This window comes from Paraburkholderia fungorum, assembly GCF_046026025.1.
Lineage (GTDB): Bacteria > Pseudomonadota > Gammaproteobacteria > Burkholderiales > Burkholderiaceae > Paraburkholderia > Paraburkholderia fungorum_E.
The window spans coordinates 1-57,671 of the sequence record NZ_JAQQFL010000002.1; the positions used below are offsets into that span (position 1 = coordinate 1).

Below are 57,671 nucleotides of genomic sequence, written 5' to 3' on the forward strand. Positions count from 1 at the left end.
ACGCAACGCCACGTTATCAGCGGCTTCGACACCTTGATTGAGTTCGTGTAATGGCAAGGCAAGCTCCTGTGCGGCAAGGACAAGTCAACAGAGAGTGATCACCAGGAGGCAGGCAGCTGACAGGCAGCAAGCGGACATAAAAAAACCCGCCTCGTGGGGCGGGTTATTGTCACTGCGACTAGACGCGCGCTAACCCACCATTCGATGAATGGTGCTAATAATCAGCGCAATACGGATGTCGAGGCAGTTCATGCGGTTGATCTTCGTTGACTTGGCGGCCTTTGTCAATCCCCGCTCGTTAGATCGGGTAGCGTCCTTCGTCCGATGTCCGAGGGACGCGCATCATGCGGACGGACGCATCAGCGCACGCCGCTTTGCTTCTTGAACTGATCCAGAATGCTCCGTTCCAGCGCGTTGTAGTCGCGCCCGAAGTGATGATCGCCCGACGTGCGAATCACCGTGACGCCGGTTTGCGCGAGCGCCGGACACAAGGTGTCCTTCTCTTCTTCACCGTAGAAGCACTGCACGAGCGCAGGCGGCACACGCGTCAATTCGGGTTGCACCTTCAACGCCTTATCGCTTGCCGGCATACCGAGCCAACCGCCCACACGGATCTGGAAATCGGCGTCGGGCGCAAAGCCTAGCAGCGCAATCAGCGACACTTTCGCACGCAGCGCCTCAGGCAAGCGGTTATAGGCGAACGGCATCACGTCGGCGCCGAACGAATAGCCAATCAGCGCAATATGCTCAGCGTGCCAGCGCGTCCCGTAAGTCTGCATCACGCGCGCGAGATCGCGGCTCGTCTGCGCCGGCGTCTTTTCGCTCCAGAAATAACGCAGACTGTCGATGCCGATCACCGAGACGCCGTCTTTCTGCAAGGCGAGCGAGATGGTCTTGTCGAGATCGCGCCAGCCGCCGTCGCCGGAAATCACAACCGCCATCAAGCCGTTCGGACGCGCTGCCGGCAACTCGATCAGCGGCAGATCGGAGACATCGTCATCGCTCGTCGTCGCCGTCTGCAAATGCCGCGTCACTAGCGCCACGAGTTGCGTGCGATCGCCATTGCCAGGCGTCGCCTTTTCGACGAAACCCGGCACCTTGTCGCGGATAATCGTCGGGTCCGGCGGGCACGGTTGAAAGCGCGCATCCAGATTGCGCTCGGCGTCCACCGAGACCGCGCCGGCCACCGTATTCGACGGCGCCTGCTCGAGCACATGCATCGCCAGCGTCGCGCCCTGCCCCGTACCGGCGACGATCGGCGCGAAATAGCGGCTCGATTGCGATTGCCGTTCAAGCTGGTGGCTCAGGGCTTCAGCATCGCCCACCAGTTGATGGCAAGCTTCTTTCTTCGCACTCAGGTTGGCTGCATAGCGCGCCGTATCCACGCCGACGGTCATCGCGCCCGCCTTGGCAAGCGCATCGGCGGTTTGCTGGTCGGCCGCACTCCAGCCGCTGGCCGGCGAGTACAGCACCACCAGGCCGCGCAAAGGGCCGGCCGGCTGCGTCACCGTCACGTCGCCATAACGGCCGCCGGACACGGTGGTGGTTGCGGCAAAAACAGACGTGCTGCCAATAACAAGGCTCGCCGCAACGGCGAGCCTGAAAAACGGATGCAATGTCATGAACGCCGGCCTCCTGCCAGCAATGACAGGTCCGCGAGCGTGAAGAACACGCTCATCGAACCCGACGCCGCGAGATAGCGCGGCTCCCAATGCGGCTGGAACTTGCTCTTGAAAGCTCGCAGTCCACGGAAGTTATAGAAGCGGCCGCCGAAGCGCCACACGATGCCCGCCAGCCGATGCCAGCGCGACGCGAGCGGCGTCGGCTGCATGCCGGAGAGCGGCGCGATGCCGAGACTGAGCGAGCGGAACCCCGCCTGCTTCAGATGCAGCGCCAGTTGGGTGAACAGATATTCCATCGCATACGGCGACGCGCTTTCCACATGCCGCATCACGCCGACGGTCGCTTCGGTGTTCAGATCGGTCGTCATGAAGGTCACGAAAGCCACTGGTTCGCCGTTCTGGCGCACCAGCATCACGGACTGCGCGGCGAGGTATTCGTCGGTAAACGCGGCCACGGAGAAGCTCTTTTCGCGGGCGTCGCGGCTGTCGAGCCAGCCGTCGGAAATCTCGCGCAGCGTTTCGAGCGACGCCGGCACATCGGCCTGATCGATCACTTCGACAGTAAAGCCGTCACGCTCGCCACGCTTGAGCGCATAGCGAAGATGCGCGCGATGCGAGCCCTTCAGGTCGAAATCGTCGAGCACCACGTGGGCCTCTTCGCCCAGCTTCATCAGCGTGAGGCCGGCATCGAGGTACAGCGGCAACGCGTTGGCGCGCACCTGATAGAACGCAGCACGGCCGCCGTGCGTGTGCGCGAGCGCGACAAATTTTCTGATCAAACCGGCCCACTCTTCGCGCGGACCAACCGGATCGTGAAGCGCGGCCCACGTGCGGCCATTTTTTGCGTACATCAGGAATGCTGCGCGCGATTCGGAAAAGAGAAAACTCTTGTCGCCCATCAGCGCGAGACCGGCGTCGCTGCGCTCCTGCGCCCGCACAATGCGCGCGGCGTCCTGCAGATCTTGCGCAGGCGGCATCACGAAACGGCCCGCTGCGGGGCGCAGCAGTTGCCAGAACGCGAGCGTCGCGGCAAACAGGCTGGCGGCCAGCGTCGCACGCAACGCACGGGGGGCGCGTTCGTCGAAAGCAAATTGCCACCACAGGTCGCGTGTATAGGGCACGTCGCGGAACGCAAACAGCATCACCCACACGGCAAGCGCGAGCACCATTGCCACCGACATCAGCCAGCCCAACGTAAAGGGCTCGGCAAACAGCGACGAATGGCGATTAAAACGGCGACGGGTGGACAGCAGCAACGCGATCAGCGTGCCAAGCACGCCCGCTTCCACAAACGCAAGTCCTTTGGTCAACGACAGCCCGAGGCTCAGCACCGCCAGCAGCAAAGTCATCCACCACGCCGCATCCAGACGCCGCAGCAAGCCGCGCGCGACGAATAACAGCAGCACGCCCAGCACGCTGCACAGCATCTGCGAGCTTTCGAGCACCCACAGCGGCAACACGTCGCGCAGAATCCGGATGCGCTGCCAGAAGGCGGGCGTCGCGCTGGAAATCACCAGCATGCTGCCGACCACGAACGTCACGAGGCTCAGAAACAGCGGCGCGAGTTTCGACGCGCCCGCCGCATGATGCAGCGGAAAACGGCTTTTCAGCGCGCGGCCTTCGAAGCCGGCGAGCAGCGCCGCCGAGACGATCAGCGGGACACCGAAGTAAATCGCGCGATAGGCGAGCAGCGCCGCGACCATCTGATGCGTTTGCACGCTGCCGTTCAGCGTGAACACCATCGCGGCTTCGAACACGCCGACGCCGCCCGGCGTGTGGCCGATCATGCCAAGCAGCATCGCGGCGGCATAGACGGTGATGAAGGTCACGAAGCCGACGTCCGCATGCGGCAGCAGCGCCCACAAGGCGAGGCCCGCGGCCACCACATCGAGTACGGCGAGCGCCACTTGCGCGATCAGATCGCGGCGCGCCGGGATATCGAACGACAGCCACTGCCAGCGCGTGCGGATCGGACGCGTTTCGCGACGGCAGGCGGCAGCCGCGAGTCCGAGCACGACGAGCACCGTCGCACCGCTCCAACGCAGCGTGAGCGGCGGCAGATGCAGCATCGTCGCAAGCGGATCGGCGAGGCACGCCATGCCGAGCGCTGTCATCAGCACCAGCGCGAGCGCCAGTGAAACGCTTGTGAATACGGTCATGCGGCCAATCTGTGCGGGCGTCACGTTCGACACCCCGTAGACGCGTGCACGCACGGCGCCGCCCGTCAATGCACCGAAGCCGGTCGCATTGCCGAGCGCGGAGCCCGCCGTCGCGCCGATCCACAGCGCCGCGCGCGGCACCGTGGCGCCGAGGTAGCGCAAGCCGACCGCGTCACGGCCGACCAGCGCGACATAGCTCAGCGCGGTCGCGCCAAGCGCCGCGGCCCACTCGCCCCCGGTCAGATGGCGCAACTGACGCATGACCGAGCGATAGTCGACCGCTTGCGAGAGATGTTGCAAGACGACCAGCAGCAACCCGCAAATGACGAGCGCAAGCACGGGCGACAGAACGCTGCGCTTGCCAAGTGCCCTGGACACCCGGCCGCACATGGCGCCTAGTCGGTCGAAGCTGTTGTTATATCGGTGGAAAATGGTCAATGCGGGCCTTGCCTGGATCTGTCGTGACGACGGGTCGTCTGCCACGGCGCCGCCTTACTCTGGCGATTACAAATGGATAACGACAAAGTGTCAAAAAGGTTGACACCGTTAGCCAATGTCAGTCAATTCGTCGGAATTAAGCTTGGCGGCAAATGATGCGGAACACGCCTCGCTCCATGACAGCGCGGCATGTGCCAATAAAACGGTCGAAATTGCCGATTGATGCGCCGTGCCAAAGAGGATCATCGCGGTCGACAAGGGACGCGATTTTAAACATTTATTGAAAATTACGAGACAAAAATCGATATCGCTTAGATCGCGCACCGATTTAAAGGCTGGTTTGCTCCATCAAGATTTTCGCTTCACATGCCGTAATCGAGATCAAGAGCACGGCGCAATGCCGGGATTTCGTAGCAGGAATAGCCGCAACTGAAGGGGAATGATGATGGCAGAACAGGATTGGGTGATGGCCGGCGTGTATCTGGTGGGCCTGGTGTCGATGGCGCTATTGATCAGTTCGCTGTCCGCGCGAGCGACTAAAGAGCAGCGCCCCGTTTCGTCACGCGTCAGGGAGTAACGCACAAGCTGGTGTTCGGGATTCCGGGCCGGTAACGATCGATCCCGGCCCCTGCTTCAACGCTTACTGCGGGCGGCGATGCGCTTCAGCAAGCACCGCGCAGTTTTGCAGATGCAGGTTGAGCGCGTGCAAGGCCAGCGCGCGGAGCTTGCCCAGCCATGTAGCGTTGGCGGCGGTAGCGGTGCGGACGGTAGCGGTGTTGGATGCAGTGTTCATGATGGGCTCCTATTTAGGGTTTATACCTAGGGAATAACCCGATTATAGTCCTCTCGTGTCGCACTGCAACAAATATCAATAACAACGTCGGCATGTTGTGCGCGGGTGACACGCGCGATCCGCGCAATCTCGAATAGGGACGGCATCAGGCGGCGCACAATTAACCATCCGCACCGTACAGGTGCAATAATGACGCCTTTGCCTGCGACCATCCGCCGCAGAACACCCGGCTCCCATGACCGTCGTCGAGAAAGCTCTGATTGCGCCCCTTATCGTCGCATGCGCGATGTTCATGGAAAGCGTCGATGCGAATGTGATCGTCACCGCCCTGCCCGCCATGGCGCGCGACTTCGGGCGCGATCCGGTCACGCTGAAAATCGCGGTGACGAGCTACGTGCTGGGTCTCGGTGTTTTTATCCCGGTATGCGGCTGGCTCGCTGACCGCTTCGGCGCGCGGACCGTTTTCCGTACCGCGATCGGCATTTTCGTGGCTGGCTCGCTTTTGTGCGCCGCGTCCAACTCACTGCCCACCTTCACCCTCGCCCGCTTCGTGCAAGGCGTCGGCGGCGCGATGATGGTGCCGGTCGGGCGGATCATCATCTTCCGGGTGGTGAGCAAGTCCGACTTCATCCGCGCGATGAACTATCTGAGCGTCCCTGCGTTGCTCGGGCCGGCCGCCGGCCCGCTGCTCGGCGGCTTCATCACCACCTATCTGCATTGGCGACTGATCTTTTTCATCAATGTGCCGATCGGTATTCTCGGTATCTATCTGACCAACCGGTATATCGCCAACACACGCGAACCGGATCCTGGCCCGCTCGACTGGATCGGCTTCTTTCTATCGGCGGCCGGCGCGGTGCTGCTTCTGCTCGGACTGTCGCTGGTGGGCGGCGAACTCATGTCGAATCAGAACGCGTTCGGCATGTGCGCGAGCGGCGCTGTGCTGCTCCTCGGCTACGTCGTGTACGCCCAGCGCGTCGAATTTCCGTTGCTCGATCTGCGGTTTTTCAAGGTGCCGACTTTCCAGGCGAGCGTGCTCGGCGGATCGCTGTTTCGCATCGGCCTCGGCGCGCTGCCCTTTCTGCTGCCGCTAATGCTGCAGGAAGGACACGGCATGAGCGCGTTCGAGTCCGGCCTGATCACCTGCGCGTCCGCGTTCGGCGGCATGTTCATGCGTACGTTCGCCTCGCGCGTGCTGCATCGGTACGGCTTCCGCTCGGTGCTGGTGGTGAACGCGGCGCTCTCAGGGATAGCGATTGCGGCATGCGGACTGTTTTTTCCCGGTACGCCGACCTGGATCATCTGGTTCGTCGTACTGCTCGGCGGCTTCTTCCCCGCGCTGCAATTCACGAGTCTCAACTCGCTGACTTACGCGGAAATCGCCAGCCGCGATGTGGGCCGCGCAACGAGTCTCGGCAGCGTCGTGCAGCAGATGTCGCTCGGCCTGGGCGTGACAATAGGCGGTATCGTGCTGCAGATTTCGCGGGTATTGCACGGCCATCCGAGCATCACGTGGTCGGATTTCTGGCCGGCGTTCCTGGTGGTGGGCCTGTGCTCGTTCGCCTCGATTCCCGTGACGCTGCGTATGCCGCATCGCGCCGGTGAGGAGATCTCGCGAGGCGGCCGGGGGTAAGCGGACTGCGCGCATCAGGCGCACTAGCCGCTCACCAATGTGGCAAGCGTATCGCCAAAGCCGCCGCGGGCGCGTGTCGCCGTACGCGCGCTCGTGATTACACGCGGTGCGGCGCTCCACGCAATATGGGCCCCCGTAGCGATCAACCGGTCGACAAGCGCAACGTCTTCGCTACACGTGAGCGGCGGAAAACCGCCGGCGCGTCGATACGCTTCTGCGCTGACACCAAGATTCGCGCCGTGCACGTGGCGGTGGCCGTCGGCGTCCACATAGGTCTTGCGAAAATACTCGCGCACGCTGTGTGGATGTGTGGTCCAGTCGTCGACCGCAATTGAGCCGCATACAGCATCCGTGTCCAGCGACAACTGCGCGACCAGCCAGCCCGGTGACACGCGGCTGTCAGCATCGGTGAACGCGAGCCAGCGGGCGCCATCCGCCAGCAAAAAGTCGGCCCCCGTCGCGCGCGCGATGCCGACATTGCGCACCTTCAGCGTCAATGTCTCAACGCCGTAAGCACGCGCGATCATTCCCGAGAAATCGTTGCAGGCGTCGAGCACGATAACGATCCGCACCGGCTCGCTGCTCAGACCTGGGTGTCGCGACGCTTCGATCAACGCGGCAAGGCACGGCGCCAGCAAGCCCTCTTCGTTATGCGCTGGAACGATCACACCGATCATGAAAGCCCCTCGCGTTGCGCCACTGAACGTGCGTCGCGCGACCATACGTCGATCAGGAGATCGGCTTCGTCGTGATGCGCGAGACGCGACAGGCCGCAGCGTGCATCGAACAACGCGTGCGCGGCGTCGGCGGAGGCGAGCGCCTCGGAAAACGGACGGCGCCAGTGGCACGCGAGCAGCGTACCGTCAGGCGTGAGCGACGCTGCAATTCGCGCGGCCAGCGTTTCGAGATCGGCTGCGTCGAGGTAATAGGCAAGTTCGCTGATCACGATCAACTCGAACGATCCCGCCTCGGTCGGCCATTGCTGCGGCACCCTGCGCTGTTCGACACGGACCTGCTGCATCCCGGCCACACGTTCCCGTGTCAGACGCACGGCTGTTTCGTGCAGATCGGCCGCGAGCAGCGCATCGCAGCGCGCTGCCAGCCCGGCGGTCAATTCGCCGTTCGCGCAACCCGGCTCGAACGCGTTGCGATAACGCGGACGCGGTAACAGCGCAAGCGTGAGCAACCGCTTGCGGCGCTCATACCAGCCTTCACGCAGGTGCCACGGGTCGTCGCTGCTTTTGTAGAGTGCATCGAAATACAGCGCTGTCGAGGACATGTCAGCGGCCCTCCCCGCATTGCGTCAGAGCATCCATGGCGCACCTCTGGCAGCAGGATCGGCCCCTGCTTTGACGGTCAGCTCACCGAGCGCGGCAAGATCGCGTTCGGCATGGCTTTGCCGCAAGAACACCGGCAGGTCCGCCAGCGCCCGGGCAAAACTCGCATCCCGGCATAACGGACCGGCGCCGAGCGCGCGCGTCGCGTGAGTCATCACGGCAGTGGCGGCTTCTTCAACGACGAGACGGGCGCGCATGGCTTCCCGTTGAGCGTTGGCCTGGGTATTCGCGTCGATATGGGCGGCGGTTTCGCGCAGCACGGCGGCGGCGCCTGCCAAGGCCACATCGACCGCACCGAGGTGGGCGAGCCGATGTCCGTCAGCATGTTGCATGGACGCGTCGCGCAAGGTCCGGCCAATCTGCGAGGCCGCGCCGTACCAGCACGCAGCGATACCGGCACCGCCATGCCAGAAGCCCGGCCGGCGCACGTAATCATGTGCGGCGCCCACGAGCGTGGCGGAGCTCCGATCGAAGGTGACGTCAGCGCTTGCGGTTGGCTGCATGCCGACGGCATGCCACTTCGAGGTGTCGATCGAAATCGACGCTTGATCCATCGCGACGGCTGCGAGCACAGGTTCACCATCGAGCCATACGGTGACGAGTGCGTGACTGACCACCCCCGCGCCCGAACACCACGCTTTCGTGCCGCTCAGGTGCAGTCGCGCGGCATCATCGGCGCGGCGCGCGCGTTGGACCTGCACGCGCGCATCAGGCGGTTCCGCGGCCCATACGCCCCAGCGGCTGCCAACGGATGGCGCGGGACCGTGCAACTCGGCGAGAATCGCCAGCGCGTCGGTATGTCCTTCGAACAGTTTGACGAGACCGAGATCGCACGCGGCAACCGCGGCCAGAGCACGCCAGCGCGCGAGCGTTTGCCCGTGCCCCGGCAATGGCACGAAGGGCAACCGGTCGTAGCCCCGCTCGACCAGTGCGCAAAAAACATCGCCCAATGCAATGGCGTCGCCTGTGTCGAAACGCGTGTCGCGCAGAAAGTCTTCAAGCGTCCCGGCGGGACGCACTGCCGGTAGCGCGACGCATGCCGCATGAAGGTCGCACGCGAGAATTCTGCTGGCTCTCTCCGGCGGCCGCGCACTCGCGCTGGCCGTACGATCGCGCGTATCGAGCATGGTGTCTCCCTGAAGCGATTCGATCCGTGCGCGCGGACTTTGATAGCCGGGCGCGTGCAGATGAACAGCAAGCGGCATGCCTCAGGCATCGAACACCTGGGACGCATCGCGCTATTTCAGGGGTTTTGGCGCGCTGGCGCTAACCGCGTGATGCGCGGCTCGCCTCGACGAAGTAGGCGCGCCCCTGGCTCTAGCCAGAAGCGCGTTGCCCGCGCCTAGCTTGCGCCCGTTCCAGCAACCCTTCGAATAGCGCAAGTTCCACCGGCTTGACAAGATGCGCGTCAAAACCAGCGGCCCGCGTACGTTCGCGATCGTCGGCGTGACCGAAGCCGGTCATGGCCGCGAACACCGTGCCGGCCAACGCGGGCATCTCGCGCAACCCCGCCAGCGTCGCGAAACCATCTATTTTCGGCATCGCAAGGTCGATCAACGCAAGATGAGGCACGAGGCGCGGCGCGACATCGAGCGCCTGCGCTCCGTCATAGGCAATGCGGACTTCGTGGCCCTTGAGTTCGAGCAGCATGGCGAGGCTGTCGGCGGAGTCGCGATTGTCGTCCACCAGCAGAATGCGCAACGGCGACACCACACCCTCTGTCACGCCCGCCTGATCAGACTGCGTTTCGGAGGGTGCCGCGGCAAGCGGCAAACTGAAGGTGAACGAACTGCCGCGCCCCTCGCCTTCGCTGCTCGCGATGATGCTGCCGCCATGCATTTCGACCAGCGATTTGCACAACGTAAGACCGATGCCGAGACCGCCTTCGCCAAAATTCTGCCCGTTCTTTTCCTGCACGAACAACTCGAAGATCGTATCGAGCGCACGCACCGGAATGCCGCGGCCGTGGTCGCGCACTTCCAGCACCGCCATATGATGTTCGACACGCCCGAATATCCCGATGCGGCTGCCAGACGGCGAAAACTTCGACGCGTTATGCAGCAGGTTTTGCAGCACTTGTACAAGCCGCGTCGTGTCGCCGCTAACGATAAGCGGCTCGGCGGGCATATGCGTCGCCACGCTCTGCTCCCGCGCTTCGGTAAACGGCCGCGCGGCTTCGATCGCGCGTGCCGCCACTTCCGCCAGATTGACGCGCGCAATGCGCAACTCGACCTTGTCCGACATGATGCGGCCAACGTCGAGAAGATCGTCGACCAGACGCGTGAGATGGGTCACCTGGCGGTCGATCAGATCGCGTGAACGCGCCATCGTGGGGCTCACGCCCGCCTCGAGTTGCATCACACCAATCGCGTTGCGTACCGGTGCAAGCGGATTGCGCAACTCGTGGGCGAGCGTGGCGAGAAACTTGCGCATGCGGTCGCCGGAGCGCTCCAGTTCTTCGCGCTCGCGGCGCTCGGTCAGATCGCGTGTCACCTTCGCGAAGCCGCGCAGCCGGTTCGATTCGTCATACACAGCGGTGATGTTGACGTTGGCCCAGAAGGTCGTGCCGTCCTTACGCACGCGCCAGCCTTCGTCTTCGACCCGGCCGTGCTGCCTCGCGATCGCCAGTTCGCGTGCAGGCTTGCCGGCCGCCACTTCTTCCCGCGAGTAGAACGTCGAAAAATGCCGGCCGACGATTTCTTCGCGCGTATAGCCCTTGATGCGCGCGGCGCCCGCATTCCAGCTCACCACGTAGCCATCCGGATCGAGCATGAAAATCGCGTAGTCTTTCACGTTGTCGACCAGCAGACGAAAGCGCTCCTCACTCTGCCGCAACGCTTCCAGATACTCGCGCTGCGCGGTCAGATCGCGGGTAATCTTGGCGAAACCTGTCAGCACCCCCGCTTCGTTGCGCACCGCCGTGATGACGACGTTCGACCAGAAGGTTGTGCCGTCCTTGCGAACCCGCCAGCCTTCGTCCTCGAAGCGGCCGGTCAGCGTTGCCTGCTGCAGCTCGTAGTCCGGCCAGCCGCGCGCCACGGCTTCGGCGGTGTAGAAACGGGAAAAGTGCGCGCCGATGATCTCGTGCGCCGCATAGCCCTTCAGCTTCTGCGCGCCGGCATTCCAACTGACGATATGCCCGGTCGGGTCCAGCAGGAAAATTGCGTAGTCTTCGATCGACTGAACCAGCGCCCCGTAATCGACCTCGGCGGATGCATTCGCACGAAGCACCGGCGATACGTTGGCGGCCTCGCCGTTATCACCGGCGGGGCGGGCGTCAGTTTCGTTCATGATGAAAGGAGTCTATTGGTATGTTCAAACAGCATACACCGGCCCAGTTTCATGTTTCGCCTATTGCTCGACGTGATTGCTCCGAGCGCCGAAAACGACCGTCTTGACGCCACGCGTACCGCGCAACTTATGTAACGCACGCCGAACACACTAACCATGACGCATGGTTGCAGGCCCTCAGTGCCCGCCGGCGCCCGCGGCCGCCGCCACACTCGACTTGTCCGCCTTCGTCACCCAGATCAACGGAATGATCACCACGAAAATCACCGCTGAAAGCCAGAAAATATCGTTCAGGCCGAGCATTGCCGCCTGGGCGTTCATCGACTGTTCAAAGAACGCCATGGCCTGCGAAGCACTGCCCCCCAGCGAAGCCTGTATCGCGTCCAGAGCGGAGGTGAACACCGGATTGTTCACACTGGTTTGCTCAGCGAGCCGCGCGTGATGCAAGATCGTGCGGTCATTCCACCCTGTTGTAGCAAGCGACGTACCCACTGCCCCCGCAAACACCCGCGCGAAGTTCGACAAGCCCGCGGCGGCCGGAATCCTGTCCATGGGGAGGCCGGAAAGAATGATCGCCGTCAGCGGCACAAAGAACAATGCCGTTGGAACACCTTGCAGCAAGGTCGGTAAAACCAGGGTCCACGTATCCACGCCGGTCGTGTAATACGAGCGCATGAAAAACACGCCGGCAAAGCCGAGAAACGCCAGCGTCGCCAACACGCGCGGATCCGACTTCGGCATGATCTTCGCCATCACCGGCGCAAGAATCACGGCAAAGATGCCGAGCGGCGCGGTGACCAGACCGGCATCCACCGACCGGTAGTTCAGGTACTCCTGCATCCACTGCGGTAGCAGCACGAGGTTGGAAAAGAACACAGCGTACGCCACCGAAATTGCAAGCGTGCCGCCCAGGAAATTACGTCCTCCGAATAATCGCAAATCGACAATCGGATTCTTCTCGGTCAACTCCCAGATCACAAAGAACACAAAGCTGATCGCCGCGAATACGGTCAACGCAACAATCACGGGCGAGTTGAACCAGTCGAGGTCCTTGCCCTTGTCGAGCATGATCTGCAAGGAACCCACCCATGCGATCAGCGAGATCAACCCCACCTTGTCGATTGGCAGGCGCTTCGTCGGCGTTTCGCGCTTGCGGTAGATCGCCCACGTCACGCCGGCTGCAAAGATGCCGACAGGAATGTTGATATAGAAGATCCAGGACCAGGAGTAGCTATCCGTAATCCAGCCGCCGAGCGCCGGACCCGCGATCGGGCCGACCGTCGCCGTCATGGCCCACAAAGCGAGAGCATGTGAGCTCTTTTCCTTCGGATACGAGCCGAGCAGAATGGCTTGCGACAGCGGAATCAACGGCCCCGCCACCGCGCCCTGCACAATCCGCGCGGCGAGCAGTATCGGCAAGGTCGGCGCAATCCCGCACAACCATGACGAAATCACGAACAACAGAATGGCCCACACGAACAGCTTGATTTGTCCGACGCGCTGCGTGAGCCAGCCCGTCAAAGGAATCGCAATCGCGTTGGCGGCGGCGAACAGCGTAATCACCCACGTCCCTTCATCTACCGACACGCCAAGATTGCCCGCGATGGTCGGAATCGCCACGTTCGCGATCGACGAATCCAGCACGTTCATGAACGTGGCAAGCGCCACGGCAAGTGTCGCCAGTACGAGCTTGCCGCCGGTCAATGGCGGCAACGGGGCGGAATTGGTCGATCCATTCATTTCATCACCTGTCGAAGGACACAGATATCTGACTTATCAGTTAATTGGGCAAAAAAATTGGGCACCCATGCAGGGATCGCCCGTTTAACCTGCGTTCCGTGCCGCGTTCTTTTGCGCTGCGTTCTTTTGCGTGGCGCTCGATGCCAGCGCACGTGCCAACGGCATGTTCTGCGCGATGATCCTGGCGATTTCGGCGTCGGCGTTGGCGCCGTATTCGGCGAAGACGTCCGTGCGATAACGGGTATCGACGGCCGCACCCAATTGGCTGCCCGACTGGTCACGCGTCTCGACGTCGACTTGCATCGACAGCCCGATCCGCAACGGATGCGCGTTCAGTTCGTTCTGGTCGAGCTGGATTCGCGCCGGGAGGCGCTGGACGACCTTGATCCAGTTGCCGATCGCATTCTGCGCGGGCAACACGGCGAATGCGGCCCCCGTGCCCGCCGAGAAGCCCAGCACGCGGCCGTGATACTTGACGCCCGAACCGTACACATCGGCTGTCAGCGTGACCGGCTGGCCAATGCGCATGTGCCTCAACTGGCCTTCCTTGAAGTTCGCGTCGACCCACACGCCGTCGAGCGGCACGATCGCCATCAGCGGTGTGCCTGGCGCCACCCGTTGACCGACCTGCACCGAACGGCGCGCCACATAGCCTGTCACCGGCGCGGGCAAGGTGTTGCGCGCGTAATTCAGGTAGGCGTTGCGCACTTTCGATGCGGCAGCCTGCACGTCCGGATGCTGCTCGATCGTCGTACGGTCGGTCAGTGCATGGTTGGCCTCCGCTTGCTGACGCGCGGCGTCCAACGCAGCCAGTGCCGAACTGACGGCGTCGCGCGCATGGGCGATGTCTTCACCGGACACCGCACCCGTTTCCGCCACGGCCAGGCGGCGCTTGAGGTCGTCTTCGGCGCGCGAGAGATCGGACTGACGTTGCGCGACGGTCGCCGCATAGAAATCGTTATTCACGTAGAGGCCGCTGACTTGCCGCACGGTCTGGCCGAGCGTCGCTTCGGCGTCCGCCAGCGCGACTTTCGCGTCGGCGTTATCGAGCGTCACGAGCGGCGCGCCCTGCTTGACGATCTGCGTGTCGTCGGCGTTCACCGCCACCACGGTGCCGCTCACTTGCGGCGTCAGTTGAACCAGGTTGCCGCTGACGTAGGCATCGTCGGTTGACTGGTGGTACTGGCCGTTCGTGACGTAGTAGGCGCCGTAGCCCGCGCCGGCCAGCACCACCGTGGCGGCCAGCAAGCTGAGCAGCAGCTTGCGCCTCGCTGGCGCCTGCACTTGCTGCGGATGCTGCGGTTGCTGCACTTGCTGCGGCTGGTCTGCGTCCGCCGTGGTGCGGGCGGTATCGATCGTGTCGCTCATTTTGAGGCTCCTGACAGAAAATAAAGCGTCGCGATGGCGCCTTAGCGGGCGGCGACGACGGGGTTGGCTGGTACAGGCGAAGCGGCTGACGCTGCCGCGCTATCGTTGGGATTCGACTCGGCGCGATCGGTATAGCCACCGCCGAGCGCCGCAGCCAGCGCGATCTGCTGATCGCGGCGGTTCATCTTCAGATTCGCGACCTGCTGGTCGGCGGCAAGCGCCGTGGTGTCGGCGTTCAGTACCGTCAATTGATTCGCGAGGCCGGCCTTGTATTGCGTGAGCGCCAACTGATCGGCACCGCGCGCGGCGTCCTGGGCTGCCTGCGCGTCGCCGAGCTGCGCGTCGGTCGAACGGATTTGCGCGAGTTGCGTCGCGACTTCGGAGAGCGCGGTGACGAGCGTCTGGTTGTACGTCGCGACGGCATAGTCGAAGTCGGCATAGCGCCCCTTCAATTGCGCGCGCAACTGACCGCCGTCGAAGATCGGCAGATGGATCGCGGGACCGACAGATGCCGTGCGGCTCGCCGCGGTGAGGAAACGCCCAAAGCCGAATGCATCGAGACCGATCGCGGCGCTCAGGTTGATGTCGGGATAGAACTCGGCCTTGGCTTCCTTCACGTCGTGCGTCAGCGCGTCGACGCGCCATCTGGCGGCGACCAGATCCGGTCGGCGGCTCACGAGATCGGCGGGCAGGTTGTCCGGCAAACGGACTTCGTCCCCGATCCCGAGCGCCGGCCGCGCAATCGTGAGGCCGCGGTCCGGACCGGCGCCGAGCAAGGCAGCCAGTTGATAGCGGGTGGTGAGGATGGCGCCGTCGAGTGAAGCCAGGCTGGCGCGGCTGGTGGCGAGATTCGCTTGCGCCGTCTTGCGCTCGACCTCCGTATCGAGCCCGGTCGCGATGCGACCGGCGGTGATACGGTCGATCTGCTCGCGTTGCGTGATCTCCTGCTGCGCGATGTCACGCAACGCGTACAGCCGGGCGAGCTGGTTATAGGCCCGCGCCGTTGCCGAGCTCAGCGACAACCTGACGACTTCGGCATCCGCCTCGCTCGCTTGCAGTTGAGACAGCGAGGCCTTGAGTGCTTCGCGATTCTTGCCCCATAGGTCCAGATCGTAGGAGGCGGATAACAGGCCCTGATTCTCCGATTGCCATGACCCGCCATACGGCGGCGGCACTAGCGCCGTGCCCGAATACTGTTGGCGCGTAAACGAATAGGTGGCGCCGACCTGAGGCATCGTGCTGGCCTTCGCCGTGTCGCTATACGCAGCGGCCGCGGCAACCCGCGCCCGGGCTTGTTCGACCGACGGATTGCCTTTCAGCGCTTCTGCCAGCAAGGCCTTCAATTGCGCATCACCGAATTGATCGGCCCAATCGGCGGCGGGCCAATGGCCGTGATCCGCGGGAATGCTCTGCTGGGTCGCGTACGTCTGCGGCTGTGCCATCTGCTTGTCGCTCGAAATACCGGCGTAGTTCGCACAAGCCGACAGCACCGCCGCGAAGATCACCGTCACACCGGCCTTCGCGACTCGCGACCCGGCTGCCTGCCGATTTAACTGTGACATCATTTTCTGACCTGTCAGATATTAAGTTAAAAAAATGGCTGCAATCCTTCGCAGCATCGTTTGCCTCGTCGCTTGCTAGTCTTCGAGAAACTTGTTCAGCAGGCGGAGCAACTCCTCGAATTCGGTTCTGGTGAATCGCTTCAAACGCCCATTCAGCACCACTGGAACAATCTGCGGAAGATGCGCGGCGACTTTATCGCCCTCTTTCGTCAGCTTCAGATTGACGACGCGCCGGTCTTCAATGCTGCGCGAGCGCTCCAGCAAACCTTTGGTTTCAAGCTTGTCGAGCATACGCGTCATCAAACCCGTGTCGATACCGAGCAGTTTGGATAGCTCGAACGGCGTGGCCGCAATGCCGCGGCTCAACGACAACAGGATGCCCATTTGCTGGCTGGTGATATCCAGATCTTTAAGCGCCGTATCCATTTCCGCGATCAGCACGTTGCGCGCCTTGTTGATGGCGAACCCCACGCTCTGCGTCACGTTGAAAGTCTCAGGCGTGTAGTGGTCCATGGGCGGCTCCGGATTGGGAAAAGCAAGGTTGAAGCGAATATATCTGCATAGTCAGATACTGTCAACAACAAATTTGCCGGAGTCAGATTTGTGCACGCACGACGGCAGGAAGGAATAGGCAGACGAATCCGTCGCGTGGGGTCGATGCTCGCCGAACGGAGCGCGGGACACCGCTGCCCGCGCTCCGGCCGGACGGTACAGCCTCTCTTCAGACCACCGCCCCCACCTTTTCCGCCAGCTTCGCGTCATAGCTGGAATGGACGTGCACCCGCTTCTTCTCCGGATAGGCGTATGCATACGCCTTGCGCAGCGCTAGCGACGCCTCATGAAAACCGGACAGGATCAGCTTCTGCTTGTTCGGATAGTTGGCGATATCGCCGACCGCAAAAATGCCGGGCCGCGAGCTTTCATAGTTGGACGTATCCACATCGACGCGGCCGCCGTGGATCGACAGATTCCACCGCGCGATCGGCCCGAGGTCGGCGACCAGGCCGTACAGCACCACGAGTTGCTCGGTGTCGAGCTGCGTTTCACCTTCGATATGGCGCAGCGCGATCGACTTCAACGCGTCGCCCTCAACGTTGAGCCCCGCAATCGCGCCGACGACAAAATCCATCTCCCCGGCCTCGACCGCCCGCCGCATGGACTCCACGCTCGAATTCGCCGCGCTGAATCCGTTGCGGCGATGTACGAGCGTCACGCGCCGCGCGACCTCACGCAATGCCAACGCCCAGTCGAGCGCGGAATCGCCACCGCCGGCCACCACCACCGTCTTGCCGGTGAAATCGGCGAGACGTTGCACGCTGTAGTGCACGTGACGCGACTCCAGCGGCACGGCTTCGGCCAGCGCCAGTTTTTGCGGAACGAACGCACCATTGCCGGCGGCCAGCAGAATGGCCGCCACGTCGAATACGAGGCCGCGATCGGTATGCACGGTCCAGCGCCCGTCGTCGCGCTGCTCGACCGACTCGACCCGTTGCTCGAGATGGATCGGCACATCGAACGGCTTGCATTGCACCAGCAAACGCTCGACCAGTTCGCGCGCGGTACATGACGGAATCGCGGGAATATCGTAGATCGGCTTGTCCGGATAGAGCTCCGTGCATTGACCGCCGACCTTGTCGAGCGCATCGACGATCTGGCATGACAGGCCGATCACACCCGCTTCGAAAGCAGCAAAAAGACCCACGGGGCCGGCGCCCACGATCAGCACATCGGAGCGAATCGGTAGCGCATGCGGGTTTGCGGCGGTGCTCATGGGAGATCTCGTTCGGTAGGTCGATGATCCACCATACAGAATCGACCGAGGCCCGGCAACGATGCCATTACAGGCGATAAGGACGCTCGTCCGCGTAACGCCCGTGTTCGGCGCCGGCCTGATTGAATAGATTAAATTTATGGAACCATAAAAAAACAACATTATTTTTATAGCCGACGAGTTCGTATAGTCGAGCCCAGTTCGAATGCGCCGTGTGCTCGGCGCCCTCCTTTCCCGCTACTGGACCACGATGAAACTACTCAAGTTCGCCCCTCTCGCGATCGCCGGCGCGCTTTCCAGCGCCGCCCATGCGCAAAGCAGCGTGACGCTGTACGGCCTGATTTCGGCGGGTGTCGGCTATGCGACCAATCAGGGCGGCAAGAATGCGTGGCAGGCCCTCTCGGGGACCAACCAGAACCCACGCTGGGGTTTGAAGGGCATCGAAGATCTGGGCGGCGGCACGAGCGCGATCTTCCAGTTGGAGAACGGCTTTAACGTGATGACCGGCACGGCGTCGCAAAACGGCCGCGAGTTCGGCCGGCAAGCGTTCGTCGGGCTTTCCAGCAAGCAATACGGTACGTTGACCTTCGGCCGTCAGTACGACACGGTGCACGACTACGTCGGCCCCGTGATCATCGCGAGCAATGGCGTGAACATCGGCGACAACGACAACGGCTATAACGACATTCGCGTGCAGAATGCGGTGAAGTACGTGACGCCCGACTATCGCGGCCTGAAGGCCACGGCCGAATACGGTTTCAGCAATGCCACCGGCTTCGCCAACAACAATGCGTACAGCTTTGGCGCCGGTTACGAAAACGGACCGCTGAAATGGAGCGTGGTCTACGCGCAATACAACAACCCGTTTAGCGCGACCAATCCGGATGGCGCGATTTCGAACGACTACGCGTCGTCGCTGCTGATCTTCGCGAAGAGCGCGCTGCATCCGGCCGCGTATGCAAGCAAGCAGCGCATCTTCGGTACAGGTGGCTTCTATACGGTCGGTCCCGCGCAATTTGCAGCGCTTTTCACCGATGTCCGCTACGATTATCTCGACGGTTCGCATCTGCATTTGCAGAACTACAACCTGAACCTGAACTACCACGTGAGCCCCGCGTTCATTCTCGGCGCAGCGTATGCGTTCACCGACGGCAAATACGATGTGATCAACACGAGCCCCAAATGGCATCAGATCAATCTGCAAGCCGACTACTTCCTCTCGAAACGTACCGACGTCGCGCTGACGGTGATCGCGCAGCAAGCCGCTGGCGACGCGCAACACGCGCAGATTTTTGCCTACGCTCAATCCACCGGCATCCGTCAGATGATCGCGACGCTCGGCATGCGCCACGTATTCTGACCATGACGACATCCTTCGATCCGACACAAGAACGGCGTGCGTTTCTGCGCACGGCGATAGGACTGGCGGCGGGCGCCTCGGCATGGCCGCTGTTGGCAGGCGCGGCGTCAGGGGGTGCCGCTGGGGGCACCAGCGCGGCCAACGCGGCAAGCGGCACGTCCCCGTCCGGCGCCCGCGCTTTGCAAAGCGGCGCGCGCCGCAGCGTGATCATCGATTGCGATCCCGGTCAGGACGACGCGATTGCGATCATGTTCGCCCTCGGGGCGAGCGACCGGCTCGACGTGCGTGCCATCACGACGGTTGCGGGCAACGTGCCGCTCAATCTCACCGAACGCAATGCCCGCATCGTGCGCGACTGGGCCGGCTACACGCAATCGCTGCCGGTGTATGCGGGCTGCCCGCGCCCGCTCACACGCGAGCTGATCACGGCCGCCAATGTGCATGGCAAGACCGGCCTCGACGGTGTGCCGCTGCATGAACCGCTCGCGCCCCTCGCGCCGCAGCACGCGGTTGCCTTTCTGATCGACACGTTGCGAGCGGCTCCGCCGCATAGCGTGACGCTGTGTGCGATCGGGCCGTTGACCAACCTCGCCACCGCGCTCATCGAGGCGCCGGAGATCCGCGACCGCATCCGCGAAATCGTGCTGATGGGCGGTGCCTTCTTCGAACGCGGCAACATCACGCCCGCGGCCGAATTCAATATCTACGTCGATCCGCAGGCCGCGCAAGTCGTGTTTGCCAGCGGTGTGCCGATCGTCGTGCTGCCGCGCGACGTCGCCGTGAAAGCGCCCATCACGCCGGCACGGATCGCGCCGATTCGCGCGCTCGGCAATCGCTGCGGCACGATGGCCGCCGACATCATGGCCGCTGAAGTCGCGTATCAGAAGGGCCGCCGGGGCGTCGAGGAAGCGCCGATGTACGACCCCTGCGCAACCGGCTACCTGATCGACCCGTCGCTATTCAAAGGACGCGAAGTCAATGTGATGATCGAGACCGTCGGCGAATGGACGCTCGGTGAAACCGTGGTGGACTGGAGCGGGCACAGTGGCCGCAAGCCGAACGCGACCTGGATCACCGACGTGGACGCGGACGGCTTTTATACCGCCTTGCGCGCGCGGCTCGCCACGCTGCCGTGAGCAGGACAAGCCGCGAGACCGTGACAGGCTCGACATTCGCCGTGCGATCGATCGTGAGACCGGTCGTGCAATCCGCACGGTTTGCGTCAGATATGCGCGGCGATCCATTCGCGGCAAGCCCGCACGTGCGGGCCGCGATCGTCGCCGGCGAGCGAAATCAGCGCGATCGAACGGCTGACGCGCGGCTTGTCGAGGCGCAACGCGACCAGCTCCGCGTCGTGCAGATGCATGGTGTAGAGACTGGGCAGCACGGCGATCGCCAGGCGATGGCGCACGAGTTCGTACAAGGGCTCCGTGTACTCGACGCGGTACGCAACCGTCAATTGCAAACCCTCCGCCCCGCCGGTGCGCTGCAGCGCGTCGCTGACGCTGCCGCGCACGAACACCGCCAGATCGCGGCCCACGAGTCTCGCCCACGCAAGGCTCTTCTTCTGCGCGAGCGGATCGTCGCGCCGCACCACCACTACGATCTGATCTTCGAACAGATCCTGGTAGCGCAACGCGGCTTCACCGTCGTTGCCCGCGGCGGACGCATCGGGCTCATGCACGCCCACGCCGAAATCAGCCGCGCCCTGGCGCACCGCGTCGATCAAGGCGGTGTTCGGCATGTCGTTCAGCGTGAAGCGCAGCGAGGGTTGTCGTACGCGCAACGCGGCGAGCGCGGGCAACAGGCGCGCCGCAGCCGACGGAATCAGTCCGATGCGCACCGTCTGCACGCGTTCGGCGAAGGTGCTCGCCATATCGTCGAAGGTGCCGCGCGCCTGATTGAGCAGACGCTCAGCGAGCGGCAGAACGCTGGCGCCCGCGTGCGTGAGCGTCAGCCGATGCGCGGAGCGAGCGAACAGCGGGCCGCCGAGCAGGAACTCGATCTGCCGGATCGCCGCCGTCAACGCAGGCTGCGTCAGGGCGAGCGATTGCGCGGCCTGCGTGAAGCTGCGCGCATGCGCAAGCGTAACGAAGTACTGAATTTGCCGCAGCGTGAGCGCGGGCAGCAGGGACGAACGGTCGGTCATGGAGAGCAATGCATCGACGCAATGCGCAGCAGTATAAATGCGTGGTTACAGGATGAATCAATTGATCAATAACGAATCTTCAATGCCGAATACCCACAACCCGGCACACGCCGCACGCGGCGGCTGGCTGGAACGGCGTTTCGCGCTCGCCGGGCGCAAGACCAGCGTGCGTATCGAAACGATCGCCGGCATCACGTCGTTTCTCGCCGCCGCCTATTTGCTGGTGGTGATTCCGTCACTGCTGTCGGCAGGCGGTATGGATCGCGGCGCGGCGACTACCGCGACGATTCTCGTATTCGTACTGAGCACGGTGATGATGGCGCTGTATGCCAATCTGCCGTTTCTGGTGGGACCCGGCATCGGCGGCTCGGTGATTCTCGGCATTACGCTCGCGGGCGAACATGTCGCATGGCAAACGGGTCTCGGCATTGCGTTCGTGTCCGGCGTACTGTTCCTGATCCTGACCCTGGTGGGCGCGCGCAGCCTCGTGGTGCGCCTGATTCCCGCGCAGATCAAGCTCGGGCTCGGCGCGTCGATCGGTTTGTTCATCGCGGTGCTCGGCTTCCGTAACGCCGGAATGGTGATCGCCAACGCGAAGACCAATGCCCTCGCGCTCGGCGATTTCTCGCGGCCCGGCACCCTGGTCGCCCTGATCGGCCTCGGCGCGGCTGTCGTGCTGCAAGGGCGCCGCGTGCCTGGTGCGATTCTGTGGGCGATCCTGGTTGCGGCCGCCGCCGGTGTGCCGCTCGGCGTCACGCATATGCCCGCGTCGTTTCTGTCGTGGCCGCACAGCATTGCGCCGATCGCGTTCAAGCTCGACATTGCGAGCGCCCTGAGTGTTTCCGCGATTCCGTATCTGTTCGTGTTCTTCGCGGCGGAGTTTTTCTCGACGCTCGGCACCACGCTCGCGGTCGGCGCCAAAGCGGATCTGCTCGACGAAAACGCGAATCTGCCGAACATCAATCGCCCGTTTCTCGTCGATTCGATTGCCGCGACGCTTGGTCCGGTGTTCGGTATTCCGGCGCTTACCGCGTTGGTGGAATCCGCAGCGGGCGTTGAGGCGGGTGGACGTACCGGCCTCTCCTCGCTCGCGGCCGCCGCGATGTTCGCCCTGATGCTGCTGTTCGTGCCCGTCGCTCTGGCGATTCCGAAAGAAGCCACCGCGCCTGCGCTGATCCTGATCGGCTTGTCGATGTTCAGCACGATTCGCCATGCGCATTTCGACGACTTCAGCGACTCGCTGCCGGTTCTTTCGATGGTGCTGCTCACGCTGATGTCGAACAGCTTCGGCACCGGTATCGCGGGCGGATTGCTCTGCTATGTCCTCGTCAAACTGCTGGCCGGACGTTTCCGTGAAGTGCCGTGGGGCCTCTATGTGCTGGCCGTGCCGCTCGGCTATTACTTCTATACCGTGGTCAAACCGCATTGAGCGCCGTGCCTGAGATGATCGGCCTGGTGAGGCCACCTGCCTGCCCAGCGTAGCCGCACGTAGCCGCGCGTTTGCATTCTGCATTTGCACTAAACTGAATTTGCGTCGAGTTTTACGCACTACCGAAAAGCATACCGACATGAAAGAGACATTGGGCAACGTGCCCGCATCGCGCCTCGGCATTACGCTCACCGACGCCCATCGCGCCTTCTTCACCGCCCTGCCGAAGGTCGAATTGCATTGCCATCTGCTGGGCGCGGTACGCCACGAGACGTTCATCGCGCTCGCCGAAAAGAGCCATGCGCCGATCGAGCGCGACGAGATCGACGCCTTCTACACCCGCGGCGAAAAACCGGTTGGCGTGCTGCGTGTTCTGCGCGCGCTCGACGAGCATCTGCTCACGCAGGCAGACGACCTGCACCGCATCGCCTATGAATATCTCGCCGATGCCGCCGCGCATCAGGTGCGTCATAGCGAATTCTTCTGGAATCCTACCGGCACGGTACGCGTCTCGAAGATTCCCTATGCGGATGCTCAAGCGGCCATCGTCACCGCGATTCGCGACGCCGCGCGCGACTTCGGCATCAGCGCGCGGCTGATCCCGAGCATCGACCGCGAAGCCGATCCCGACGAAGCAGTGGCACTCGTCGACTGGATGTGCGCGCATCGCGCGGACGAAGTGGCGGGCCTCGGCATCGATTACCGCGAGAACGACAGGCCGCCCGAACTGTTCTGGAAGGCCTATCGCAACGCGCGCAACGCAGGTTTCAAGACGACCGCGCATGCGGGCGAATTCGGCATGCCGTGGCGCAACGTCGAAACGGCCGTCGACCTGCTGCAATGCGACCGGATCGATCACGGCTATACGCTCGTCGACAACCCGCAACTGGCGGCGCTTTACGCGGAACGCGGCATCGTCTTCACCGTGGTGCCGACCAACTCCTACTATTTGCGCACGCTCGCGCCGGACGTCTGGGCGCAACAGCATCCGATACGGCGCATGCCGGGCCTGGGCCTGAAAATTCACCCGAACACCGACGACCCGACGCTGCACAAAGTGACGCCGAGCGAGGCATGGCAATTGATGTATAGCCACTTCGGCTTCAGCATCCCCGAGCTGCGGCAGTTCATGCTGAACGGTATCGATGGCGCATGGGTCGATGCAGCAACGCGCCACGCATGGCGCGCGGCCTGGAGCCTGGAGTTCGACGCGTTGGCGGCGGCTCTGCCTGCCTAGGTCGGAACTGTGATGGAACGGCACTGCGGATCACGCCATCCACTCAGGCGCGGCCGTGCGGCTTCATTCACCGATCCACGACCCGCGCAAATCGCTGTCGTACAGCAATTGCAGCAACGTACCCGCCGGACGGCTCAGCCGTTTGGCGGCCAGGGCGATAAATTCCACTGAAGGCAGCGTCGGCAGACTCGCCGCGTTGAGCGGCGGCGTCAGACCCCGCGCGGCTAGATACTGCGGACGAACCGTGATGCCGAGCCCGCCGCGCGCGGCCGCAATACAGCCCGAGTGACTGCTGCTCGTGCACACCACCTGCCAGCTAAAACCCGCTTCGGCGAGCGCATCGAGCACCACGGCGCGCGTCACGCTCGGCTCGGCGACCAGAATCAGCGGCAGCGGCTGGCTGAGGTCGACCAGCGTACCGGTACGCGCCAGCCACTCAAGCCGCCCCGTGAAAAGCGGCACGCCACGGCGGTCACCCAGGCGCCGCTTACCGACCAGCAGGTCAATTGAGCCGGCGTCCAGCAGCTCATACAGCTTGCCCGTCATCCCGATCGTGATTTCCAGCTCGACATCGGGATGCGCGTCGCGAAACGCCGCCAGCACCGTGGGTAGCGGCCCGAGTGCAACGTCGTCCGAGGAGCCGAGCCGCACGCGCCCTTTTAAACGCGGCGCCCGAAACTGCGACTCGGCCCGTGCGAGCGCCTGCAGGATCACGCTGGCGTGCGCGAGCATGGCCTCGCCGTCCGGGGTCATGGCGAGCGAATGGGTGTCGCGCACGAACAGGCGCCGCCCTACGCTCTCTTCGAGCCGGCGGATATGTTCGCTGACGCTCGACTGCGTGAGATCGAGTTGCCGCGCGGCCTCGGTGAAGCTATGGCAGGCTGCAACGGTCGTGAAGGTCTTGAGCCAGATGGGATTGAGCATGCTTCATTGTGATCCTGGTTATCGGCAAAGTCGATAACAGTCAACGTCCCCAGTGGGGTTCCCGATTGACGACGATGTCAATATCATGACGCAATCCCCCCAACGATTGTTTCGAGCATGGGCCGCCGTTCTGTCCCCGCCACCGCCTGTCGCTCATTTGAATATGAACAAGGATTCCGCCCAGACCGCGCTACTCTGGATCGTCGCCGCCGGCTTTTTCATGCAGTCGCTCGACACGACGATCGTCAACACTGCATTGCCGTCGATCGCCAGGAGCCTCAACGTCGCGCCGCTCGCGATGCAGCCGATCGTGGTCGCCTACACGCTGACAATGGCGATGCTCACCCCCGCATCGGGCTGGCTCGCCGATCGCTTCGGCACGCGGCGCGTCTATTTCGCGGCGATTCTCATCTTCGTGCTTGGGTCGATCTGCTGCGCGAGTGCGCATACGCTCGGCCAACTCGTGTTGGCGCGGGTCCTGCAAGGGCTCGGCGGTTCGATGCTGTTGCCGATCGGGCGGCTCGCCGTGCTGCGCAGCGTCTCGAGCGAACAATACGTGTCCGCGCTCGCGTTCATTTCGATTGCCGGCCAGTTGGGACCGATCGTCGGTCCGACGCTCGGCGGCTGGTTCGTTCAGGCCATTACGTGGCACTGGATCTTCCTGATCAACGTGCCGATCGGCGCCTTGGGTCTCTACGCGGTGCAGCGGTTCCTGCCGGCGCATGGCGAGACTCAGGCGCCGCCGTTCGACTTCGTCGGTTGTGGGCTATTGTCGCTGTGCATGATCACGTTTTCGCTGGCCGTCGACGCGCCGGTCCCTTCGCACCGCTTAGCATGGTCGGCCGGTCTCTTCTCGCTCGCCGTAGTCAGCGCGCTCGCCTATATTCCACACGCAAGGCGCCGCAACAATCCACTCTTCAAACTCGCGCTTTTTAGCGAACCGAATTTCAGTGTTGGTCTGATCGGCAACCTGGTATGCCGCATCGGCTCCAGCGCCGTGCCATTCCTCGTGCCCTTGCTGCTGCAACTGCAGCTCGGCTACACGCCGCTGCATTCCGGCCTGATGATGCTGCCCGCCGCACTGGCCGGCACCCTCACCAAACGCTGGATTGCGCCACTCGTGCGTCGCTATGGCTATGACGCCTTCCTGCTCGTCAACACGGTGATCGTGGGCTCGTCGATCGTTGCGCTCGCATTGATCACGCGCGGTACGCCGCTCATCGTCGGGATCGTGATTCTGGCGGTGTTCGGCGGCGCCAACTCCATGCAATTCGCGGCGATGAACAGCGTCACGCTCAAGGGCCTTTCGCATGAAGACGCCGGCAGCGGCAACAGCCTCTTTTCGATGGTGCAGATGCTGGCGATCGGACTGGGCGTCTCGATCGGCGGCGGCCTCGTGAATCTGTTCTCGGCGCAATGGGGATCGGCGGCGCTCGGGTTCCGCCTGAGCTTCGTGTGCGTGGGCGTCATCACGCTGATCTCTGCATGGATATTTCGCCATCTCGACGAGGCGCCCGTCACGCGCGAGGTGCGTGGGCAAGCGACGCAGGGCACAGGGCGCTGAGCAACGTCGCTCACAAATATGCCTGACGCATGGCGAGAACCGCATTGCGCGGCGCATCAGGCCAGCGCATCCCGATCGGCTCCGCCCGGTTGCCTGACGCGATAGCGTGACGGCCGTTCCACTCATGACGCAGCGTCATTGGTGCGCTCGAACAGCCTGTGTTTCCCGATACTCGCGCATGAATTCAAACGATATTTCGCGTTAGCATGTCATGCATTAATGCATAACAAAGGAATATCACATGCCATTTGACGAGCGCATGCTGAACGGCATGGGCGTGCTGACGGCGATCGTCGACTGCGGCAGTTTTGCGGCGGCAGGCGATGCACTCGATATGTCGCAATCCGGGGTTAGCCGTTCGGTTGCACGGTTGGAAACGCGCCTTGGCATCCGGTTATTCGACCGCACCACTCGCTCGGTCACGCTGACTGACGAAGGCCGGCGCTTTTACGAACAGATCGTCCCGCTGCTTGGTGGACTCGAGGAAGCGGCCGCAACCGCGGCGCATGGAGCCACTGCGGTTCGCGGACGTTTGCGCGTGAGCATGGACCCGTTGTTTTCGCGTTTCGTGCTGGGGCCGAGGCTCGGTGGCTTCATCGACAAGCATCCCGATCTGCAACTCGAGTTGATCACGCGCGACCAGTTAGGCGATATGACCGCCGACGGTTTCGATCTGGCGATCCGCTTTGGCGCTCCGCCGGTTTCGACGTTGATTGCACGCAAGCTGATCGACACGCGGATTGTGACGGTGGCTGCGCCTTCGTATCTAAAGAAGCATGGTCATCCGGCGAACCCGGCCGAGCTCGAAAGCGGCAAGCATGTGTGCATCAAGTTTCGTGATCCGCTGACGGGTTACCCTTTCGGTTGGGAGTTTCATCGTGGGCGCAAGAAGATTGCGATTACGCCGCAGGGTCGTTTGACGGTCAATGACGTTGGCACCTTGCACAGTGTGTGCGCCGCGGGCCAGGGTGTCGCTCAGGTTCTCGCGCTTGGCGCCGAGTCGTTGCTTGCCAATGGCAAACTGGTTGAACTGTTTCCCGATTGGGCGGATGAGGTTTATCCGCTGTATGCGCTTTATCCTTCGCGGCATCAGCCGCCGGCCAAGGTGCGGGCGTTTTTTGATTTCATCGTGTCGTTGATGAGTGGGGCTTCGGGGCGTGAAGTGGTTGGTGCGTGAGGTTTTGGCCTGCTCGGCGCTTGGTGGTTGTTTGCCTTTGGTGTTGGTTTTTCGTTTATCTGATTGGCTGCGGGGCGCTTGGTTGTATGTCTACGGCGTTGGCCTTTCCTTGTTTTGTTGGTGGTCTATTCGCGTTGCCCCTGTGCGGGGCGGCACTCACTTTGGCTGCAGGGCGCTTTGTTGTATGCCTACGACGTTGGCCTTTCCTTGCTTTGTTGGTGGTCTATTAGCGTTGCCCCTGTGCGGGGCGGCACTCACTTCTCTTTGCCTGCCGCAAAGAGAAGTAAGCAAGAGAAAGCGGCTCAAACCGCTAACTCTTAAGCGGGTCCCCCGCGCAGCCACGGTAGTGGTGCATCTGGAATCCGTGCCCCGCACATTTGGCCTTAGTGACAAGGCGCTCATCAGCTCCCACTCCGCACTGCGTGCGTCGCGGACGGGTCTGCATGGGAAACCCGGGGGCTTCGGTAGAGCCCGGTGGGGGCCATCGGCTTCGCCTCAGCGAGGCGCTCCCGCTGTTATTGACGAACCCCCACTTCAAATGAAATGGCGATGCGGCGCATTCACTGCACGGCGCAGTTGTGCCCGCCACGGCGATGCAACGACGAGTCAGAGAACTGGGCAAACCGCGGGGGCGAACGCTTGACGGGCGGCTTTATGAACTGCGCTTCGGTGAACGCTTGGCGGTGGCTTTACGAACTGCCCTTCGGCGAGCGCTTGGCGGTGGCTTTTTGAACTGCCCTTCGGCGCGCGCAGCGCCGCCGGAAGTATGAGTGCCTTGTCACACACGCCGAATATGCGGGGGCACGGATTCCAGATGCACCACTACCGTAGCTGCGCGGGGGACCCGCTTAAGAGTTAGCGGTGTGAGCCGCTTTCTCTTGCTTACTTCTCTTTGCGGCAGGCAAAGAGAAGTGAGTGCCGCCCCGCACAGGGGCAACGCTAATAGACCACTAACAAATCAAGGAAAGGCCAACAGCAACAACAACAACAACAACACCCCAAACAAACCGCCGAACAGGCAAAAAACCCAACAACAACCTTTACTGCGTTTTAGCCTCAAAACCGCACAAATCCTCCCCTTCGAACCCCTTTCACAGCGCGGACATTTTTTCCGATTTATTACGGATTATTTTTTTCCTGTAATGACCTATTTTGCTGCATGCAGCAAGGTGTGCGCAAAACGAACCGGCTGCCGCCCCTCAACAGAGAAGAAAGGAGACGCCTGTGATCACCTTCTCCCCCAAGTCCCATCCGGCTCCCAGGGTTTCCATCTGCCTGCCAACCTGCAATCGGCCCGAATTGATCGCGGAGTGCATCGATTCGTGCCTCGCGCAGACCTATGGCAATCTGGAGATTGTGATCGGCGACGATTCAAAGGACGAACGCACCCAGCAACTCATCGCGCAGCGCTATCCAAACGAACCGCGCATCCGCTACGTGATGAACCAGCCGCCGCTCGGCCAGGCACGCAATGTCGCAAGTCTGTTCGAGCGCGCTCGCGGCGACAAGATCCTGCTGATTCACGACGACGACCTGCTCACCACCGACGGCGTCGAAAAGCTCGTGTCGCTATGGGCACTTCACCCACAACTCGAGGTAGCGTTCGCCAATCAGTACGAGGCCGATCACAACGGCGCAATCGACCTCGACGCGAGCACGCGCCTGAACATCGCATTTCGCCGCACCAGAGACGCCGAAGGCCTGCAACCTCTGCCAGGCAGAACCGGGTTGATCCAGATGTTCCCCAACAACGGCTGGATGGCCAACGCGGACCTGGTCAAACGGATCGGCTACACGGATCAGTACGGCACGTGTTGCGATTTCGTATTCGGCACCGAACTCTGCCTCGCGGCGCGCGAGGTGTTCTACCTGCACGAATACGTGTCGGTATATCGGAAGACGGCAGCCTCGATCTCGCATAGCACACGCGGCACCACCGGTTCCGCGCCCGTCAGTGCGTATGCGTTCGTCAAGGCGCTGACCCTGCCGCCGCAACTGGAACCGTCACGCAAGCTGGCATTGCGCCGGCTCGCGCCGATTGTCGTCTCGGTTCACGCGAAGAATCAGCAGGCAGCGCGCGGCTTGAAGATCCTTTTCACGCATCTCTTCGCCTACAACTACGGTTTGAGCATGCGGTTTTACTATCACCTGCTGATGCTCTCGCGTGCGGCAGTGAACCTGCGGCAGCACGCAGCGGTGACGGCGGGAGTGGCAGGTGTGGCCGCAGCGGCGTCGGGGGTGGCGGCAGCTGCGTCGGCTGTCGTCGCCGAGCCGGCGGCGGCCGTAACGGAGCTCGTTACCGACATCGTGACCGATCGGTCCGAACTGATCTGACGCCGCTGTAGCTGGGCGCGACTGTCAGTCGCCAGATAATGCCTGAGTGACGGCCGGTGCGAGCGGCCGCACGATGCGCTTGCGCCGCGTCAACGCATAGGTGGCGACGCGGTCAAGCGCCGTGCACAGCACAAGATAGATAAAACCGACGAGCAAAAAGATCTGCGCCGGATACACCATCAGCCGATTGCTCACCTGCGTCGCGACGAACGACAACTCCCCGACGCCGACGATATACGCGAGCGAGGTGTCCTTCACTAGCGACACCCATTGATTCACAAACGAAGGCGCCATGATGCGCATTGCCTGAGGCAGCAACACGTAGCGCAGCGTCTGCATCCGCGTGAGGCCGAGCGACAGCCCGGCTTGCCACTGCCCGTCGCCCACCGCGCGAATGCCCGCGTGCACCGAGTGCGCAAGGTACGCGCCGCCGATCAGCGAGAGCGAGCAGACGACCGTCGCGAGTCCGGGCACATCGACATGAAAAACCACCGGCAGCAGGAAATACGTCCAGAAGATCAGCATCAGCACAGGAATCGCGCGAAAGAATCCGATCACGAGCAGCAACGGTACACGGGTGATGCGCCCTGCCATCGTCAGCGCAATGCCACCCGCGACACCGAGCAGCGCCGACGCAAGCGCCGAACACAAGGCAAGCACCAGCGTAAGCGCCGCGCCACCGAGTGGTCCTTGTGGAAATGCGCCAATCAGCAGATACGGCAGGTTATTGGCGAACAGCGACCATGTCATGCTCAGCGCCTCGCGATTGAGCGCTCGCGCGCATGCGTCACCGTGTGCGAAACGGCTTCGATCAACGCTATCGCGACGATATACAACACGGTTGCCACACCGAATGCCTCGAACGTTTTAAAGGTCTCTGTTTCGACCTGACGCGACGCATACGATAATTCGGCAAGACCGATTGCCATGGTCAGTGACGAATTTTTCACGAGATTCATGTATTGCCCGAAGAGCGGCGGCAGCGATATACGCACGGCTTGCGGCAAAACGACGTAGCGAAACGCCTGCAACGGTGTGAGCCCCAAGGCCGCGGCCGCGGCATGCTGACCCGCCGGCACGCCGCGCAAACCGGCCTGGAATTCCTCGGCGATAAACGCCGCCGTATAGCACGTGAGCCCGACCCAGCCGGCGACAAATTCGAACGACGGCCAGCGCAACGCGTACGCGCCGAGCTGCACGCCATGCGGCGTGTTCAGCCATTGCATCAGTGCGTCAGGCATCAGCGTGGCTGCGCCGAAGTACCAGAAGAACAGTTGCACCAGCAACGGCGTGTTGCGAAACACCAGCACATAGCTGGCCGTTGCACGACGCAGCCAGCCGTACCGGGCATGACGCGCGATCGCCAGCACGAAGCCGGCAAAAGTAGCCGCGAGCGCAGCCGTCAACGCAAGACCGACTGTGACGCCGAACCCTTGCCATAGCCACGTCAGATATTTTGGAGCGAGCCACGCTTGCATCGTTAAACCTGCTTCTTTCAAACCGTTCTTTCGAAAACGCCGACGGGCACCTTGCCAGCGTGCCCGTTCATTCGTGAGTGCTACAGCGGCACGGAGATCAGGTCTTGTCGCCGATCTTGAAGATGCGTGCGAGCGGCGTCTTCGTTTGCGGGCCGAACCAGCGGTTGTAGATCTTCGCGGCCGAGCCGTCGGCTTCCAGTCCCTTCAGCGTGTCGTTCACGAAGCCGACGAGACGCGTCTCGCCCTTCGGTATGCCGACGCCCATGTAGTCGTTCGAAATCGTGAACGCCGGGATCTCGTAGTTCTGCTTGTCCGGCACGTTGGCGAGCAGACCGACCAGCTTCGGGCCGTCCTGCGTGATTGCCTGCACGTTGCCGGCGCGCAAAGCCGCGAATGCGAACGGCGTGTCGTCGTACGCGACGATCGCGGCTTGCGGGAATTTCTCGCGCAGCGTGATCTCGTTGGTGGTGCCCTTGTCAGCGCCCACGCGCAGGCTGTTGATCTGATCCGGCGACTTCAGCACGCCCTTCTTTGCCAGAAATTGCTGGCCCGACGAGAAATACGGAATGCTGAAATCGACCTGTTTGGCGCGCTCGTCGGTGATAGTGAAGTTGGCGAGCACCAGATCCACTTTCTTCGACGCAAGGAACGGAATGCGGTTGGCGGGATTGGTCGGCTGCAGTTCGAGCTTCACGCCGAGTTTGTCGGCCAGCGCCTTCGCATAATCGACATCGAGGCCGACGATATGGTTGCTGGCTGCATCGACGTAACCGAACGGCGGATTGCTGTCGAAGGTTGCGACGCGCAGCACGCCCGCCTTCTTGATGTCGTCCAGACGATCGGCGTGGGCAAGGCCCGACACTGTCATCGTCAGCCCCGTCATGGTCACTAGCCAGGCAGCGAGTAATTTCGATTTCATTTTTATGGATCTCTTTGTTTGCACGCGATGCATATGCGCTGTTTCAGAAACGGATGCGTGTTGGTAGCGTGTTGGCCATCTCTGTCGCAAATCCGTCGCGAATTTTTCGCGAGCGCGAAGTGCAACCGATGGCCACGCATGGGCGTCACCTTAGCAGCGCCGCCACGCGCACCGAACCAAGAAATGCTCCTGTAATAAGCGCGTTTTCTGCTAAGCATCCGCTCATTAGCAAACGCGTATTTGTCGCTTGGTCGCGCGCGTGCGGCTGATTAGGATGGGTCTCGAACCGTCATCAGCCTCGAGGTGATTTGCCATGTCCGACAGTGCCTGTTTCAAGCCACGCGTGATCGAACCGGTCGCCGTCAATCAGCCGGAAGGATTGGGGCTGGCAGTAGAGTTATGGCTCGCGCATCCTGTCGATGGAATTGCGGGGCGTGCGCTGCAGATTCATCTGCGCAGCGACGCGAAGATGGCGCAAGCCGAGACGCTGCGCGATCTGCTGCATGCGCTGGGCACGGAGATCGTGGTGGCGTGAGCGTGGGCCGTGCTTGCCGTGCTTGTCGTGCTTGTCGTGCTTGCCGTGCTTGCCGGCGGGATAAAAAAACGGCGGCCGGGTTGCCCCTGGCCGCCGTTCTCAAGCAGCGCTCATGCGCGCTGTTCGAGCATACCGCTCACGCTCAAGACTCGTGACGCAAATACCCTTCTTTCGAAGGATCGCGCATGCGCAGCGACACGAGGCCGGCGATCGCGCACAGCGCGGTCACATACCAGTAGAACGTCGACTCGCTGCCCACCGATTTCAGCCACAGCGCGACGTATTCCGCCGAGCCGCCGAAGATCGCATTGGCCACCGCATACGACAGCCCCACGCCAAGCGCGCGCACTTCCGGTGGGAACATTTCGGCCTTGATCAGGCCGCTGATCGACGTATAGAAGCTGACGATCGCCAGCGCCACGACGACAAGGCCGAAGGCCGCATACGGGCTCGTCACGTCTTTCAGGGCGTGCAGCAGCGGCACGGTGCCGATGGTCGCGAAGAAGCCGAAGAACAGCATCGAACGACGCCGGCCGATGCGATCCGACAACGCGCCAAACGCCGGCTGCATCACCATGTAGACGAACAGCGCCGCGGTCATCACGTTGCTGGCCGTCTTGGCGTGCATACCGGCCGTGTTGACCAGATACTTCTGCATGTACGTCGTGAACGTATAGAAAATCAGCGAGCCGCCGGCCGTAAAACCGAGCACTGTCGCGAATGCGCCCTTGTGCAGCCACAAGCCGCGCAGCGTGCCGGCTTCCTTGCGCTGGCGCGTTGCAGCCGTGGTGGTTTCTTCGAGCGATTTACGCAGATACAGCGCGACCAGTGCCGCCAACGCACCGATCACAAACGGCACGCGCCAGCCCCACGCTTTCAGCTCTTCGGTGGAGAGAGTCTGTTGCAGGATCACCAGCACCAGCAGCGCGCACAACTGGCCGCCGATCAGCGTGACGTACTGGAACGACGCGAAGAAACCGCGGCGGCCCTTGAGCGCAACTTCACTCATGTAGGTGGCGCTGGTGCCGTACTCGCCGCCTACCGACAAGCCCTGGAACAGGCGTGCAACCAGCAGCAGCGCCGGCGCCAGGGCGCCGATCTGCGCATACGTGGGGAGCACCGCGATCACCAGCGAGCCGCCGCACATCATGAACACCGACACCATCATCGCGGTCTTGCGGCCGCGCTTGTCGGCGAGCCGGCCGAAGAACCAGCCGCCGATCGGGCGCATCAGGAAGCCCGCGGCGAAGACGCCTGCGGTGTTGAGCAACTGCGTGGTGGTGTTGCCGCTCGGGAAGAAGGCCGGCGCGAAATACAGCGCGCAGAACGAATACACGTAAAAGTCGAACCACTCGACGAGATTGCCCGATGAAGCGCCGACGATCGCGAAGATGCGGCGCCGGGTGTCGTGTGCGTCGTGAGCCGTGGCCACGGTTTGGTCGGATAGGTCGGTCATGTTCTTCTCTTTCCTTGTCTTTGAACGGAAGTAGCGGTCGTGGCGCCGCCTTCACAACACGCGTATCAAGGTGCCGCGGTGGCTCCTGTAGCACGTGTGCGCGAATTTTACAGAATTGCAAGGGGGAGATGGGGGTTTGTTAGGGTTGTTGGTGCGGGGTGGTTAGGGGTTTTGCCTTTTCGGCGGTTTTTTTTGGGGTTTGGTTTTGGGGTGTTGGTGTTTTTTTGTTCTGGTTTTTTTTGGGCCTTTCCTTGATTTGTTAGTGGTTTATTAGCGTTGCCCCTGTGCGGGGCGGCACCTACTTCTCTTTGCCTGCCGCAAAGAGAAGTAGGCAAGAGAAAGCGGCTTAAACCGCTAACTCTTAAGCGGGTCCCCCGCGCAGCCTCGGTAGTGGTGCATCTGGAATCCGTGCCCCCGCACACTCCGCGCTAGTGACAAGGCGCTCATTCGCTCCCACTCCGCACTGCGTGCGTCGCGGATGGGTCTGCCAGGGAAACCGGGGGGTTCGACGCGTGGTGGGTGGTTTTATGAAGGACCGTTCGGCGCGCGCAGCGCCGCCGGAAGTATGAATGCCTTGTCACTCACGCCGAATGTGCGAGAACACGGATTCCAGATGCACCACTACCGAGGCTGTGCGGGGGCCCCGCTTATGAGCTGGCGGTGTGAGCCGCTTTCTTTTGCCTACTTTGCTTTGCGGCAGGCAAAGAAAAGTAGGTGCCGCCCCGCACAGGGGCAACACTAATAGACCACTAACAAATCAAGGAAAGGCCCAAAAACCCCAAACCAACAAAAAAACAAAAAACCAAAAACCCAAGCCTCAAACCCTAACAATCGGCGGCACATACTTACACTCATACCGCTTCCTGACGGTACCGTTCTCGTCAACGCTTTCCAGATAGACGTCAAACTGCCACAAACGCGCCATGTGCTTGAGCACCTCATCGCTATCACCGGACAGATGCCGGTTGTCGCTCATGAAATGCCGTAACGTCAAACTCCGGTCACCGCGCGTATTCACCGCCCACACCTGAATATTCGGCTCCCGATGATGCATGTCGTACTGCCGCGACAACGCCTGGCGCACATACTGATACCCGCTGTCGTCATGAATCGCGGACACTTCGAGCGCATCGCGCATGTCGTCATCGAGCACGGAAAATAGACGCATCTCACGAATCAGATGCGGCGACAGATACTGCGCGACGAAACTCTCGTCCTTGAAGTTACGCATCGCGTAGTGCATCGCCGGCAGCCACGGGCTGCCCGCCAGTTCGGGGAACCACTTGCGGTCCTCCTCCGTCGGGGATTCGCAGATCCGGCGGATGTCGCTCATCATCGAAAAACCCAGCGCGTACGGATTGATGCCGCTGTAATAAGGCTTCGTGACCGGCGGCTGGTAGACCACGTTGCTGTGCGAATGGAGAAACTCCATCATGAAGCCGTCTTCCAGCTTGCCCTGCGCGTACATCGTGTTGAGCAAGGTGTAGTGCCAGAACGTCGCCCAGCCTTCGTTCATGACCTGGGTTTGCCGCTGCGGATAGAAATACTGCCCAACCTTGCGCACGATGCGGATCACTTCCCGCTCCCACGGCTCAAGCAGCGGTGCGTTCTTCTCCGCGAAATACAGCAGATTCTCTTGCGGCTCCGGCGGGTAACGCTCCTCGATTTCCTCCGGCAACGGTGTGTGCCGGCTCGGCAAGGTGCGCCACAATTCGTTGACCTGCGATTGCAGATAAGCCTCACGTTCGCGGCGCGCCGCAAACTCCTTTTCCAGCGACAGTTTCTGCGGACGTTTGTAACGGTCCACGCCGTAATTCATCAACGCATGGCACGAATCGAGCAGTTCCTCCACCCGGTCGAGCCCAAAGCGCTCCTCGCACTCCGCGATGTAATTCTTCGCGTAGACAAGGTAATCGACGATTGCATGCGCATCTGTCCACAGTTTGAACAGATAGTTGCCCTTGAAAAAAGAGTTGTGGCCGTAGGCCGCGTGCGCGATGACGAGCGCCTGCATCGTCATCGTGTTCTCTTCCATCAGGTACGCGATGCAAGGGTTCGAATTGATGACGATTTCGTACGCCAGCCCCATCTGCCCGCGACGATAGCTCTTCTCAGTGGAGAGAAAGTGTTTGCCGAACGACCAGTGACGGTAGTTCACCGGCATGCCGACAGACGCGTAAGCGTCCATCATCTGTTCGGCGCTGATGAGTTCGAGCTGGATCGGATACACGTCGAGTTCATATTGCTCTGCAACACGAGCAATATGCGTGTCGTACTCTTCGATCAATTCGAAGGTCCAGTCGGACGGGCACGGCAACGGCCGCCTATCTGCTACGTTCATACGGACTTCCCTTTGCCCCACAGTGGGCGTTCCGGTGTGTCCCCGTGCTGCAGCGGTGTCGGCTGCTCCGGCTGCGGCGGCTCCCGTATCGTCCGCCTTAGCCTCGGCATGCCCGGCTTGACCCTGCTGCGGCACGCCTTTCCCACGCTCCGGCTGATAGCCGCGCGCTTCGTTGTGCAGGTGTTTTGTCATGAAGACGCCGCCTGCTTTTCAAACAGTTCCCGAAACACCGGATAAATATCCGCTGCGGTCTCGACCTTCTTCATCGCCATATGCGGCTGGCTCAGCGCCAGTTGTGCATATTCGAGCCACAGGTTCTGCTCTTCCGGCGTGACCTGGATATACGCAAAATAGCGCACCTTCTCCAGGATGTCATCCGAAAGTATCTTGCGGCACTTGGGTGAATCGTCGGTCCAATTGTCGCCGTCGGAAGCCTGAGCGCCGTAAATATTCCATTCAGTCGGCGAGTAGCGCTCGTCCATCACCTTGCGCATCAGCTCCAGCGCGCTCGACACCACCGTGCCGCCGCTTTCAGTCGAATGAAAGAACGTGTCTTCGTCGACCTCCTCGGCGCGTGTATGGTGGCGGATGAACACCACCTCGATCTTTTCGTAGTTACGCTTGAGGAACAGATACAGCAGGATGAAAAAGCGCTTGGCGAGATCCTTGCGCTGCTCGTCCATGGAACCGGACACATCCATCAGACAGAACATCACCGCCTGGCTGGATGGCGTGGGCTGCTTCACCCGGTTCACATAGCGCAGATCGAACGGGTCGATAAACGGAATGCGCCAGATGCGCCCGCGCAAATGATGGATTTCCTCCTCGAGCACCTTGATTTCCTCGCGACGGTCGTCCGGATCGGCCTTGATCACTTCCAGTTGCCGTTCCATCTCGTGCAACTGATTGACGAGCGGCGCGCCGAGCGCGATACGGCGGCCGAGCGCGCTGCGCAACGACCGGACCACGTCGATATTGTTCGGGGTGCCTTCGGCCGCCCAGCCGGCGCGGATACTCTTCCACGTAGGCACGGCCATCAGATGGGTTTTGACGAGACGCGGGAGTTCGAGGTCGTCGAAGAAATACTGCATGAATTCTTCGCGGCTCAGCTCGAACACGAAGTCGTCCTGCCCCTCGCCCTCGTTGCTGGCCTGGTTGCCCCCACCTCCGCCGCCGCCCCCTTGTGGGCGCTGGATCTTGTCGCCGCGGATGTAGTCCGCGTTGCCCGGATGCACCATTTCCCGCTTGCCGCCGGGACCGTGCCGGAACGAGGGTTCCGCGATGTCCTTGCGCGGAATGGTGATGCTCTGGGTGTTCTGGATGTCCTTGATGCTACGGTCGCGCACCGCTTCCGAGACGGCGCGACGAATATAGTTCTTGACGCGACGCAAAAAGCGCTCGCGATTCGCAATGCTCTTGTTCTTACCAGCTAACCTGCGGTCGATGATTTGATGAAGCACGCCCGGTCTCCCGTGTCGGTCGGAGTTAGCGCTTTAGCGCTTCAACACCTACCCCAACCCCATGCAACTGCACAAATTTCCGGTGCGCGAGACGCATGTTGCATAGTCATATCCGCAAACGCAACGCTATGTCCATGCGCCTCGCAAGGTGCCCGCGCGGCTGGGCCGCGCGGGCGGCACGCAGTGCGTATCATGACGACTTGCGCACGCGCAGATACCAGTCACACAGCAAGCGCACCTGCTTTGGCGTATAGCCCTTCGTCACCATCCGGTTGACGAAGTCTTCGTGCTTGCGTTGCTCTTCCGCCGAGCCCTTGGCGTTGAACGAGACCACCGGCAACAGTTCTTCCGTGTTCGAGAACATCTTCTTTTCGATCACGACGCGCAGCTTCTCGTAGCTGATCCATGCGGGATTTTTCCCCGCATTCGCAGCACGCGCACGCAGCACGAAGTTGACGATCTCGTTGCGGAAGTCCTTCGGGTTGCTGATACCCGCAGGTTTCTCGATCTTCTCCAGTTCGGCGTTCAGCGCCGCGCGGTCGAAGCTTTCTCCGGTGTCGTGGTCGCGGAACTCCTGATCCTGAATCCAGAAATCCGCATACGTCACGTAGCGATCGAAAATATTCTGACCGTACTCGGAATACGACTCCAGGTACGCGGTCTGAATCTCCTTGCCAATGAACTCGGCATAGCGCGAGGCAAGCACGTCCTTGATGAACGACAGGTACTTCTGTTCGGTTTCCGGTGGGAACTGCTCGCGCTCGATCTGCTGTTCGAGCACGTACATCAGATGCACCGGGTTCGCTGCGACTTCCGTCGAATCGAAGTTGAACACGCGCGACAGAATCTTGAACGCAAAGCGGGTCGACACGCCGGTCATCCCTTCATCTACACCCGCGAAATCGCGATACTCCTGATACGACTTGGCCTTCGGATCGGTGTCCTTGAGATTCTCGCCGTCGTACACCTGCATCTTGGAGAACAGGCTGGAGTTTTCCGGCTCCTGCAAGCGGGTGAGCACCGACATCTGCGCCATCATCTTCAACGTACCGGGCGCACATACCGCATTGGACAGCGACGAATTGCGCAGCAGCTTCTCGTAAATCTTGATCTCTTCGCCGTAGCGCAGGCAGTACGGCACCTTCACGACGAAGATCCGGTCGAGCAATGCTTCGTTGTTGCGATTATTGCGGAACGCCTTCCATTCGGACTCGTTCGAGTGGGCAAGGATCACACCGTCGAACGGGATCGCACCGAAGCCTTCCGTGCCTTTGAAGTTACCCTCCTGGGTCGCGGTAAGCAGCGGATGCAAGACCTTGATCGGCGCCTTGAACATTTCGACGAACTCGAGCAAGCCCTGATTCGCGAGACATAGGCCACCGGAGTAGCTGTACGCGTCCGCATCGTCTTGTGCATATTGTTCGAGCTTGCGGATGTCGACCTTACCGACCAGCGACGAAATATCCTGATTGTTTTCGTCACCCGGTTCGGTCTTGGCGATACCGATCTGACGAAGGATCGACGGGTAGCGGCGCACCACGCGAAACTTGCGGATGTCACCGTTGTATTCATGGAGGCGCTTCACCGCCCATGGACTAAGAATGTTTTTCAGGTAGCGGCGTGGAATACCGTATTGCTCTTCGAGGATCGGACCGTCCTCGTCGTAATCGAACAGACCCAGTGGCGACTCGTTGACCGGCGAACCCTTGATCGAGTAGAACGGCACCCGTTCCATGAGTTGCTTCAAACGCTCCGCGATCGACGATTTACCACCGCCGACCGGTCCCAACAGATACAGAATCTGCTTCCTTTCTTCGAGCCCCTGGGCCGAGTGCCGGAAGTAGGCGACCACCTGCTCGATCACCTCTTCCATTCCGTAGAACTCACGGAATGCGGGGTATACCTTGATGACCTTGTTCGCGAAGATACGCGACATGCGCGGATCGTTACGAGTGTCGATCTGTTCTGGTTCACCGATTGCCGTCAACATGCGTTCGCCAGCCGTAGCGTACGCGGCGGGATTGTCTTTGCAGAGCGCGAGATACTCCTCGAGCGAGAGTTCATCTTCTCGTGTTTTCTCGAAGCGGGTCGCGAAACTGCTGTAGATATCCATGCTACCTCCTCGCCGAAGTCTAGACCGATGTCGTGCGCGGCGCGCTATTCGGAAACGACATCGCTCGAATTCATCCTAAACCCTTTTAAATTTTTTTTCACGGACTACGTGATGAAAATCGTGCCGTGTTGCCTCCCCTACAATCCTCACTTGGAAACACAGATTCGGTCACCTACAATCTTGCGCACACATACAACCATGCGCAGCAACTGCCGGCCCACGTTACTGCCTCTCCATCGCCCTCTGCTCGCCTTGCTGCTCAGCACCGCCCTCAGCGTTCCACTGCACGAATCGTCTTGTCCATCAAACGATCTCACTGCTGTACCGGACAGCCTGTCTGCACGCACACACTTTGTCGTGTCTAACGCGGACGTCATGCCATTTCCTGTGCCCCGTGCTTTTTTCCATAACGCACGGCATCGCCATTCGGTCTACAGCGACAGGCACTGTGTTACATGTTCGTTCGCCATGCTGACCAGCAGCGCCGTTCATCTGCGCATCGTCTGACGGTTCGTCCATCCACTGGAAGTTTTGTTCCACACCATTACGCATGACATGCGGTGCATCGCTGTGCGCTTGCCGCTCATACCTGGCCCTCGTATTAACCGCGTTGGCGACATGGTTAGCCGCGCCTATAACTGGATCACGGCCACGCAATGGGTTGCTTCATAGGTGTATACGGCAAAACGTTCAATGCAGATGCCGCAAATGTAAAACGGCCGCCCGCGGGCAGCCGTTTGTTTGATGCTTCTTAGTCGATCGTAACAAGCGCGGTTGTTACAAGCGCAGCTGTTACAAGCCGACCAATACAACTATCCCGCGCCGCATTCAGGTCAGTTCGATCTCCACTTCCCCAAGACCGTCGATGTGGCCGCGCACAATGCCCGGTTTGCCCACATTGTGCGCACCCACGTACGACCCCGTGGTAAGCGTCCACTCGGGCTCGATGGTGATGCCCATGGCAGCGCAATGGTTCACGAACCACACCAGCAGTTCGCGCGGATCGCCGGCCGGATTGCCGGTGGCGTCCTGCACCAGCGAGTTCCCGTCGAAAGTCAGCTCCAGTTCGGGTGACACGAAGTCGAAGCCGCGCGCGAGGCCCGCATAGGCAACCGGATGACCGGTGATCAACGCGCCATTGTTCTGTGCGTCGGCCAGTTGTGCGAGCGGCGCGACGTTGGGCCACTCGGCAAAGCGGCTATCGACGATCTCGATGGTCGGCAGCACGACGCCGACCTTCGAGAGCACTTCGTCGCGCGCATAGGCCCGGCCGCGCGGCTCGATGGCCTCGGCAAAGCGAAAGGCAATCTCCAGCTCCACCAGCACCCTGAAGAAGCCTGCATGGGTTACCCGCGCGGGCGACGGCAGCACCAGCGAAGCCGGGATCGGCGCGCCCGCCGCGGCCCCGCCCGGCGCTCTGGCGCCGATCTTCCACGCCCCGGTCGAGTCGCCGAGGCCTGTGATGACAGCCTGCTGGATCGCGTAGGCGGTGGCCGCATCGGGCGGCAGGCTGTCGAGTGGGGGCGCATCGATCGGGCGATGCTGCCGGCGTGCTTCGACGAGGCGGTGCGCGAGGTCGTATTGCGTCATGTCGGTCCTTTATGGCTGGCGCGTTGAGCGGTGGGCCGCTGCGCCGGGTTGCGGCAGCGGGATTGCGGGCTCACGGTCCGCGCTTACGGCCTGCAGCGGCACTGTCGCCGGTAGAAGCCGTAGTCGCGCCCGTCAATGTACCGGATCGCGACGCCTGCCAGGGCGCGGACGACGATTGTGAACGTTACTTAGTCCGCAAACCATGAAAAAAGACCGCGGTTGCGTGCGCAATCGCGGTCTTTATCGTCAGCCTGCGCGGCTGATCCGCTCAAGCATGGTTTTGTCTATTGCTTCACCGGGAACGAATGTTGCAACGCGGATGACCGGTCAGAACGTTTCCCAGTCCTGATCGCTGCCGGCGCTCGCTACTGCCTTGGCAGGCGTCCTCGTCGGTGCGGCTGCCTGAGCGGCCGCAGGGGCGGCGGGTGCTCTCGCGACAGTGACGGCCTGCGCGCCCGCCGGCGAGACGGGATGTGAGGCGGGGTGCGACACCTTGCGTGCCGCCGTCGAACGAACCGGCGCGGCCACGCGCTTCGGCGCTGCGCTCACCGGCGCCTTGTAACCGCTTTCTTCGAGCTGGAACACCGCGACCGCAGTGCGCAGCTTGCCGGCCTGATCTTCGAGCGAAGAAGCGGCCGCCGCGGCTTCTTCGACCAGCGCGGCGTTCTGCTGCGTCACCTCGTCCATCTGGGTGACCGCGCGCGCCACCTGGTCGATGCCGCTGCTTTGCTCTTCCGAGGCCGCCGCGATCTCGCCCATGATGTCCGTCACGCGCTGCACCGCACCGATGATCTCGGTCATGGTGCGGCCCGCTTCGTCGACCAGCGCCGAGCCGGACTGCACGCGCTCCACCGAGGTGTCGATCAGCTCCTTGATTTCCTTGGCCGCCGCCGACGAACGCTGCGCGAGGCTGCGCACTTCGCCTGCCACCACCGCGAACCCGCGCCCTTCTTCGCCGGCCCGCGCCGCTTCCACGGCGGCATTCAGGGCCAGAATATTGGTCTGGAACGCAATCCCTTCGATGATCGAAATGATGTCGGCAATCTTCGCCGAGCTCTGATTGATGTCGCCCATCGTGCCGACCACCTGGCCGACCACCGCGCTGCCCTTGTTGGCGATCTCGGACGCATTGGCCGCCAACGAGCTTGCCTGGCGAGCGTTGTCAGCATTCTGTTTGACGGTGCCGGTCAGCTCTTCCATGCTCGACGCGGTTTCCTGCAGGGCCGACGCCTGCTCTTCCGTACGCGAAGACAGGTCGATATTGCCGGCCGCGATCTGGCGCGTGGCGGTCGCAATCGATTCACTGCCGCTGCGTACCGTACGCACCGTTTCGGTGAGGTTGTGCTGCATTTTGGCAATGCCTTCGAGCAACCGCCCCATTTCGTCACGCGAGGTGATCACAACCGGGCGGCGCAGATCGCCGGCGGAAATAGCGTCGAAATGACCGAGCGCCGCGTCGAGCGGGCGGCCAATCGCGCGGCTGAGCGTCAGGTAGGACAGCGCAGCGGCAATCACGCCGACCAGCAGCGCAGCGGCGCTCACCATGCGGAACACTTCAAAGTTGCTTTGCGCCGAGTCGTAACCTTGCTTCGCCGACGTGAACTGGAACTTGCGCAGTGCGTCGTCCGCGGTAGAGAGCTCGTTGTACGCCACCTGCAAGCGCTTCGCCCCGTCGACAATCTTGCTCTGGTCGTTCGCGGTGACGATGGCCGAAAACGCGTCCAGTTGCTGATGCAACGCATCGCGTTTGGCAACGACGTCCTGCGCCAGACGGTCTTCGTCAGCGTCACGCGGCAGGTCCATATACTTTTTCCACCATTGATCGGAGCTCGCACGCATCTCACGCGCGCGTTCGATCGTCGGCGCCGCGTCCGGCGTGCCGATCAGGAACGCTGCCCGGTCGAGCGCCAGCCGCTCGCGCGCGGCATACAGCTCGGCGTTGCCGATATCGACAGCGCTAGGCATGGCGTTGGTGAAAGTATCCTGATAAGCGTCGTTCGAACGGCTCATACCGAACAGACCGAAAACGCCAGTGGCGACTAGCAGCGCGGCGAGAAAAGCCATCGTGAGGCCAATCCGCGCCTTGATCGTGATGCCTTTGTTCAACATGCTTGTTCCTGTACTTAGCAAAAGAGAAGCTGCGTGCGCAGCGCGGGGTAGCGTGTCGCGTCTGCCTGCATGGCGCTGATTTGGTACGGCGCTCTAATACTCACGTTTACGGCATTCGACCTGCATACTTGAAGGTTTTATATGGTATGAAGAAAGACGTTGTAAGCAATTGGAAGAAATTACAAACCACTGACAGGCCGCGCCCGCGCGAAGATCACACAGCGCTTTCGAACAATCGGGGAAGTGAATTCCGGGGACCCGGAAAGCCCGAGGCGGGCAAATAACACGGGTTGAAAAGAAGGTCGAGCGGGGTTCGAACGCAGTTCAAGCGCGGTTCAAACGCGGTTCAAGCGCGGTTCAAGCGGAACCCTCGGCTTGCGGGGCGCAATAGCACGTCCAGGAACAGGCGCAAAGCGCTCACGCCCGAGGCTTTGACCGGATTTTCCCGCGCTATCGGCAAAGCGCAAAAATGACACGGGATACCGTGCGCGAAGCCACTCGGCTCGCGTCCGGCACCGGGGACTCACGCGGCGTCAGATATCAGGCCGCCAGATCGCGCCTCGCCACCCCGGCCCATGTCGCGGTCGATTCACGCACGATCAGGCGCGGCGACACCACACGCCGGCGACCCGGCGCACGTACAGGACTGCCCGGCGGCGTCCCCGCAATGCGTTCGATCAGCGTCTGCGCGGCCATATCGCCGAGTGCGCGGACCGACTGCCCCACCGTCGAGAGCGACGGATAGGTGAATCGTCCCAGTTCGATATCGTCGAAACCGATGATCGAGCAGTCGCGCGGCACGCTGATATTGCGCTCGGCCGCGGCGCGCAGCGCACCGATCCCCATCATGTCGTTGCCGGCAAAAATCGCCGACGGCCTCACGGTATCGAACAGTTGTCCGGCAGCGCGATGGCCGCCCGTTCCCGAAAAATCGCCTTCGACAATCGCGCCCGCCGGAATCTCGATGCCGCGCTCCGCCATGGCGCGGATAAAGCCGTGCAAGCGCATGGCGCTCACCGCCGTCTTCACCGGCCCGGTGATACAGCCGATCCGCACGTGCCCCAGTTCGAGCAGATGACGCGTCGCGAGATAGCCGCCCTTCTCGTGGTCGATCTGCACCAGATCCGCGTTGACGCCTTCGATATTGCGGTCCACCACGACCAGCGGCTCGCGGGCGTCGGCGAGCGCCTGCGCCAGCACCGCGTCATCGCCCGCGGAGGCAACGATCAGTCCGTCGATACGCTTTTCCTGCAGCACGCGCAGATAGTTGCGCTGCTTGGCCGGATCGTCGTCGGAATTGCAGAAGAACAGGCAGTAGCCGTTGCGCGCGCAACCATCCTCGATACCGCGCGCCATCTCCGCGAAATACGGGTTCGTACTGTTCGGCACCACCAGACCGATCGTTGCCGTCGCCCGCGCCTTGAGCGAGCGGGCCACCGCCGACGGTACGTAGTGAAGCTGACGGATCGCGTGTTCGACTTTCGCTCGCACGTCGGCCGACACCGGCCGTGAGTTGTTCACCACGTGCGATACCGTCGTGAACGACACACCTGCCACGGCCGCTACATCCTTGATCGTCGCCATAACCTGTTGCTCTCCTGCCTGTTGTTCCCGCCGGCCACGCCATCTGGCGACCCACCGGACGTCTTCATCGAAGACAGACCAAACCCATGAATACTTACGCTTTACCGCAACGCTCTACCGCACCTTCCACACTTCTCACACTTCCCACTGCGGCTGCCCCGGATCCGCCACGAACCGGCTGGCAGCGCCGCCGTCACGCGCGCTTACGGCGGCTGCGATAGGTGTCCAGCACCACCGCCACCACGATCACCGCGCCGGTGATCATCCGCTTGGTCGGCTCGTTCGCGCCGATCTGCGCCAGGCCGGCCGCCAGAACCGAAATGATCAACACGCCGAAAAACGTGCTGATCACCGAACCGCGTCCGCCCATCAGACTCGTTCCGCCGATCACCACCGCCGCGATCACCTGCAACTCCATGCCGACGCCGGCGTTCGGGTCGGCCGCTTCCAGACGCGAAATCTGGAACAGCGCCGCCAGCCCGGCCAGGGCGCCCATCAACGCGAACACAATGACCTTGTAAGGCCGCGGATTGACGCCCGCGAGCCGAACCGCTTCCTCGTTAGTGCCGATGCCTACCAGATAGCGGCCGAACACCGTGCGCGTAAGCACCAGTTGCGCGACCATCATCACCGCCACCGCAATCAGGAAAGCCGGCGAAATGCCCAGCGCAATCGGATTCGACAGAAAATCGAACGCGTCGCCGATATAGGCGGTGCGCGAATTGGTCATCTGGTACGCCATGCCGCGCGCCGCTTCGAGCACGCCTAGCGACACGATGAACGACGGAATCCGCCAACCCACGGTCACCGCGCCGGTGACGGCGCCGGTCAACGCTGCCGCGGCGACCCCGAGCAGTGCCGCCGGCAACGGCCCCCAGCCCCACTTTAACGCCGCCACGCTAACCACCGAGGCGCCCAGCGCCAGCACCGAACCCACCGAGAGATCGATCCCGGCGATGATCAGCACGAAAGTCATGCCCACCGACATCACCACCAGATCGGGGATCTGGTTGGCGATCGTGCTGAATGTGTCGTAGGTCAGAAAGTGTGAACTCAAGAGCGAGAACAGCACGATCATCGCCAGCAACGCACCGGCAAGACCCAGGTAGTTCGAAAAGCCGAGCCGCGTGCCGGCCGGTTTGCCGCTTGCCGGTGGCCCCAGCGGTGCGGACGGGTCGGCGGCCGGCGCGAGTGTTACCCCTGCCTGCGGCGCGCCCGCTGGGCCGCCCGATGCCTCATGCGCCGGTCGATCGGTCATGACAGACTCCCTGCTTCATGGGTGTCGGGGGCATGCAGCAGCGCTTCGCGGCTGCGGTAGCCGGCGAAAGCCGCGGCCAGCAACGCATCCTGCGACCAGGTGTCGCGCTCGAATATCCCCGTCATGCTGCCCGCGGACATCACGCCGATCCGGTCGCAGATCAGCATCAGCTCGCGCAGGTCGCTCGACACCACGACCAGCGCACGCCCTTCACGCGCCAGCGCCCCCATCAAGCCATAAATATCGAACTTCGCGCCGACGTCGATGCCGCGCGTCGGTTCGTCGAACAACAGCACACGGCAATCGCGCGCCAGCCAGCGGCCGATCACGACTTTCTGCTGGTTGCCGCCCGACAGCTCACCGACAATCTGCCCCGGTCCCGAACTGCGAATCCGCATCGCATCGATCTGCCGTTGCGCGAGTGCGTTCTCGCGCCTGGCATCGACGATGCCGTGCCGCGCCACGCTGCCGATATTGCCGAGCGAGACGTTGGCCGCGATCGGCTGCGGCAGCAACAGGCCTTCGCCTTTACGGTCTTCGGTGATCAGGGCGATTCCGGCCTCTACGGCGTCCGACGGCGAAGCAATCTGCACCGGCATGGGCGGTGCGCCCGGCGCTTTCGCCAGCGACACCGTCCCGCCGTCCTTCTGGTCGGCGCCGTAGATCAGCCGCATCAGCTCCGTGCGACCCGCGCCAATCAGCCCGCTGATGCCAAAAATCTCGCCGGCGCGGACCTCGAACGACACGTCGCGCACCGCCTTGTCGCGCGTCAGGCCAGCCACTTTCAACAGCGGCGCGCCGATGTTGCGCACGCCCAGATCGATCCGCTCTCCCAGTTCCCGGCCCACCATCCACGTGACGATCTGATCGCTCGTCAAGTTCGCCATGGCGTCGACATGCACGAGCTTGCCGTCACGCAGCACCGCGACCTGTTCGGCCACCCGCGCCAGCTCTTCGAGCCGGTGCGAGATATAGACCAGCGCAACCCCACGCGCCTTCAACCGGTCGATCTGCTCGAACAGCAGGTCGACTTCGCGCGCGGTCAGCATCGCGGTCGGCTCGTCGAGGATCAGCACGCGGCAATCGTCGATCAGATTGCGCGCGATCTCCACCATCTGCTGATGCCCAATGCCGAGTTCGCCGACCAGCGTATCCGGATCGATCGCATCGAGCCCGACTTGCGCCATCGCCTGGCGAGCATCCTCGCGCAGCTTGCGGCGGTCGATCCAGCCGAAACGGAACGCCCCCGCTTGCGGCAAACGGTTCAGAAACAGATTTTCGGCCACCGACAGCGTCGGCAGCAGGTTCAACTCCTGCATCACCATGCGCACGCCGAGCGCTTCAGCCTCGCTGCGGCTCGCCGGCGCATAGGGCGCGCCGCCAAGGCGCATCGTGCCGGCGGTCGGCTCGACAAGACCACCGATTATTTTGGATAGCGTACTCTTGCCCGCGCCGTTCTCTCCCGTGAGCGCCAATACCTCACCGGCACGCAGCGACAGCGACACGTCGGCGAGCACCGGTTCGGCATAGGTCTTACCGATGCCGCTCACAGACAGCACCGCAGGCAAGGCATCGTGATCGATTGAATCCATCGCAATCCTGGTTCCGGGGCCGCCGGCGCGGCTTCAGGCGATTCGCTCGCATGAGGCCGCCAACCACAGCCACGTGTCATGCCGGCCCAATGCGCACAATGCGCAGGCGCTATCGGCCACGCCCCTCCCGCCGCGCAGCCACCGTCATGACGCTTACCTCTGGAATTAACGGCGGCGCAGCAGGTTTCTTGAGCGTTTATTGAATTGGCGCGGATTCGCCCGGTTCTTCGCCATGCAGTCATGCATGCCATGGCGTCGGCACGAATCCGCTTCGCCCGGTTTATTGCCGTGTTGCCCGCGATGCGTGTCGCGGTGCTTCGCGCTACTTGTCGCGACTTCCGGTACTTCCGGTATTTTCGGTACGGGTTGCGCGACGCCTATCGGGTCACCAGGTCACATGGCGTTTCCACCACGCCGGACAACTGCGACTGCTTCTTGTGCTCGCTGATTGCCTTAAGCGCCGTGTCGATACCGAACACGGCCTGCTTGGCGGCGTACTGGTCGGCGGTGGCAAGGACGCGGCCGTCCTTGAGCATCGGCTTGATCGCGTTGATGTTGTCGTAGCCGACCACCAGCACCTTGCCCTGCCGGCCCGCCGCGCGTACGGCCGAGACCGCGCCGATCGCCATATTGTCATTGCCGGCAAGGAGCGCCTTGAGATTCGGATACTCATTGAGCATAGCCGACGCCACGGCGTTGCCCTTGTCGATTTCCCATTCGCCCGATTGCACCGAGACGACCTTGGCGCCGACGGTCTGCATGGCGTCCTTGAAGCCCGCGGTGCGCTGTTGCGCATTGGTGGTGGTCGACACGCCTTCGATAATGCCGACCTCGTCGCCCGCCTTCAGCTTTTTGGCCAGATAATCGCCGACCTTCTGCGCGCCCTTACGGTTATCCGGGCCGACAAACGGCACGTTCAGATCTTTCGACTTGAGCACGTCCGGGTCGAGCCGGTTGTCGATATTGACGACGATGATGCCCGCGTCGACGGCCTTCTTGACCACCGGTACCAGCGCCTTCGAGTCAGCCGGGGCCAGCACGATCGCATCGACCTTCGAGACGATCATCTGTTCGACGATCCGGATCTGGTTCGCGGTATCGGTCTCGTCCTTGATGCCGTTGGTAATCAGGTCGAATTGGGAGGCGTTGTGTTTCTGATAGTCCTTCGCCCCGGTTTCCATGGTCAGGAAAAACTCGTTCGCGAGCGACTTCATCACCAGTGCGACCCTCGGCTTATGGGCGGGCGCGCTTTGCGCGTAGGCGGGGGAAAACGGTATGGCGGCGGTAGCGATGACGAGAACTGCGGCCGCCAGTATGCGGCGGCGAATGCGATGGTCCATGCCTCTCTCCAGGATTTGTCAGGCTCGCGCTCGAGCCTTATTTTTAGCGTCACGCAAACGTTTGCGAGGCCTATTCTCAGCGTGCACGGTTCGGACTGTCAACGACTCGCGGTGTTGCGGCGCACCCGCACGCAGAGCCTGCGTGGCTCCGGTGCGCTCGCTGGATTCGATCCGGCGCGGCGGCTAAGCCCGCCGCCAGGCTGCATGTCGGCAAGGGTTCCTCGTTTGATCCGTGCGTGGCAGATTTGCCACCGGCTGCAAACTCCGCGGCCGGCGGGCCGCCTATGCTGGACTTTTATTGCGCACGATGCAAGCGGCAACCACAACGCGGAACAGCGCGGGACGATGGGCTAACAGCCTGTCAAAGCCAGTCGGCCTTGCGAAAACGCCAGTACAGGACCAGGTCCACGGCCAGCATGACGACCAGACAGATCGGATAGCCGAACTTGCTATGCAGCCCGGGGATGCTCTCGAAGTTCATCCCGTAGATGCCGGCGATCATGGTTGGCACCGCGAACAAGGCGGCGAACGAGCCGAGCCGCTTGGTCACCTCGCTCTCGGCAAGCGAGATCATCCCCAGATTGACCTGCACCGCGGTCACGACCATTTCGCGCCGGCCGTCGATGGTTTTGACGATCCGCTGGAGGTGGTCGTAGACGTCGCGGAAATAGGCTTGCATGCCTTCGCAGACGCTTGGAATGCGGCCGCCCGTCAGTTTGCCGATCCCTTCCTGCAAGGGGGCAATATGGTGCTGCAGGATCACGAGACGGCGTTTCAACGAGTACAGATCCTCGATGATCGCCCGCGAGGCCGCCGAATTGTTGCGCTCGAAGATGCGGTCTTCGAGTGCTTCGATCTCGACGTTCATCGCGTCGACGATCGGAAAATAACGATCGACGATGTCGTCGGCCAGCGCGTAGAGCACGAACGCCGAGCCCTCCTTGAGCAGTTGCGGTTCACGCTCGCAACGGGCGCGAACGTTCTGGAACCCGGTGCGCGTGCCGCGGCGCACCGACAGCACGTAGTTGTGCCCCACGAACACGTCGACCTCGCCGATCAGCAGCTCGCCCGCTTCATCCATTTCCACGGTATGCATGACGGCGAACAGCGACTCGTCGTACTCCTCGATTTTTGGACGCTGATGGCCGTTCTGCACGTCTTCGATCGCGAGTTCGTGCAGGCCGAACTCGTGTTTCATGACAGCCAGCTCTTCCGGCTCCGGGTCTTTCAGCGCGACCCAGACAAAGCACTCGGGCCGCGCCACGTAGTCGCTGATGCTCTCGATATCGATGTCGCCCAGCTTCCGGCCGTCCTGGTAGGCGGCGCAATTGATCAGCATGTTGGATTACCTTGAAAACGGAGCAGACCGGCCGGCTTCGCACCGTACCCAGGCGCGGCGGCCGATCCGCATGAACGAATACACGACAGCCGCCATGTTAAGGGCTGTGCGTGAACATCTTGTAGCCAATTGTTAAACCTGGCGCGGTGGCGGCGGGCGCAGTTGGTGGCGCTCCGGTGCAAGCCGGCGTCGCGGGCCCTGCCCCGCGCTACCGGGCAACCCGGCGTAAAACGATGCGGTGATCGTCGCCGAAATTGATCGACGCGCGGTTCGTATAGCGCGTATCGGCGGTGACCGTAAAGCGCATCTCCACGACCGGATCGAATTGCGTGGAGACGCCGATGCGATGCACGCCCGGGCTGAGATAGAAGACCACATGCTCACCGTTCATCAGATCGGTGACCTGCTCGCCGTCGATGTACACCAGGGCATCGCGGAACCGGACAATCACGTCGCGGGAACGTTCGCGCCGCACGTCCACGGCGACCAGCCCGCCGCCGGGCTGCGTGTAACCGGGCTGGACGATGCGCGTGGGCGGCACCTCCTTGAACGCAACGGGTTCGGCGGGGGTCGAGGCGCAACCGGCAAGCGACGCGACCGCCAGCGTAAGCAGCGCGACTATGCAGAGGAAGTGCTGGCGCATCGGCATGCTGTGGCTCCCGTATCGCTGGCGCTGTTATTGGCAGCGCTGTTCCTGTTATAGGCGCATTGCGCCATCCTGGCCGAGTGGACAGACGCCGTGCCCCTCTTGCACCAGGCCGCGTTCTTCTTCATGATCGCTGCAAAGTGCCGCGCTGTGGGCGCCGCGCGCTGCGGATTTACCCTCGGGTCCGCCGCGTGCTGCCGTTGTTGCCAGCAAGTGTGCTTCCCGGTACCGGCTATGCGCAATGCTTCACCGTCTACCTCGCCGGACCTACGATCAAGGAGACTGCAATGTGGTATTTCAGCTGGATTCTCGGCATCGGCGTGGCATTGGGCTTCGGTATCATCAATGTGATGTGGCTGGAGGCCGGCGGCAAGTTCGCGCGCGACCCGCAAATCGCAGGCACGCCGCCCACCGCGCCTGAGGACATGCCTTCGTGACTCATCTGGTTTTCTTCTGTGGTCACGCGGGCACTGGCAAGACAAGCCTGGCGAAGAAGCTGATCGGCCCACTCATGCAGGCAAGTTCGTCGCCCTTCTGCCTGCTCGACAAAGACACGTTGTTCGGCGGCTACAGCGCGGCCGCCATGGGCATGCTGACCGGCGACCCGAACGACCGCGACAGCCCGCTTTTCCTCCAGCACCTGCGCGACCCCGAGTATCGCGGCCTGCTCGACACCGCCCGCGACAATCTCGAGATCGGTGTCAGCGCGCTGGTGGTCGGGCCGCTCTCGCGCGAAGTACGCGAGCGGCGCCTCTTCGATCGCGCGTGGCTGGGCATCGGCGCGGACGTCACGCTGCGGGTGGTGTGGGTCAGCACATCGGAAGAGACGGCGCATCAGCGTATCGTCGATCGCGGCAATCCGAACGATGCCTACAAGCTCGCGCATTGGGACGAGTATCGGCAACGCCGCTTCGTACCGAGCGGCGAGATTTGCGAAGATCTGTTGATGTTCGACAACACCGCGCCAACCCGCGCGGATTACGAAGCATTGCTCGCGCAGCTGGTGGGCGAGCCGCAAGCGTCGTCTGCAATGCCACCGGTGCCTGTTTAGCGGCCCAGGTAGCGGCCTGCATAGCGACCCGTGCCGCAGTACGTTTAGCAGCGGCGTTTCAAACGCACAACGCCCCGCAATGCGGGGCGTTGTGCGTTCATGAAACAGCCTTCTACGAGGCTCTATGTGTTGCTTGCGTTGCTCGCGGCAGTTACTGCAGCGTTGTCGCACGGCCCTCGGTTTTGAGCCTCGCCTGAAACTTCAGCGCGACAGTCGCGGCTTATACCGTTGCCATCGCATCGAGCGACTGCCCTTCATACAACTGGCCAAAGCGGTTCGAGAGGAAGTCGCGCAGCGACACCTGTTCCTGACGCACAAAGCCGCTTTGCGGCAGCTTCTTCTCGCGGAACAGATCGAGCACCGCGCACATCGCACCGGCCGTGGTGATCTGAATCGCGCTCATCGGCACGCCGCACACCGTCTTCGCGAAAATCTTGCGGGTGAACACTTCCTGCACCAGTTGACCGTCACGCATACCGCTCACGGTGATGAACACCAGCACGACGTCTTGCGCGGTCGAGGGTACCGAACGGCGCATGATGGTCTTGAGCGTATCGCGGTCGCTCGCAAGACGCAGGTCTTCCAGCAGGAACTGCATCAGGTTGCGGTGACCCGGATAGCGCACCGACTTGTAGTCGAGCGATTCGACGCGGCCCGACAGCGTTTCGCATAGCGTGCCCAGGCCGCCGGACGTATTGAAGGCTTCGTACTCGGTGCCGTCGAGCGAGAAGTGTTCGAGGCCTTCCAGCGGCTGCACCCACTGCGTGCGGCTGTCGCGAATCGCTTCGCACGGCTGGCAGTATTCGTTGATCAGACCGTCGACGCTCCACGTCAGGTTGTACTTCAGCGCGTTGGTCGGGAACTCCGGCAGCGCGCCGACCCGCATCTTGACGTCGCGGATTTCGGTGAAACGGTTCGCCAGCTCGTGCGCGGCGATACCAATGAAGCCTGGCGCCAGACCGCACTGCGGCATGAAGGCGTGATCGGCGGAGTCGGCGATCTCGCGGATCGCATGGGTGGCGCGCACGTCTTCGGTCAGATCGAAGTAATGGACGCCCGCGCCCTTGGCGGCCGAGGCCACGTTCACCGCCAGGTAATACGGCAGCGCGTTGACGAGCGTGTCGAAGCCTTGAATGGCGGCGCGCAGGGCGGCGGCGTCGGCGGAGTCGACGCGGCGGGTCGGGATACCCTGGGCGGCGAGCTTATCGAGCGCATGTTGATCGCGGTCGAACGCGACAACGTCGTAGTCGCCCGTTTCGCGCAACATATGGGCGATGGTGTGACCGATCAAACCTGCGCCAACAATGGCTACTTTCATGCGCGTCTCCTGATTCTCTGTCTGCTGTCTCCAGCTTGGGAAGTGCGCTGCGCTTAGGCGCGGCGCCCGGCGGGCTGAACCCTTGAGACACAGTTTAGGGAGAAGCAAAAACAGTTCATACGCGCAAAATGCTGCGCTATGACCATCATTTTCGACATTATGACGATACGATTAGTCGATATGTCGAAAACATGTCAAAACGGCGTAAAAATTGGGCAGCGGAATCACACCATGCCTCGGTCGATCTTACGCGCCAGAATGATCGACGTCGTGGTTCGCTCCACCCCTTCCAGTCCGCCGATCTCGTCGAGCAGATCGTTGAGGCGGTCGGGCGAATCGGCACGCAGCCACGCGACATAGTCGAACTCGCCGCTCACCGCGCATAGCAGTTGCACCTCGGGCATCTTGCCGAGACGTTTCTGCACGGCCGGTCCGTACTTCGGCGCGATGATGATGCCGACGTACGCCTGAATGCTCGAGTCGAGCACGTCCTGGCCCAGCCGCACACTATAGCCGCCGATCACGTTGCTGCGCTCGAGCCGGGCGATCCGGGCGATCACGGTGGTGCGCGCCACGTCCAGTTGGCGCGCGAGATTGGCGACGCTCTCGCGGGCGTTGGCTTGCAGCGCCGCAACGAGGTTGCGGTCCAGTTCGTCGAGTTGGTCGAGGCGCGGAGGTCTCATCGGGGCAGGAAGTTGGTCAGGGATGGAACGGATTATCGCGCGTCCTGGGTATCGGACGTATCGGGCGGCAGGCAGAGGAACCCTGAAGGATCACACGCCGAACCGTTCGATCACGAATTCGATGAAGCTGGTGAGCTTCGGTGTGGCGCGGCGATCACGCGGATAGACCAGGTGGACGGGCGCGCCTTCGGGCAAATAGTCTTCCAGCACCGACACCAGTTCGCCGCTGGCGATCTCTCTGGCAAGCAGCGCCTCCGGCTGCAACACCAGCCCGAAACCGCGCAAGGCCGCAACCTTGAGCGCCTGGCCGTTGTTCGCGCGGAAGCGTCCGGCGCGCAACTGGTTTTCGTCCGCGCTCTCGCCGCCTAGCCGCCACAAACCCTCGCGGCCCCAATGCAGAAAACCCAGGCATTCGTGCTGCATCAGATCGGCCGGCGTGCGCGGTGTGCCGGCTCGCGCCAGATAGGCCGGCGACGCGCATGCGCGCATCCGGTAAGGTTTCAAGGGCCGCGCGACGAAACTGGAATCCGGCAAATGGCCGATTCGCACCGACGCATCGAAACCCTCTTCCACCAGGTCGATCACGCGATTCGACAAATCCAGTTCGAGGCTCACGTCCGGCCAGGCGTTCAGGTAGTCGGTCATCGCCGGGGCAAAGACTTCGACGCCATACGTTAGCGGCACCGTCACCTTCAGCACGCCGCGCGGCGCGGCTGCCATTGCCTCGGCGAGAGACTCCGCCTCCTTGACGTCCGCCAGAATGCGCCTGCACTGCTCGTAATAGTGGCGGCCGATTTCAGTCAGACTCTGCCGGCGCGTGGTGCGCGTCAGCAGCCGCGTCGCGAGCCGCGTTTCAAGCGAGCGGATGTGTTTGCCCACCATCGCCGACGAAATGTCAAATCGTTCGGCCGCCGCCGTGAGACTGCCCGCTTCGACCACCGCGACGAAGATTTCCATGCTGACGAATTTGTCCACCCGCTATTTCCTGTTCGTTTCGGTTGTAAGCGTTTGTCGCACTGCAACCGCAGTGTAGGGATATCGTGATACTAATAGCGGCGACGGCGAAGTGGGCAGCCGGTCGCCTTGCGTCGCCAAGCCGATGCACGTCAGGCCGCTCGCCATGCTCGCCTTGTCCCAATTCGAACAGACATCAGGAGTTTCGATGAAAAAAGCACTCGTAATGCTGGCCACCGCAGTCGCCATGAGCGGCGCATTCGCACAAACTTCCGCGCCGGCTTCGGCGCCGGCCAGCGCCTCGGCACCCGCCGCAAAAGCCGGCCACGAGCGCAATGTCGAAGACCGCATCACCTACCTGCACACGAAGTTGAAGATCACGCCGGCGCAGGAAACGCAGTGGAACGCATTCGCCGACGTCATGCGCAACAACGGCGAAACGATGGGGCAGTTGTTCCAGCAGCGCAAGGCCGCTACGAACCTGTCGGCGCTTGACGACATGAAGCAATACGCGACGATCGCGCAAGCGCACGCGGACGGCATGAAGAAACTGGTCGACGCGTTCGACCCGCTGTACACCAGCTTCTCGGCGGATCAGAAGAAGCTGGCCGACGCAACGTTCCATCAAGGCGGCCCTGAAGGCGGTGCTCATCACCACGGCAAGGGCGGCAAGAAGGCGCCGGCAGCCGAATAGTGCGCTTGTGAAGCCGCGCTTGTGAGGCCGTAAGCGCTTCATGGCGCCACTTCACTGCGCATCAAGCTGATTGCGCTCGGCGCGGGTTTCCGTGCCGAGCGCTCTTTTTTTGCCTTTGCGGACAACCCGAGCCGCCGCCAATGGTAAAAGAAGCCGATCTTCAAATGCATCTGGCATGATTGCGGGTATCTGCAGCCAAAACGCAAAGTCTCTGCGCGGCAGTCAATTTCTCTACACCCACTCGCTTCATGACCGAACTCAAAAATCTCGATCTGCGTAACGATGCCGACGCCCAACGCGTCGTCAAAAACGAAACGGTGAACGTCGAGTTCGCCGCTGCCGAAGGCGAGCTGATGAGCCTGGAAGGGCCGAACCGCTATGCCCCCGGCGACGCGCTGATCACCGGCTCGACCGGCGACCGCTGGGTCGTCTCGCGCGAACGCTTCGACGCAAAATACCTGCCGGAAGACACCACCCTCGCCCACGGCGAACCGGGCCCATACCGCAACCGGCCGGCCGTCGTGCTGGCTAAACAGATGAACGAAGCGTTTTCGCTGGCCCGCTCAGCGAGTGGCGGCGATGTGCTGCACGGCGCCGGCGGCGACTGGATCATGCAGTACGCGCCGGGCGACTACGGTGTCGTGCAGGCGGCACGCTTTGCGAAAGTCTATCGGCTTGCCGATTGAGTCAGGCAAACTCGTCACCGAGATCCACCGTCACATCACGCGGCACGGCCTCGCCGTTCGCATACTGCTCTTCGAGCGAGCCGATGCTCGCTTCGACATACGCCCGCAACACCGCGAAACTCCTGCCACGCAGCCGCGCCGGTAACGCGCGATACCGCGCCAGCGCCGCCGGTGCAATCACCACGGTCATGACAATGCGGCGCGCGGTCGCGCCGAAACGCATGGCAACCCAGTGAATCGCCAGGGTCGGCGTGCCGTCTTCGCCTGCACGCTGAATGAACTGGGTCTGCTCGGGAAACAGATCGCTGATGACGCGCGCCAATTCCTCGAACTCGGGATTCGCGCAGTCGTATTGGTAAGCTTCTTCCATGAGATGTGCCGAAAGGATGAGCCTGAACGGCGTACCGGAAGGGTACGCCGGAAGTTAAAGAATCACGAGGAGGCTGTGTGGCAAGCGATTAACCAGCGACTAACACGCGGCCAACAACTGGCTCACGCGGCAACCGCCGGGCGGCGAAACACGCGGAACAGCAAGCCCGCGACAATCACCGCTCCCAGCGCATACACGCCGTCCACCGCGGCGAGCGGCACGAGTTGCGCCTGGAACAGCGCCGCCGGCACGTCGACCAGCGCATGC

General features: G+C 62.3%; 48 protein-coding genes (1 of these 48 running past the window's edge). 14 read left to right on the forward strand and 34 right to left on the reverse strand.

Annotated elements, in window-relative coordinates; genetic code table 11:
• Nucleotides 1–359: 359 nt before the first annotated feature.
• Together PQR67_RS02195 and mprF are read right to left on the reverse strand one after the other, a co-directional pair.
• Complete coding sequence (locus PQR67_RS02195; RefSeq protein WP_408453833.1) at nt 360–1,622, reverse strand: virulence factor family protein; 1,263 nt, start codon at nt 1,620–1,622, stop codon at nt 360–362.
• Nucleotides 1,619–4,171, reverse strand: a complete 2,553-nt coding sequence (mprF, locus tag PQR67_RS02200) for a bifunctional lysylphosphatidylglycerol flippase/synthetase MprF (protein ID WP_408454798.1) — start codon at nt 4,169–4,171, stop codon at nt 1,619–1,621. Before mprF ends, PQR67_RS02195 begins: the two co-directional genes overlap by 4 nt.
• Nucleotides 4,172–4,658: 487 nt before the next feature.
• Between mprF and PQR67_RS02205 the strand changes: the two genes are divergently transcribed.
• Nucleotides 4,659–4,796 (forward strand): hypothetical protein, encoded by a 138-nt coding sequence (locus PQR67_RS02205; protein WP_408453836.1) that lies wholly within the window; start codon nt 4,659–4,661, stop codon nt 4,794–4,796.
• A 63-nt stretch (nt 4,797–4,859) separates the two neighbouring features.
• Here the strand turns inward: PQR67_RS02205 and PQR67_RS02210 are convergent, their stop codons facing one another.
• Nucleotides 4,860–5,012: a hypothetical protein gene (locus PQR67_RS02210; RefSeq protein ID WP_408453839.1), complete on the reverse strand. Its 153-nt coding sequence runs from the start codon at nt 5,010–5,012 to the stop codon at nt 4,860–4,862.
• Between the two features lie 235 nt (nt 5,013–5,247).
• On the opposite strand from PQR67_RS02210, the gene PQR67_RS02215 reads away from it, so the two are divergent.
• Entirely contained in the window at nt 5,248–6,645 is a 1,398-nt protein-coding gene (locus PQR67_RS02215; protein WP_408453841.1) for an MFS transporter, read from the forward strand.
• A 23-nt stretch (nt 6,646–6,668) separates the two neighbouring features.
• On the opposite strand, the gene PQR67_RS02220 is transcribed toward PQR67_RS02215, so the two are convergent.
• The 9 genes from PQR67_RS02220 to PQR67_RS02260 all read right to left on the reverse strand — a co-directional run bounded on the left by PQR67_RS02220 (nt 6,669) and on the right by PQR67_RS02260 (nt 17,714).
• Nucleotides 6,669–7,322, reverse strand: a complete 654-nt coding sequence (locus PQR67_RS02220) for a glycosyltransferase family 2 protein (protein ID WP_408453843.1) — start codon at nt 7,320–7,322, stop codon at nt 6,669–6,671.
• Nucleotides 7,319–7,924, reverse strand: a complete 606-nt coding sequence (locus PQR67_RS02225) for an SAM-dependent methyltransferase (RefSeq protein WP_408453845.1) — start codon at nt 7,922–7,924, stop codon at nt 7,319–7,321. The genes PQR67_RS02220 and PQR67_RS02225 overlap by 4 nt, the downstream gene beginning before the upstream one ends.
• A gap of 24 nt (nt 7,925–7,948) precedes the next feature.
• Nucleotides 7,949–9,109 carry an acyl-CoA dehydrogenase family protein gene (locus PQR67_RS02230; RefSeq protein WP_408453848.1) on the reverse strand — a complete coding sequence of 387 codons (1,161 nt, stop codon included), beginning with the start codon at nt 9,107–9,109 and terminating at the stop codon, nt 7,949–7,951.
• A 190-nt stretch (nt 9,110–9,299) separates the two neighbouring features.
• Nucleotides 9,300–11,273, reverse strand: a complete 1,974-nt coding sequence (locus tag PQR67_RS02235; RefSeq protein ID WP_408453851.1) for a PAS domain-containing hybrid sensor histidine kinase/response regulator — start codon at nt 11,271–11,273, stop codon at nt 9,300–9,302.
• A gap of 177 nt (nt 11,274–11,450) precedes the next feature.
• Nucleotides 11,451–13,013: a DHA2 family efflux MFS transporter permease subunit gene (locus PQR67_RS02240; RefSeq protein ID WP_408453854.1), complete on the reverse strand. Its 1,563-nt coding sequence runs from the start codon at nt 13,011–13,013 to the stop codon at nt 11,451–11,453.
• 84 nt (nt 13,014–13,097) lie between these two features.
• Complete coding sequence (locus tag PQR67_RS02245; RefSeq protein WP_408453857.1) at nt 13,098–14,381, reverse strand: HlyD family secretion protein; 1,284 nt, start codon at nt 14,379–14,381, stop codon at nt 13,098–13,100.
• 41 nt (nt 14,382–14,422) lie between these two features.
• Entirely contained in the window at nt 14,423–15,946 is a 1,524-nt protein-coding gene (locus PQR67_RS02250; RefSeq protein WP_408453860.1) for an efflux transporter outer membrane subunit, read from the reverse strand.
• Nucleotides 15,947–16,018: 72 nt separating this feature from the next.
• On the reverse strand, nt 16,019–16,456 hold the full coding sequence (locus PQR67_RS02255; RefSeq protein ID WP_408453862.1) for a MarR family winged helix-turn-helix transcriptional regulator: 438 nt from the start codon (nt 16,454–16,456) through the stop codon (nt 16,019–16,021).
• 208 nt (nt 16,457–16,664) lie between these two features.
• Nucleotides 16,665–17,714 carry an NAD(P)/FAD-dependent oxidoreductase gene (locus PQR67_RS02260; protein WP_408453865.1) on the reverse strand — a complete coding sequence of 350 codons (1,050 nt, stop codon included), beginning with the start codon at nt 17,712–17,714 and terminating at the stop codon, nt 16,665–16,667.
• Between the two features lie 250 nt (nt 17,715–17,964).
• Here PQR67_RS02260 and PQR67_RS02265 point away from each other — a divergent pair, with 250 nt between their 5' ends.
• Both PQR67_RS02265 and PQR67_RS02270 read left to right on the forward strand, forming a co-directional pair.
• The gene (locus PQR67_RS02265) at nt 17,965–19,074 is read left to right on the forward strand and encodes a porin (protein WP_408453868.1); all 1,110 of its coding nucleotides are present in this window, start codon (nt 17,965–17,967) and stop codon (nt 19,072–19,074) included.
• 2 nt (nt 19,075–19,076) lie between these two features.
• On the forward strand, nt 19,077–20,210 hold the full coding sequence (locus PQR67_RS02270; protein WP_408453871.1) for a nucleoside hydrolase: 1,134 nt from the start codon (nt 19,077–19,079) through the stop codon (nt 20,208–20,210).
• Nucleotides 20,211–20,296: 86 nt separating this feature from the next.
• On the opposite strand, the gene PQR67_RS02275 is transcribed toward PQR67_RS02270, so the two are convergent.
• Nucleotides 20,297–21,223 (reverse strand): LysR family transcriptional regulator, encoded by a 927-nt coding sequence (locus tag PQR67_RS02275; RefSeq protein ID WP_408453873.1) that lies wholly within the window; start codon nt 21,221–21,223, stop codon nt 20,297–20,299.
• 82 nt (nt 21,224–21,305) lie between these two features.
• Between PQR67_RS02275 and PQR67_RS02280 the strand changes: the two genes are divergently transcribed.
• Nucleotides 21,306–22,652 carry an NCS2 family permease gene (locus PQR67_RS02280; protein WP_408453876.1) on the forward strand — a complete coding sequence of 449 codons (1,347 nt, stop codon included), beginning with the start codon at nt 21,306–21,308 and terminating at the stop codon, nt 22,650–22,652.
• A gap of 139 nt (nt 22,653–22,791) precedes the next feature.
• Nucleotides 22,792–23,889, forward strand: a complete 1,098-nt coding sequence (locus PQR67_RS02285; RefSeq protein ID WP_408453879.1) for an adenosine deaminase family protein — start codon at nt 22,792–22,794, stop codon at nt 23,887–23,889.
• Between the two features lie 63 nt (nt 23,890–23,952).
• On the opposite strand, the gene PQR67_RS02290 is transcribed toward PQR67_RS02285, so the two are convergent.
• Nucleotides 23,953–24,813: a LysR family transcriptional regulator gene (locus PQR67_RS02290; RefSeq protein ID WP_408453882.1), complete on the reverse strand. Its 861-nt coding sequence runs from the start codon at nt 24,811–24,813 to the stop codon at nt 23,953–23,955.
• Between the two features lie 163 nt (nt 24,814–24,976).
• Between PQR67_RS02290 and PQR67_RS02295 the strand changes: the two genes are divergently transcribed.
• From PQR67_RS02295 to PQR67_RS02305, 3 genes are all read left to right on the forward strand, one after another.
• Nucleotides 24,977–26,377, forward strand: a complete 1,401-nt coding sequence (locus PQR67_RS02295) for a DHA2 family efflux MFS transporter permease subunit (protein ID WP_408453885.1) — start codon at nt 24,977–24,979, stop codon at nt 26,375–26,377.
• A 241-nt stretch (nt 26,378–26,618) separates the two neighbouring features.
• Nucleotides 26,619–27,554: a LysR family transcriptional regulator gene (locus tag PQR67_RS02300; protein ID WP_408453888.1), complete on the forward strand. Its 936-nt coding sequence runs from the start codon at nt 26,619–26,621 to the stop codon at nt 27,552–27,554.
• 1,227 nt (nt 27,555–28,781) lie between these two features.
• Nucleotides 28,782–29,888 carry a glycosyltransferase family 2 protein gene (locus PQR67_RS02305; protein WP_408454801.1) on the forward strand — a complete coding sequence of 369 codons (1,107 nt, stop codon included), beginning with the start codon at nt 28,782–28,784 and terminating at the stop codon, nt 29,886–29,888.
• A gap of 24 nt (nt 29,889–29,912) precedes the next feature.
• Here the strand turns inward: PQR67_RS02305 and PQR67_RS02310 are convergent, their stop codons facing one another.
• The 3 genes from PQR67_RS02310 to PQR67_RS02320 all read right to left on the reverse strand — a co-directional run bounded on the left by PQR67_RS02310 (nt 29,913) and on the right by PQR67_RS02320 (nt 32,285).
• Nucleotides 29,913–30,638 carry an amino acid ABC transporter permease gene (locus PQR67_RS02310; protein ID WP_408453891.1) on the reverse strand — a complete coding sequence of 242 codons (726 nt, stop codon included), beginning with the start codon at nt 30,636–30,638 and terminating at the stop codon, nt 29,913–29,915.
• A 2-nt stretch (nt 30,639–30,640) separates the two neighbouring features.
• On the reverse strand, nt 30,641–31,366 hold the full coding sequence (locus PQR67_RS02315) for an amino acid ABC transporter permease (RefSeq protein WP_408453894.1): 726 nt from the start codon (nt 31,364–31,366) through the stop codon (nt 30,641–30,643).
• 97 nt (nt 31,367–31,463) lie between these two features.
• The gene (locus PQR67_RS02320) at nt 31,464–32,285 is read right to left on the reverse strand and encodes an ABC transporter substrate-binding protein (protein ID WP_408453897.1); all 822 of its coding nucleotides are present in this window, start codon (nt 32,283–32,285) and stop codon (nt 31,464–31,466) included.
• Nucleotides 32,286–32,598: 313 nt separating this feature from the next.
• On the opposite strand from PQR67_RS02320, the gene PQR67_RS02325 reads away from it, so the two are divergent.
• Complete coding sequence (locus tag PQR67_RS02325) at nt 32,599–32,820, forward strand: hypothetical protein (protein ID WP_408219004.1); 222 nt, start codon at nt 32,599–32,601, stop codon at nt 32,818–32,820.
• Between the two features lie 142 nt (nt 32,821–32,962).
• On the opposite strand, the gene PQR67_RS02330 is transcribed toward PQR67_RS02325, so the two are convergent.
• The 12 genes from PQR67_RS02330 to PQR67_RS02385 all read right to left on the reverse strand — a co-directional run bounded on the left by PQR67_RS02330 (nt 32,963) and on the right by PQR67_RS02385 (nt 51,651).
• The gene (locus PQR67_RS02330) at nt 32,963–34,276 is read right to left on the reverse strand and encodes an MFS family transporter (RefSeq protein ID WP_408453900.1); all 1,314 of its coding nucleotides are present in this window, start codon (nt 34,274–34,276) and stop codon (nt 32,963–32,965) included.
• Between the two features lie 817 nt (nt 34,277–35,093).
• Nucleotides 35,094–36,809 (reverse strand): SpoVR family protein, encoded by a 1,716-nt coding sequence (locus PQR67_RS02335; RefSeq protein WP_408453903.1) that lies wholly within the window; start codon nt 36,807–36,809, stop codon nt 35,094–35,096.
• Entirely contained in the window at nt 36,806–38,077 is a 1,272-nt protein-coding gene (locus PQR67_RS02340) for a YeaH/YhbH family protein (protein ID WP_408453906.1), read from the reverse strand. Before PQR67_RS02340 ends, PQR67_RS02335 begins: the two co-directional genes overlap by 4 nt.
• 190 nt (nt 38,078–38,267) lie before the next feature.
• Nucleotides 38,268–40,190: a PrkA family serine protein kinase gene (locus PQR67_RS02345; protein WP_408453908.1), complete on the reverse strand. Its 1,923-nt coding sequence runs from the start codon at nt 40,188–40,190 to the stop codon at nt 38,268–38,270.
• 828 nt (nt 40,191–41,018) lie between these two features.
• Nucleotides 41,019–41,780, reverse strand: coding sequence for a hydratase (locus tag PQR67_RS02350; RefSeq protein WP_408453911.1), 762 nt, complete (start codon nt 41,778–41,780; stop codon nt 41,019–41,021).
• 327 nt (nt 41,781–42,107) lie between these two features.
• Nucleotides 42,108–43,889, reverse strand: a complete 1,782-nt coding sequence (locus PQR67_RS02355) for a methyl-accepting chemotaxis protein (RefSeq protein WP_408453914.1) — start codon at nt 43,887–43,889, stop codon at nt 42,108–42,110.
• A gap of 540 nt (nt 43,890–44,429) precedes the next feature.
• Complete coding sequence (locus PQR67_RS02360) at nt 44,430–45,473, reverse strand: LacI family DNA-binding transcriptional regulator (protein ID WP_408453917.1); 1,044 nt, start codon at nt 45,471–45,473, stop codon at nt 44,430–44,432.
• Nucleotides 45,474–45,666: 193 nt separating this feature from the next.
• A complete protein-coding gene (locus PQR67_RS02365) occupies nt 45,667–46,731 on the reverse strand; it encodes an ABC transporter permease (protein WP_408453920.1) in 1,065 nt (354 codons plus the stop codon).
• Nucleotides 46,728–48,323, reverse strand: coding sequence for a sugar ABC transporter ATP-binding protein (locus tag PQR67_RS02370; RefSeq protein ID WP_408453923.1), 1,596 nt, complete (start codon nt 48,321–48,323; stop codon nt 46,728–46,730). Before PQR67_RS02370 ends, PQR67_RS02365 begins: the two co-directional genes overlap by 4 nt.
• Before the next feature lie 377 nt (nt 48,324–48,700).
• Nucleotides 48,701–49,663: a sugar ABC transporter substrate-binding protein gene (locus PQR67_RS02375; protein ID WP_408453926.1), complete on the reverse strand. Its 963-nt coding sequence runs from the start codon at nt 49,661–49,663 to the stop codon at nt 48,701–48,703.
• 361 nt (nt 49,664–50,024) lie between these two features.
• Entirely contained in the window at nt 50,025–51,002 is a 978-nt protein-coding gene (corA, locus tag PQR67_RS02380) for a magnesium/cobalt transporter CorA (protein WP_408453928.1), read from the reverse strand.
• Between the two features lie 208 nt (nt 51,003–51,210).
• Nucleotides 51,211–51,651 (reverse strand): hypothetical protein, encoded by a 441-nt coding sequence (locus PQR67_RS02385; protein WP_408453930.1) that lies wholly within the window; start codon nt 51,649–51,651, stop codon nt 51,211–51,213.
• Between the two features lie 284 nt (nt 51,652–51,935).
• Here PQR67_RS02385 and cydX point away from each other — a divergent pair, with 284 nt between their 5' ends.
• Nucleotides 51,936–52,085, forward strand: coding sequence for a cytochrome bd-I oxidase subunit CydX (gene cydX, locus PQR67_RS02390; RefSeq protein WP_408453933.1), 150 nt, complete (start codon nt 51,936–51,938; stop codon nt 52,083–52,085).
• Complete coding sequence (locus PQR67_RS02395) at nt 52,082–52,699, forward strand: P-loop nucleotide/nucleoside kinase family protein (protein WP_408453935.1); 618 nt, start codon at nt 52,082–52,084, stop codon at nt 52,697–52,699. Before cydX ends, PQR67_RS02395 begins: the two co-directional genes overlap by 4 nt.
• Nucleotides 52,700–52,919: 220 nt before the next feature.
• Here the strand turns inward: PQR67_RS02395 and PQR67_RS02400 are convergent, their stop codons facing one another.
• The 3 genes from PQR67_RS02400 to PQR67_RS02410 all read right to left on the reverse strand — a co-directional run bounded on the left by PQR67_RS02400 (nt 52,920) and on the right by PQR67_RS02410 (nt 55,675).
• Complete coding sequence (locus PQR67_RS02400; protein WP_408453938.1) at nt 52,920–54,017, reverse strand: saccharopine dehydrogenase family protein; 1,098 nt, start codon at nt 54,015–54,017, stop codon at nt 52,920–52,922.
• Nucleotides 54,018–54,241: 224 nt separating this feature from the next.
• Complete coding sequence (locus tag PQR67_RS02405) at nt 54,242–54,700, reverse strand: Lrp/AsnC family transcriptional regulator (protein ID WP_046569023.1); 459 nt, start codon at nt 54,698–54,700, stop codon at nt 54,242–54,244.
• Between the two features lie 90 nt (nt 54,701–54,790).
• Complete coding sequence (locus PQR67_RS02410; protein ID WP_408453942.1) at nt 54,791–55,675, reverse strand: LysR family transcriptional regulator; 885 nt, start codon at nt 55,673–55,675, stop codon at nt 54,791–54,793.
• A gap of 187 nt (nt 55,676–55,862) precedes the next feature.
• Here PQR67_RS02410 and PQR67_RS02415 point away from each other — a divergent pair, with 187 nt between their 5' ends.
• Together PQR67_RS02415 and PQR67_RS02420 are read left to right on the forward strand one after the other, a co-directional pair.
• Complete coding sequence (locus tag PQR67_RS02415) at nt 55,863–56,348, forward strand: Spy/CpxP family protein refolding chaperone (RefSeq protein WP_408453944.1); 486 nt, start codon at nt 55,863–55,865, stop codon at nt 56,346–56,348.
• A 248-nt stretch (nt 56,349–56,596) separates the two neighbouring features.
• Nucleotides 56,597–57,034 (forward strand): PGDYG domain-containing protein, encoded by a 438-nt coding sequence (locus PQR67_RS02420; protein ID WP_408453947.1) that lies wholly within the window; start codon nt 56,597–56,599, stop codon nt 57,032–57,034.
• A 1-nt stretch (nt 57,035) separates the two neighbouring features.
• On the opposite strand, the gene PQR67_RS02425 is transcribed toward PQR67_RS02420, so the two are convergent.
• Together PQR67_RS02425 and PQR67_RS02430 are read right to left on the reverse strand one after the other, a co-directional pair.
• Nucleotides 57,036–57,404, reverse strand: coding sequence for a DUF3022 domain-containing protein (locus tag PQR67_RS02425; RefSeq protein WP_408453950.1), 369 nt, complete (start codon nt 57,402–57,404; stop codon nt 57,036–57,038).
• Between the two features lie 122 nt (nt 57,405–57,526).
• Nucleotides 57,527–57,671, reverse strand: partial view of a YhfC family intramembrane metalloprotease gene (locus PQR67_RS02430; protein WP_408453953.1) — the final stretch only. The gene runs 665 nt beyond the window's last position; the window shows 145 of its 810 coding nt (coding positions 666–810); its start codon lies off the right edge, out of view — the gene reads right to left on this strand; its stop codon occupies nt 57,527–57,529.

What these genes read in the sequence shown, in the direction of transcription:
- PQR67_RS02195 (WP_408453833.1), bottom strand. Translation starts at nt 1,622, where the DNA reads ATGACATTGCATCCGTTTTTCAGGCTCGCCGTTGCGGCGAGCCTTGTT.
- mprF (WP_408454798.1), bottom strand. Translation starts at nt 4,171, where the DNA reads ATGTGCGGCCGGGTGTCCAGGGCACTTGGCAAGCGCAGCGTTCTGTCG.
- PQR67_RS02205 (WP_408453836.1), top strand. Translation starts at nt 4,659, where the DNA reads ATGATGATGGCAGAACAGGATTGGGTGATGGCCGGCGTGTATCTGGTG.
- PQR67_RS02210 (WP_408453839.1), bottom strand. Translation starts at nt 5,012, where the DNA reads ATGAACACTGCATCCAACACCGCTACCGTCCGCACCGCTACCGCCGCC.
- PQR67_RS02215 (WP_408453841.1), top strand. Translation starts at nt 5,248, where the DNA reads ATGACCGTCGTCGAGAAAGCTCTGATTGCGCCCCTTATCGTCGCATGC.
- PQR67_RS02220 (WP_408453843.1), bottom strand. Translation starts at nt 7,322, where the DNA reads ATGATCGGTGTGATCGTTCCAGCGCATAACGAAGAGGGCTTGCTGGCG.
- PQR67_RS02225 (WP_408453845.1), bottom strand. Translation starts at nt 7,924, where the DNA reads ATGTCCTCGACAGCGCTGTATTTCGATGCACTCTACAAAAGCAGCGAC.
- PQR67_RS02230 (WP_408453848.1), bottom strand. Translation starts at nt 9,109, where the DNA reads ATGCTCGATACGCGCGATCGTACGGCCAGCGCGAGTGCGCGGCCGCCG.
- PQR67_RS02235 (WP_408453851.1), bottom strand. Translation starts at nt 11,273, where the DNA reads ATGAACGAAACTGACGCCCGCCCCGCCGGTGATAACGGCGAGGCCGCC.
- PQR67_RS02240 (WP_408453854.1), bottom strand. Translation starts at nt 13,013, where the DNA reads ATGAATGGATCGACCAATTCCGCCCCGTTGCCGCCATTGACCGGCGGC.
- PQR67_RS02245 (WP_408453857.1), bottom strand. Translation starts at nt 14,381, where the DNA reads ATGAGCGACACGATCGATACCGCCCGCACCACGGCGGACGCAGACCAG.
- PQR67_RS02250 (WP_408453860.1), bottom strand. Translation starts at nt 15,946, where the DNA reads ATGATGTCACAGTTAAATCGGCAGGCAGCCGGGTCGCGAGTCGCGAAG.
- PQR67_RS02255 (WP_408453862.1), bottom strand. Translation starts at nt 16,456, where the DNA reads ATGGACCACTACACGCCTGAGACTTTCAACGTGACGCAGAGCGTGGGG.
- PQR67_RS02260 (WP_408453865.1), bottom strand. Translation starts at nt 17,714, where the DNA reads ATGAGCACCGCCGCAAACCCGCATGCGCTACCGATTCGCTCCGATGTG.
- PQR67_RS02265 (WP_408453868.1), top strand. Translation starts at nt 17,965, where the DNA reads ATGAAACTACTCAAGTTCGCCCCTCTCGCGATCGCCGGCGCGCTTTCC.
- PQR67_RS02270 (WP_408453871.1), top strand. Translation starts at nt 19,077, where the DNA reads ATGACGACATCCTTCGATCCGACACAAGAACGGCGTGCGTTTCTGCGC.
- PQR67_RS02275 (WP_408453873.1), bottom strand. Translation starts at nt 21,223, where the DNA reads ATGACCGACCGTTCGTCCCTGCTGCCCGCGCTCACGCTGCGGCAAATT.
- PQR67_RS02280 (WP_408453876.1), top strand. Translation starts at nt 21,306, where the DNA reads ATGCCGAATACCCACAACCCGGCACACGCCGCACGCGGCGGCTGGCTG.
- PQR67_RS02285 (WP_408453879.1), top strand. Translation starts at nt 22,792, where the DNA reads ATGAAAGAGACATTGGGCAACGTGCCCGCATCGCGCCTCGGCATTACG.
- PQR67_RS02290 (WP_408453882.1), bottom strand. Translation starts at nt 24,813, where the DNA reads ATGCTCAATCCCATCTGGCTCAAGACCTTCACGACCGTTGCAGCCTGC.
- PQR67_RS02295 (WP_408453885.1), top strand. Translation starts at nt 24,977, where the DNA reads ATGAACAAGGATTCCGCCCAGACCGCGCTACTCTGGATCGTCGCCGCC.
- PQR67_RS02300 (WP_408453888.1), top strand. Translation starts at nt 26,619, where the DNA reads ATGCCATTTGACGAGCGCATGCTGAACGGCATGGGCGTGCTGACGGCG.
- PQR67_RS02310 (WP_408453891.1), bottom strand. Translation starts at nt 30,638, where the DNA reads ATGACATGGTCGCTGTTCGCCAATAACCTGCCGTATCTGCTGATTGGC.
- PQR67_RS02315 (WP_408453894.1), bottom strand. Translation starts at nt 31,366, where the DNA reads ATGCAAGCGTGGCTCGCTCCAAAATATCTGACGTGGCTATGGCAAGGG.
- PQR67_RS02320 (WP_408453897.1), bottom strand. Translation starts at nt 32,285, where the DNA reads ATGAAATCGAAATTACTCGCTGCCTGGCTAGTGACCATGACGGGGCTG.
- PQR67_RS02325 (WP_408219004.1), top strand. Translation starts at nt 32,599, where the DNA reads ATGTCCGACAGTGCCTGTTTCAAGCCACGCGTGATCGAACCGGTCGCC.
- PQR67_RS02330 (WP_408453900.1), bottom strand. Translation starts at nt 34,276, where the DNA reads ATGACCGACCTATCCGACCAAACCGTGGCCACGGCTCACGACGCACAC.
- PQR67_RS02335 (WP_408453903.1), bottom strand. Translation starts at nt 36,809, where the DNA reads ATGACAAAACACCTGCACAACGAAGCGCGCGGCTATCAGCCGGAGCGT.
- PQR67_RS02345 (WP_408453908.1), bottom strand. Translation starts at nt 40,190, where the DNA reads ATGGATATCTACAGCAGTTTCGCGACCCGCTTCGAGAAAACACGAGAA.
- PQR67_RS02350 (WP_408453911.1), bottom strand. Translation starts at nt 41,780, where the DNA reads ATGACGCAATACGACCTCGCGCACCGCCTCGTCGAAGCACGCCGGCAG.
- PQR67_RS02355 (WP_408453914.1), bottom strand. Translation starts at nt 43,889, where the DNA reads ATGTTGAACAAAGGCATCACGATCAAGGCGCGGATTGGCCTCACGATG.
- PQR67_RS02360 (WP_408453917.1), bottom strand. Translation starts at nt 45,473, where the DNA reads ATGGCGACGATCAAGGATGTAGCGGCCGTGGCAGGTGTGTCGTTCACG.
- PQR67_RS02365 (WP_408453920.1), bottom strand. Translation starts at nt 46,731, where the DNA reads ATGACCGATCGACCGGCGCATGAGGCATCGGGCGGCCCAGCGGGCGCG.
- PQR67_RS02370 (WP_408453923.1), bottom strand. Translation starts at nt 48,323, where the DNA reads ATGGATTCAATCGATCACGATGCCTTGCCTGCGGTGCTGTCTGTGAGC.
- PQR67_RS02375 (WP_408453926.1), bottom strand. Translation starts at nt 49,663, where the DNA reads ATGGACCATCGCATTCGCCGCCGCATACTGGCGGCCGCAGTTCTCGTC.
- corA (WP_408453928.1), bottom strand. Translation starts at nt 51,002, where the DNA reads ATGCTGATCAATTGCGCCGCCTACCAGGACGGCCGGAAGCTGGGCGAC.
- PQR67_RS02385 (WP_408453930.1), bottom strand. Translation starts at nt 51,651, where the DNA reads ATGCCGATGCGCCAGCACTTCCTCTGCATAGTCGCGCTGCTTACGCTG.
- cydX (WP_408453933.1), top strand. Translation starts at nt 51,936, where the DNA reads ATGTGGTATTTCAGCTGGATTCTCGGCATCGGCGTGGCATTGGGCTTC.
- PQR67_RS02400 (WP_408453938.1), bottom strand. Translation starts at nt 54,017, where the DNA reads ATGAAAGTAGCCATTGTTGGCGCAGGTTTGATCGGTCACACCATCGCC.
- PQR67_RS02405 (WP_046569023.1), bottom strand. Translation starts at nt 54,700, where the DNA reads ATGAGACCTCCGCGCCTCGACCAACTCGACGAACTGGACCGCAACCTC.
- PQR67_RS02415 (WP_408453944.1), top strand. Translation starts at nt 55,863, where the DNA reads ATGAAAAAAGCACTCGTAATGCTGGCCACCGCAGTCGCCATGAGCGGC.
- PQR67_RS02420 (WP_408453947.1), top strand. Translation starts at nt 56,597, where the DNA reads ATGACCGAACTCAAAAATCTCGATCTGCGTAACGATGCCGACGCCCAA.
- PQR67_RS02425 (WP_408453950.1), bottom strand. Translation starts at nt 57,404, where the DNA reads ATGGAAGAAGCTTACCAATACGACTGCGCGAATCCCGAGTTCGAGGAA.